Origin of the sequence: Sphingobium sp. LSP13-1-1.1, assembly GCF_040676415.1 — a bacterium.
Lineage (GTDB): Bacteria > Pseudomonadota > Alphaproteobacteria > Sphingomonadales > Sphingomonadaceae > Sphingobium.
The window spans coordinates 221,190-278,860 of the sequence record NZ_JBEGHU010000012.1 but is presented as its reverse complement, the minus strand read 5'-3'; the positions used below and the strand labels follow the sequence as shown (position 1 = coordinate 278,860).

Annotated in this window: 48 protein-coding genes and 1 pseudogene (1 of these 49 only partly in view); 9 read left to right on the top strand and 40 right to left on the bottom strand. The window is 62.5% G+C overall.

Features of this window, described 5'->3' with window-relative positions:
* The 4 genes from MRBLSP13_RS08915 to wecB all read right to left on the bottom strand — a co-directional run.
* Nucleotides 1–771 carry the start of a GumC family protein gene (locus tag MRBLSP13_RS08915; RefSeq protein ID WP_363754025.1) on the bottom strand. The gene continues 1,338 nt to the left of window position 1, outside the view, so 771 of the gene's 2,109 nt are visible here — the first part of the coding sequence; it begins with the start codon at nt 769–771; its stop codon lies beyond the left edge, outside the window.
* Nucleotides 771–1,481, bottom strand: coding sequence for a polysaccharide biosynthesis/export family protein (locus tag MRBLSP13_RS08910; protein ID WP_363735084.1), 711 nt, complete (start codon nt 1,479–1,481; stop codon nt 771–773). The genes MRBLSP13_RS08915 and MRBLSP13_RS08910 overlap by 1 nt, the downstream gene beginning before the upstream one ends.
* A gap of 121 nt (nt 1,482–1,602) precedes the next feature.
* The gene (wecC, locus tag MRBLSP13_RS08905; protein ID WP_363735086.1) at nt 1,603–2,913 is read right to left on the bottom strand and encodes a UDP-N-acetyl-D-mannosamine dehydrogenase; all 1,311 of its coding nucleotides are present in this window, start codon (nt 2,911–2,913) and stop codon (nt 1,603–1,605) included.
* Nucleotides 2,914–3,024: 111 nt separating this feature from the next.
* Complete coding sequence (wecB, locus tag MRBLSP13_RS08900; RefSeq protein WP_363754022.1) at nt 3,025–4,170, bottom strand: non-hydrolyzing UDP-N-acetylglucosamine 2-epimerase; 1,146 nt, start codon at nt 4,168–4,170, stop codon at nt 3,025–3,027.
* Between the two features lie 156 nt (nt 4,171–4,326).
* On the opposite strand from wecB, the gene MRBLSP13_RS08895 reads away from it, so the two are divergent.
* Both MRBLSP13_RS08895 and MRBLSP13_RS08890 read left to right on the top strand, forming a co-directional pair.
* Entirely contained in the window at nt 4,327–5,646 is a 1,320-nt protein-coding gene (locus MRBLSP13_RS08895; RefSeq protein WP_363754019.1) for a UDP-glucose dehydrogenase family protein, read from the top strand.
* Entirely contained in the window at nt 5,646–5,771 is a 126-nt protein-coding gene (locus MRBLSP13_RS08890) for a hypothetical protein (protein ID WP_363735092.1), read from the top strand. The genes MRBLSP13_RS08895 and MRBLSP13_RS08890 overlap by 1 nt, the downstream gene beginning before the upstream one ends.
* Nucleotides 5,772–5,799: 28 nt before the next feature.
* Here MRBLSP13_RS08890 and MRBLSP13_RS08885 read toward each other — a convergent pair whose 3' ends face one another.
* Entirely contained in the window at nt 5,800–6,648 is an 849-nt protein-coding gene (locus tag MRBLSP13_RS08885; RefSeq protein WP_133651849.1) for an ABC transporter permease, read from the bottom strand.
* A 117-nt stretch (nt 6,649–6,765) separates the two neighbouring features.
* Between MRBLSP13_RS08885 and MRBLSP13_RS08880 the strand changes: the two genes are divergently transcribed.
* The 3 genes from MRBLSP13_RS08880 (at nt 6,766) to MRBLSP13_RS08870 (ending at nt 10,771) form a co-directional block, all read left to right on the top strand.
* A complete protein-coding gene (locus MRBLSP13_RS08880) occupies nt 6,766–7,437 on the top strand; it encodes a GcrA family cell cycle regulator (protein WP_363754016.1) in 672 nt (223 codons plus the stop codon).
* A gap of 140 nt (nt 7,438–7,577) precedes the next feature.
* Entirely contained in the window at nt 7,578–9,554 is a 1,977-nt protein-coding gene (gene parE / locus MRBLSP13_RS08875; protein ID WP_363735096.1) for a DNA topoisomerase IV subunit B, read from the top strand.
* 152 nt (nt 9,555–9,706) lie between these two features.
* Entirely contained in the window at nt 9,707–10,771 is a 1,065-nt protein-coding gene (locus MRBLSP13_RS08870; protein ID WP_363735098.1) for a transglutaminase-like cysteine peptidase, read from the top strand.
* A gap of 72 nt (nt 10,772–10,843) precedes the next feature.
* Here MRBLSP13_RS08870 and MRBLSP13_RS08865 read toward each other — a convergent pair whose 3' ends face one another.
* The 12 genes from MRBLSP13_RS08865 to recO form a co-directional block, all read right to left on the bottom strand.
* On the bottom strand, nt 10,844–12,118 hold the full coding sequence (locus tag MRBLSP13_RS08865) for an HlyD family type I secretion periplasmic adaptor subunit (protein ID WP_363754015.1): 1,275 nt from the start codon (nt 12,116–12,118) through the stop codon (nt 10,844–10,846).
* Nucleotides 12,115–12,990 carry a cell wall hydrolase gene (locus tag MRBLSP13_RS08860; RefSeq protein ID WP_414714700.1) on the bottom strand — a complete coding sequence of 292 codons (876 nt, stop codon included), beginning with the start codon at nt 12,988–12,990 and terminating at the stop codon, nt 12,115–12,117. Before MRBLSP13_RS08860 ends, MRBLSP13_RS08865 begins: the two co-directional genes overlap by 4 nt.
* Before the next feature lie 212 nt (nt 12,991–13,202).
* Nucleotides 13,203–15,362: a type I secretion system permease/ATPase gene (locus MRBLSP13_RS08855; RefSeq protein WP_363754010.1), complete on the bottom strand. Its 2,160-nt coding sequence runs from the start codon at nt 15,360–15,362 to the stop codon at nt 13,203–13,205.
* Nucleotides 15,363–15,415: 53 nt separating this feature from the next.
* Entirely contained in the window at nt 15,416–16,810 is a 1,395-nt protein-coding gene (locus MRBLSP13_RS08850; RefSeq protein ID WP_363754008.1) for a TolC family protein, read from the bottom strand.
* 12 nt (nt 16,811–16,822) lie between these two features.
* Nucleotides 16,823–17,530: an OmpA family protein gene (locus tag MRBLSP13_RS08845; protein WP_208108027.1), complete on the bottom strand. Its 708-nt coding sequence runs from the start codon at nt 17,528–17,530 to the stop codon at nt 16,823–16,825.
* A 52-nt stretch (nt 17,531–17,582) separates the two neighbouring features.
* Nucleotides 17,583–27,251, bottom strand: a complete 9,669-nt coding sequence (locus MRBLSP13_RS08840; RefSeq protein ID WP_363754006.1) for a beta strand repeat-containing protein — start codon at nt 27,249–27,251, stop codon at nt 17,583–17,585.
* Nucleotides 27,252–28,026: 775 nt separating this feature from the next.
* Complete coding sequence (locus MRBLSP13_RS08835) at nt 28,027–28,734, bottom strand: tetratricopeptide repeat protein (RefSeq protein WP_363754003.1); 708 nt, start codon at nt 28,732–28,734, stop codon at nt 28,027–28,029.
* Between the two features lie 75 nt (nt 28,735–28,809).
* Complete coding sequence (locus MRBLSP13_RS08830; RefSeq protein WP_363754001.1) at nt 28,810–29,601, bottom strand: LysR family transcriptional regulator; 792 nt, start codon at nt 29,599–29,601, stop codon at nt 28,810–28,812.
* Nucleotides 29,598–29,996, bottom strand: a complete 399-nt coding sequence (apaG, locus tag MRBLSP13_RS08825; RefSeq protein WP_025546552.1) for a Co2+/Mg2+ efflux protein ApaG — start codon at nt 29,994–29,996, stop codon at nt 29,598–29,600. The genes MRBLSP13_RS08830 and apaG overlap by 4 nt, the downstream gene beginning before the upstream one ends.
* Nucleotides 29,997–30,029: 33 nt before the next feature.
* Entirely contained in the window at nt 30,030–31,238 is a 1,209-nt protein-coding gene (gene metZ, locus MRBLSP13_RS08820) for an O-succinylhomoserine sulfhydrylase (RefSeq protein WP_363753999.1), read from the bottom strand.
* 25 nt (nt 31,239–31,263) lie between these two features.
* Nucleotides 31,264–32,310, bottom strand: a complete 1,047-nt coding sequence (leuB, locus tag MRBLSP13_RS08815) for a 3-isopropylmalate dehydrogenase (protein WP_363735110.1) — start codon at nt 32,308–32,310, stop codon at nt 31,264–31,266.
* A 118-nt stretch (nt 32,311–32,428) separates the two neighbouring features.
* A complete protein-coding gene (gene recO / locus MRBLSP13_RS08810) occupies nt 32,429–33,163 on the bottom strand; it encodes a DNA repair protein RecO (protein ID WP_363735112.1) in 735 nt (244 codons plus the stop codon).
* 207 nt (nt 33,164–33,370) lie between these two features.
* On the opposite strand from recO, the gene MRBLSP13_RS08805 reads away from it, so the two are divergent.
* Together MRBLSP13_RS08805 and MRBLSP13_RS08800 are read left to right on the top strand one after the other, a co-directional pair.
* Nucleotides 33,371–35,056 carry a sensor histidine kinase gene (locus MRBLSP13_RS08805; protein WP_363753996.1) on the top strand — a complete coding sequence of 562 codons (1,686 nt, stop codon included), beginning with the start codon at nt 33,371–33,373 and terminating at the stop codon, nt 35,054–35,056.
* Entirely contained in the window at nt 35,053–35,712 is a 660-nt protein-coding gene (locus MRBLSP13_RS08800) for a response regulator transcription factor (RefSeq protein ID WP_363735115.1), read from the top strand. Before MRBLSP13_RS08805 ends, MRBLSP13_RS08800 begins: the two co-directional genes overlap by 4 nt.
* Before the next feature lie 200 nt (nt 35,713–35,912).
* On the opposite strand, the gene MRBLSP13_RS08795 is transcribed toward MRBLSP13_RS08800, so the two are convergent.
* The 18 genes from MRBLSP13_RS08795 to uvrC all read right to left on the bottom strand — a co-directional run bounded on the left by MRBLSP13_RS08795 (nt 35,913) and on the right by uvrC (nt 53,925).
* A complete protein-coding gene (locus MRBLSP13_RS08795) occupies nt 35,913–36,437 on the bottom strand; it encodes an A24 family peptidase (RefSeq protein ID WP_363735116.1) in 525 nt (174 codons plus the stop codon).
* Nucleotides 36,434–37,246: a hypothetical protein gene (locus MRBLSP13_RS08790; protein ID WP_363735117.1), complete on the bottom strand. Its 813-nt coding sequence runs from the start codon at nt 37,244–37,246 to the stop codon at nt 36,434–36,436. The genes MRBLSP13_RS08795 and MRBLSP13_RS08790 overlap by 4 nt, the downstream gene beginning before the upstream one ends.
* The gene (locus tag MRBLSP13_RS08785; protein ID WP_363735118.1) at nt 37,243–38,016 is read right to left on the bottom strand and encodes a tetratricopeptide repeat protein; all 774 of its coding nucleotides are present in this window, start codon (nt 38,014–38,016) and stop codon (nt 37,243–37,245) included. The genes MRBLSP13_RS08790 and MRBLSP13_RS08785 overlap by 4 nt, the downstream gene beginning before the upstream one ends.
* Nucleotides 38,017–38,034: 18 nt before the next feature.
* On the bottom strand, nt 38,035–39,003 hold the full coding sequence (locus MRBLSP13_RS08780; protein WP_363735119.1) for a type II secretion system F family protein: 969 nt from the start codon (nt 39,001–39,003) through the stop codon (nt 38,035–38,037).
* A 4-nt stretch (nt 39,004–39,007) separates the two neighbouring features.
* Nucleotides 39,008–40,009 carry a type II secretion system F family protein gene (locus MRBLSP13_RS08775; protein WP_363735120.1) on the bottom strand — a complete coding sequence of 334 codons (1,002 nt, stop codon included), beginning with the start codon at nt 40,007–40,009 and terminating at the stop codon, nt 39,008–39,010.
* Nucleotides 40,009–41,364, bottom strand: a complete 1,356-nt coding sequence (locus MRBLSP13_RS08770; RefSeq protein ID WP_363735121.1) for a CpaF family protein — start codon at nt 41,362–41,364, stop codon at nt 40,009–40,011. Before MRBLSP13_RS08770 ends, MRBLSP13_RS08775 begins: the two co-directional genes overlap by 1 nt.
* On the bottom strand, nt 41,364–42,575 hold the full coding sequence (locus tag MRBLSP13_RS08765) for an AAA family ATPase (RefSeq protein WP_363735122.1): 1,212 nt from the start codon (nt 42,573–42,575) through the stop codon (nt 41,364–41,366). The genes MRBLSP13_RS08770 and MRBLSP13_RS08765 overlap by 1 nt, the downstream gene beginning before the upstream one ends.
* Before the next feature lie 20 nt (nt 42,576–42,595).
* Nucleotides 42,596–43,240 carry a TadE/TadG family type IV pilus assembly protein gene (locus MRBLSP13_RS08760; RefSeq protein ID WP_363735123.1) on the bottom strand — a complete coding sequence of 215 codons (645 nt, stop codon included), beginning with the start codon at nt 43,238–43,240 and terminating at the stop codon, nt 42,596–42,598.
* Complete coding sequence (locus MRBLSP13_RS08755; protein ID WP_363735125.1) at nt 43,240–43,749, bottom strand: TadE family protein; 510 nt, start codon at nt 43,747–43,749, stop codon at nt 43,240–43,242. The genes MRBLSP13_RS08760 and MRBLSP13_RS08755 overlap by 1 nt, the downstream gene beginning before the upstream one ends.
* 4 nt (nt 43,750–43,753) lie before the next feature.
* Nucleotides 43,754–45,370 (bottom strand): pilus assembly protein TadG-related protein, encoded by a 1,617-nt coding sequence (locus tag MRBLSP13_RS08750; protein WP_363753993.1) that lies wholly within the window; start codon nt 45,368–45,370, stop codon nt 43,754–43,756.
* Nucleotides 45,371–45,392: 22 nt separating this feature from the next.
* On the bottom strand, nt 45,393–45,668 hold the full coding sequence (locus tag MRBLSP13_RS08745; protein WP_363735127.1) for a hypothetical protein: 276 nt from the start codon (nt 45,666–45,668) through the stop codon (nt 45,393–45,395).
* Nucleotides 45,669–45,682: 14 nt separating this feature from the next.
* A complete protein-coding gene (locus MRBLSP13_RS08740; protein WP_363753990.1) occupies nt 45,683–47,200 on the bottom strand; it encodes a type II and III secretion system protein family protein in 1,518 nt (505 codons plus the stop codon).
* Nucleotides 47,187–48,116, bottom strand: a complete 930-nt coding sequence (gene cpaB / locus MRBLSP13_RS08735) for a Flp pilus assembly protein CpaB (RefSeq protein ID WP_208108026.1) — start codon at nt 48,114–48,116, stop codon at nt 47,187–47,189. Before cpaB ends, MRBLSP13_RS08740 begins: the two co-directional genes overlap by 14 nt.
* 67 nt (nt 48,117–48,183) lie before the next feature.
* Complete coding sequence (locus MRBLSP13_RS08730; protein ID WP_133651823.1) at nt 48,184–48,381, bottom strand: Flp family type IVb pilin; 198 nt, start codon at nt 48,379–48,381, stop codon at nt 48,184–48,186.
* A gap of 22 nt (nt 48,382–48,403) precedes the next feature.
* On the bottom strand, nt 48,404–48,595 hold the full coding sequence (locus tag MRBLSP13_RS08725; protein ID WP_133651822.1) for a Flp family type IVb pilin: 192 nt from the start codon (nt 48,593–48,595) through the stop codon (nt 48,404–48,406).
* Nucleotides 48,596–49,249: 654 nt separating this feature from the next.
* A complete protein-coding gene (locus MRBLSP13_RS08720) occupies nt 49,250–50,035 on the bottom strand; it encodes a DUF2569 domain-containing protein (RefSeq protein WP_363753986.1) in 786 nt (261 codons plus the stop codon).
* A gap of 147 nt (nt 50,036–50,182) precedes the next feature.
* Complete coding sequence (locus MRBLSP13_RS08715) at nt 50,183–51,838, bottom strand: sensor histidine kinase (RefSeq protein ID WP_363753983.1); 1,656 nt, start codon at nt 51,836–51,838, stop codon at nt 50,183–50,185.
* Nucleotides 51,839–52,011: 173 nt separating this feature from the next.
* The gene (gene uvrC / locus MRBLSP13_RS08710; protein WP_363753981.1) at nt 52,012–53,925 is read right to left on the bottom strand and encodes an excinuclease ABC subunit UvrC; all 1,914 of its coding nucleotides are present in this window, start codon (nt 53,923–53,925) and stop codon (nt 52,012–52,014) included.
* 91 nt (nt 53,926–54,016) lie between these two features.
* Here uvrC and MRBLSP13_RS22425 point away from each other — a divergent pair.
* Nucleotides 54,017–54,127, top strand: a pseudogene (locus tag MRBLSP13_RS22425) (NAD(P)-dependent alcohol dehydrogenase); the annotation flags it as partial.
* A 112-nt stretch (nt 54,128–54,239) separates the two neighbouring features.
* Nucleotides 54,240–54,638 (top strand): hypothetical protein, encoded by a 399-nt coding sequence (locus MRBLSP13_RS22420; RefSeq protein WP_414714707.1) that lies wholly within the window; start codon nt 54,240–54,242, stop codon nt 54,636–54,638.
* Nucleotides 54,639–54,922: 284 nt separating this feature from the next.
* On the opposite strand, the gene MRBLSP13_RS08700 is transcribed toward MRBLSP13_RS22420, so the two are convergent.
* The 5 genes from MRBLSP13_RS08700 to MRBLSP13_RS08680 form a co-directional block, all read right to left on the bottom strand.
* Nucleotides 54,923–55,537 carry a F0F1 ATP synthase subunit B gene (locus tag MRBLSP13_RS08700; RefSeq protein ID WP_363735137.1) on the bottom strand — a complete coding sequence of 205 codons (615 nt, stop codon included), beginning with the start codon at nt 55,535–55,537 and terminating at the stop codon, nt 54,923–54,925.
* Nucleotides 55,530–56,024, bottom strand: coding sequence for an ATPase (locus MRBLSP13_RS08695; RefSeq protein WP_363735138.1), 495 nt, complete (start codon nt 56,022–56,024; stop codon nt 55,530–55,532). The genes MRBLSP13_RS08700 and MRBLSP13_RS08695 overlap by 8 nt, the downstream gene beginning before the upstream one ends.
* A gap of 88 nt (nt 56,025–56,112) precedes the next feature.
* Entirely contained in the window at nt 56,113–56,340 is a 228-nt protein-coding gene (locus tag MRBLSP13_RS08690; protein WP_004207392.1) for a F0F1 ATP synthase subunit C, read from the bottom strand.
* A gap of 53 nt (nt 56,341–56,393) precedes the next feature.
* Nucleotides 56,394–57,179: a F0F1 ATP synthase subunit A gene (locus MRBLSP13_RS08685; RefSeq protein ID WP_133651818.1), complete on the bottom strand. Its 786-nt coding sequence runs from the start codon at nt 57,177–57,179 to the stop codon at nt 56,394–56,396.
* Nucleotides 57,180–57,227: 48 nt separating this feature from the next.
* Entirely contained in the window at nt 57,228–57,551 is a 324-nt protein-coding gene (locus MRBLSP13_RS08680) for an AtpZ/AtpI family protein (RefSeq protein ID WP_133651817.1), read from the bottom strand.
* Nucleotides 57,552–57,671 lie beyond the last annotated feature (120 nt).

Genomic DNA, 57,671 nt, shown 5'->3' with positions numbered 1-57,671 from the left:
AGTGCCATCGGGCACGGGATCGGCGTCGCCATCGGATTCGGGCGGCATCATGGCTCCGGCATTGGCGGCATAGACCGCCAGGTCGCGCTCCGCCCGTTCCAGATCCTTGCGCGCGCCGTCCAACTCTCCCAACAGGAATCGTCGGGCCTGAACCCCGGATTCGAATCCACGCTTCAAGTCCGTCCGGATCAGGCTGTCCGCATAGCTGTTGGCAACCCGCGCCGACAGCACCGGATCAGCGCTTGTGAAGCTGATGCGGATGACCCGCGACTTGCCGGGCAACTCAACGTGCAGATTGTCGCGTAGCAGGCTGACGACGGTTTCGGTTTCGACCTGCCGCTGGCTGAGCGAGCCAGTCCCCTGTTCCGGCCGCCGGACATTCATGCCCTCGAAGAAGGTGCGACTGCCGATCAAGGCCAGTTCGCGCGCCACATCTTCAGCCAGAGCACGGCTGCGCAGCACTTCCAGTTCGGTCTGCATCAGCGCTTCATTGTCGGACGGCGCCGTCTGCCGCTGCGCTGCGGCAGCTCCCGCGGCACCCGCCGGGACATCCTCTACCTCCACGGAAGCGGTGGCGCTATAATCAGGCGTGGACAGCAGGATGAAGACCACGCCAGCCAGCACGCAAAGCGCCATGGTGACGAACAGGATGATGCGATGCCGCCGTACCGCCGTCCACGCCGCGCCGGCCGTTGTCGCGAAACGCGCGGCGCGCCCCTCCATGGAGGAAGAGGCGCCGCTGTCGTCGATCAGCAGTCCCGATCGCGCCATCAGAGCCCTCCATCCAGCGCGACGAACCCTGCACCAACGGCAGGAAGCGCCAGCAGCGCGCCACCCAGGATCGCCTTCGCGCGCGACAGGCCGACGATGATGGTGTCGCCCGGCAGGATTTCGGGATCGGGCGCCTCTCCCTTGCGAATCGCGCCAAGGTCGAACATCGCGGCCTTGCGCTCTCCCTCCGCTTGCCGGACCACGACGATCTGCCCCATGCTGGCAAGGCGGGTCGGGCCCCTGGCCATCGCGATCGCCTGCAGGAGTCCGACGCGACCGTCCACGGGAAACAGGCCCGGCTCGCGAACCTCTCCATCCACGGTGATGCGGCGGCCCACCGCCTTCTTGATGAACACCGTCACCTGTGGCGAGACGAGATAGCGCTCACCGAGGCGCCCGGCGATGACATCGGATGCTTCACTGGCGGAGAGGCCAGCCACGGAAACGTCGCCGACCAGTGGCATGCGCACCATGCCTGCGGCTGTCACCTGGGCGTCCTCAAGGGACAGGCCCGGTTCGTGATAAACCTGTATGCGCAGGACATCGTCGGGCGAGATGCGATAATCCATCCCCACGGCAGGAGCGGGCGGGATGACGGCATAAGCCGCCTCGCCCTTCGGCGCATCCTCCACGGTCGAGCAGGCGCTGAGCAAGAGGCAGGCCGTGACCATGATCCTCGCTCGGCTCTTGCTGTCGGTCGGCCACCTCATGCCGCTAAAGTCCCCCGCAATTCAGTGGGCACGCGCAAAGCCTGCCATTGCGGGCGGGGTTAACGACGCGACGGGGACATGGCAACCATTCGCCGGGCGAACGCGGCGCCGATGCGCCGGATCAGATGGCGATCCGGGCCTGTTCCAGGACGGCCTGACCCGAGGTCGGCCGTCGGGGCTGATCCGGCCAGACGCCGCGGGTGTCGTAGACCGCCTTGTCGGCGCGTTCATCCACCGGAACCGATTTGAACATGTCATGATCGACAAGAATGACGAAAACGCCGCATTGTTCCAGAGCCGTATCGAGATCGGTCAGTTCAGCGCCGGTTCCGGCAAATTCCATCGGCAGGTCATGGGCATAGGGTTCGACCAGCCTGATGCGGCGGCCATAACGCTTGGCGAGGCGCGCCGCGACCTTCACGGCCGGGCTCTCGCGGAAATCGTCGATATTGGGCTTGAAGGCAAGACCAAGGCAGGCGACCGCTTCGCCCGGAAATTCATCGATCAGGTCGGACGCCTTTGCCACGACATAGTCGGTCTTGCCGTCATTGACTTCGCGAGCCGTGCGGATGAGACGGCTGTTTTCCGGATCGCCATGGACGATGAACCAGGGGTCGACAGCGATGCAATGCCCCCCGACGCCAGGCCCAGGCTGAAGGATGTTGACGCGCGGGTGACGGTTGGCGAGGCGGATGACCTCCCACACGTCGATGTCCATCCGCTCCGCGATGACGGACAGTTCGTTGGCAAAGGCGATATTGACGTCACGGAAGCTGTTCTCGACCAGCTTCACCATTTCAGCCGCGCGGGCGGACGTGGTGATGCAGGCACCGCGAACGAACTGGCGGTAGAAACCCAGCGCCTTGCGGGCACAGCGCGGCGTGATGCCGCCGATGCAGCGGTCATTGTCGATCAGTTCGACCAGGATGCGTCCGGGAAGGACGCGCTCCGGACAATAGGCGACGGCGATGTCGCCCGCGACGCCAGGCTCCGGCATTTTGAGATCGGGGCGAAGTTGCGCGAAAAGGTCGCGCATGGCTTCGGTGGTGCCGACGGGGGAGGTGGATTCGAGGATGACGGTGTCCCCAGCCTTCAGAACCTGCGCGACCGTACGAGCGGCCTTGAGGACATGGCTGATGTCAGGGGCGCGATCTTCAGCCACGGGAGTTGGCACGGCGATGATGAAGACGTCGCTGGCTTCCACTTCCAGGCTGGCGCGGAGATTGCCGCGCGACACGACACCCTGGACCAGGCCATCCAGGTCAACTTCCTCTATATGGACGCGGCCGGAATTCACCGTCTCCACGACATGGGCGCTGACATCCACGCCGACGACCTGCGCGCCGCCGCGGGCGATCAGGGCGGCGGTCGGCAGGCCGATATAGCCGAGGCCGATGACGGATACCTTCTGCTGGAGTTTATCGAGGGGCATTGGGAGGGGTCCTGGGGAAGCCGATGATCTGCACCGGTTTGTGACGGGAAATGCTGAAGATTTGGGTAACAGAACGTCGAGTCCCATCGCCAGTTCGTCGCGGGCCTGCGCTCAGGCGGCCCGTTCCAAATTCCCTTGCGATCTTGCGCTTGCGGCTATGATGCCCGCAATGCGTTCCGACGCATGACCGTCGCCGAAGGGATTATGCGCGCGCGACATGGCGGCATAGGCAGCTTCATCATCCAGCAAGGTGACAACGGAGCGGACGATCCTGGCGCGATCCGTGCCAACCAGCTTCGCCGTGCCGGCCTCCACCCCTTCCGGACGTTCGGTGGTTTCGCGCATCACCAGCACCGGCTTGCCGAGTGAGGGAGCCTCCTCCTGCACGCCGCCGCTGTCGGTCAGAACCAGGTCGCTCATGTCGAGCAGGCGCACGAAATGCGGATAGTCCAGCGGCTCGATCATCGCGACGTTGGCAAGGCCACCCAGCACGGCGTCCATCACCGGACGGACATTGGGATTGGGATGGACGGGGAAGATCACGGCGACGTCAGGGCGCGCCGCGATGTCGGCCACCGCACGCGCAATCGCCTCCATCCCGCCGCCGAAATTCTCGCGGCGGTGACTGGTGACCGCAATGATGCGCTTCCCGGCGAACCGCCGGGCAAGGCCGTCCAGGCCCGATGCAAGAGGGGGTTCGGACAGCACCCGTTCGCGAGTGGCGAGGAGAGCGTCGATCACCGTATTGCCGGTCACGAATATGCTGGCCGGATCGCGATTTTCCGCCAGCAGCGCATCCGCGGCCGCCTGGGTCGGCGCGAAATTCATGTCCGCAATGCAGGCGACCACACGGCGGTTCACCTCTTCCGGCCAGGGGTGATGAATATCGCCGCTGCGCAGGCCCGCCTCGACATGGGCCACGGGAATCTTGCGATAATAGGCCGCCAGGCTGGCGACCATGGTGGTCAGCGTATCGCCATGCACCACCACACGGTCGGGCTTTTCCGCGTCGAACGCCTTCCCCAGTTCCACGATCAACTTCGCCGTCAGGCCATCCAGAGTCTGGTTCGGCGTCATCACGTCGAGGTCTATGTCAGGCACGATCCCGGCGATCTCCAGGACCTGATCCAGCAGGCCTCGATGCTGCGCGGTCACGATGACGCGCGGCTCTACATCGTCCCGGGCCTGAAGCGCGTGTATCACGGGAAACAGCTTGATCGCCTCAGGGCGCGTCCCGAACACCAGAGCAACCTTCATATCTTACCCTTTGCAAGCCGTCTTTCGGGTAAGTGCCTGGCAGAAAATGGTAACCATCCCCTGAACATGAGTACTCCCGACGCCCGCTTTCGCTTAGGCAAGCAGCTGTGCTAGAGGCCAGTCGGACCTTTTCCCATTCGAGGGCTCAGTTACTATATGAAGATCACGATGATCGGCACGGGCTATGTTGGGCTGGTGTCAGGCGCCTGCTTTGCCGATTTCGGCCATGACGTGGTGTGCGTGGACAAGGATGCCGTCAAGATCGCCGCCATCGAATCGGGCCGCATGCCGATATATGAGCCGGGCCTCGACCATCTCGTCGCAAGCAATGCTTCGGCAGGGCGGTTGAACTTCACCACCGATCTGCCGGCAGGCGTGAAGGGCGCGGATGCGATTTTCATCGCCGTTGGCACGCCTTCACGACGCGGCGATGGGCATGCGGATCTGAGCTATGTCTACGCAGCGGCGAAGGAAATCGCGGATTCGCTCGACGGGCCTACCGTCATCGTGACGAAATCCACCGTGCCGGTCGGCACTGGCGATGAGGTCGAACGGATCGTCCGGGAAGCCCGACCCGATCTGGACATACAGGTCGTGTCCAACCCGGAATTCCTGCGCGAGGGCGCAGCCATCGGGGATTTCAAGCGGCCAGACCGCGTCGTGGTCGGCACCACCGGGAGCCAGCGCGCGATCGACGTCATGGGGCAGATCTACCGTCCGCTGAACCTCAACCAGGCGCCTGTCATGTTCACGGGGCGGCGAACCGCTGAACTGATCAAATATGCCGCAAACGCCTTCCTTGCGACGAAAATCACCTTCATCAACGAAATGGCGGACCTGTGCGAAGCCGTGGGCGCGGAGGTACAGGACGTGTCGCGGGGGATTGGGCTCGACAACCGCATTGGCGCGAAATTCCTGCACGCGGGTCCGGGCTATGGCGGCTCCTGCTTCCCCAAGGATACGCTGGCACTGGTGAAGACCGGCCAGGATTATGACACACCGATCCGTATCGTCGAAACCGTGGTGCAGGTGAACGATCTGCGCAAGCGAGCCATGGGACGAAAGATCGTGAAGGCTCTGGGCGGCGACGCGCGTGGCAAGAAAGTTGCGCTGTTGGGCCTGACCTTCAAGCCCAATACCGACGACATGCGCGATGCGCCGAGCCTTGCCATCGTGCTGGCGCTGGAAGATGCGGGCGCGCAGATCGTCGCCTATGACCCGGAGGGCATGGATGTCGCCGCGCCGCTGATGCCGGGCGTGACCATGACGAAGGATGCCTATGAAGCCGCGACCGGTGCCGACGCGCTGGTGCTGGTGACGGAATGGGATGCATTCCGGGCACTGGATCTGAAACGTCTGGCCGCCTTGATGAACGAACCCGTGCTGGTCGACCTGCGCAACATCTATCCGCGCAGGGAGGCGGAAACGGCCGGCTTTGCACTCACGCGGGTCGGCGGCAAGGGCGTCCTGGCCTGATGCTGCTGAAGCCAAGGGAAGGACGCGATGAGCCCGCCCTTCCCCGGTTGCATCATTGGCTGGTGGCGGCCATTGCCTTGTTCGCGATCATGCTGATCGTACCCGTCATTGCCGGGCTGACCTGATCCGGTCCGGCCGGTTTCAAGTTCAGGCTTACGCCTTCAGCTTCCAGCCGCGCTTGAGCAGCACATAACACAGCACGCCCAGTGCGACATTGAGTCCCAGCAGAACCACGCTGCCCACCACGACATCGCCGTCCGCCGCAGCGACGAAACCATAGCGGAAGCCCGAAATGGCGTAGAAGAAGGGATTGGCATGACTGATCGCGCGGAAAATAGGGGCAAGGCGATCGATCGAATAGAAGGTGCCCGACAATAGCGTCATCGGGCCGATCACGAAATTGGTGATGGCGGCGGCATGATCGAACTTTTCCGCCCAGATCGACGTCAGCACGCCGATAAAGGCCGTCAGCCCTGTACCCATCAGACCGAACCAGAGGATGGCCCAGGGATGCGCCGGGGTTACGTGCACGCCCGGCCACAGCGCCATCGCGCCCCATAGGGCAAGGCCGACGCAAAAGGCCCGGGTCACCGCCGCGCCGACCAACGCCAGCAGCAGCTCGCCGACCGACAGCGGCGGCATCAGATAGTCGATGAGCGTCCCCTGCATCTTTCCCGCAAGCAGGGAGAAGCTGCTGTTCGCGAAGGCATTGTTCATCATTCCCATGATCATCAGGCCCGGCGCGATGAAGTCGGCAAAAGGAACGCCCAGCACATGGCGATTGGCTCCGCCCAGCGCCAGGGTGAAGATGACGAGGAACATCAGCGTCGTGACGGCTGGCGCCCAGATGGTCTGGAGCTGCACCTTCATGAAGCGTCGCACTTCCTTGCGATAGAGCGCGCGGGTGCCGGCCCAGTTCACATTGCGGATGACCAACTCCCCAGGTTCGTGGAAAGGCGCCTGATGCGATGGGGAGGCAGCAATTTTGGACTGGTCGTTCATGGTCGGATCGACTATCGGCTGAGGGGTTGTGCCGCAAGGGCGTTGTGCACGGGAAATTGAACCCGCGCTGGCGCGCCCCATATAGGGTGCGAATTTGAAATTTTGAGGAGTCATTCATTGTCCTGGACCGACGAGCGCATCGACCAGCTCAAGGCAATGTGGGAAAGAGGCCTGACCGCCAGCCAGATCGCCGACGAACTGGGCGGCGTCAGCCGCAACGCCGTGATCGGCAAGGCTCACCGGCTGGGCCTGCAATCGCGTCCTTCGCCGGTGAAAGCCAACGAAGTGCCCAAAAAGGCAGCCCCGCCTCTGCGCAAGCCAGCGCCCGAAGCCGAAGCGCCAAAGCCTGCCGCGCCTGCGCAGCAGGCCGCACCCGCGCCCGTTCGTCCCACCGCGCCTGCGCCAACCCCTGCCGTTGCAGCTCCCGCAACAGAAGCGCCGGCCACGCCGCAGCCGCGCATTATCTCGGTCGGCCCCGGCGGCTTTCTACGCCAGGGTCCGGGCGACCAGCAGGCACCGATCCCGCCCGCCCCACCACGCCGTCTGGTGCCGGCAAAGCCCAGCCCTGACATTGCCGGCAAGACCACGTTGCTCGATCTCACGGAACGCATCTGCAAATGGCCGATGGGGCATCCGGGCGAGCCGGATTTTCATTTCTGCGGCGAAGCGGTGAACCCTGGCTTTCCTTATTGCGTCGAACATTGCGGGCGCGCCTATCAGGCACAGTTGCCGCGCGGCACCCGCCGTCCGCCGCCGCCCCTGCCCTTTGGTGGCCCGCGGGTTCGCTGATCGCTGGCTCCCCAACATGAAAAGGGTCGCCCCTCGGGGAGCGGCCCTTTTTGCTGGGCAATGCAGTGATCAGCCCCAGGCTGCTGCTTTGCGGACCAACGCGCTTGCGCCCGCCGTCCGCCGGCTTATAGCTTGTGCCCATGTCTGAAGACCTGTTCGCAGCCAACACCTCCTCCACGCCGCAATATGACGCCTCCGCCATCGAAGTGCTGGAAGGGCTGGAGCCGGTCCGGCGCCGCCCCGGCATGTATATCGGCGGCACGGACGAACGGGCGCTGCATCACCTGGCGAGCGAAGTGCTGGACAACAGCATGGACGAGGCGGTGGCAGGACATGCGACGCGGATCGAGGTGTTGCTGGAGCCGGGCAACAGGCTGACCGTCATCGACAATGGCCGCGGAATCCCGGTCGATCCGCATCCGAAATTTCCGGGCAAGTCGGCGCTGGAGGTGATTCTGACCACGCTCCATTCCGGGGGCAAGTTCACCGACAAGGCCTATGCCACCTCTGGCGGTCTGCACGGCGTGGGCATCAGCGTGGTCAATGCGCTATCAGTCGTCACCGTCATCGAGGTGGCACGGAACAAGGAATTGTTCCGCCAGAGCTTTGCCCAGGGCTTGCCCACCAGTGGGCTGGAAAAGGTCGGTGCCGCCCCCAACCGGCGCGGCACGTCGGTCAGCTTCATCCCCGACCACGAGATTTTCGGGGAGCAGAAGTTCAAGCCCTCTCGCCTCTATCGCCTCGCGCGGTCCAAGGCCTATCTGTTCGCGGGCGTGGAAATCCGCTGGAAATGCGCGCCGGAACTCATCACGGACGACACGCCGGTCGAGGCGGTGTTCCAGTTTCCCGGCGGCCTTGCCGATCACCTCAAGGAACAGGTGGGTGACCGGGAATGCGCCACCAGCGCCTTTTTTTCCGGATCCCAGGATTTTCCAGACGCCGCAGGCCGGGTGGAATGGGCCGTGGCGTGGCCGCTCTGGTCGGACGGTTCCTATTCCTGGTATTGCAACACCATTCCGACGCCCGACGGCGGCACGCATGAAACGGGGCTGCGCGCTGCATTGGTTAAGGGCATCCGTGCCTTTGGCGAACTGGTCGGAAACAAGAAGGCGAAGGACATCACCGCCGACGACATCGTGACTTCTTCGGAAATCATGCTGTCGGTCTTCATCCGCGATCCCCAATTCCAGAGTCAGACCAAGGACCGACTCACCAGTCCGGAGGCAGCGCGGCTGGTGGAAAATGCGGTGCGTGACCATTTCGACCATTACCTCTCCGACCATATGGAGCGTGGCAAGGCGCTGCTCGCCTATGTGCTCGACCGGATGGACGAGCGGCTGAAACGCAAGCAGGAGAAGGAGGTCAAGCGCAAGACCGCCACCAGCGCGCGCAAGTTGCGGCTGCCGGGCAAGCTGACCGACTGTTCGAACGACGATCCGGAGGGAGCGGAAATCTTCCTGGTCGAAGGTGATTCAGCCGGCGGCTCGGCCAAGCAGGCCCGTGACCGCAAGACGCAGGCAATCCTGCCCCTGCGCGGCAAGATATTGAACGTCGCCTCCGCCAATACCGCCAAGATCCTGGCCAATCAGGAGATTGCCGACATGATCCTGGCGCTGGGCTGCGGCACGCGCAAGGACTGCAATCCCGACAATCTGCGGTACGAACGCATCGTCATCATGACCGATGCCGACGTCGACGGCGCGCATATCGCGACGCTGCTGATGACCTTTTTCTTCCAGGAAATGCCGGAACTGGTGCGGCGCGGCCATCTCTATCTGGCGCAGCCGCCGCTTTACCGCCTGACCGCCGGCGGCAAGAGCCTCTACGCCAGGGACGACGCCCATCGGGAAGAAATACTGGCCAAGGAGTTCAAGGGCAAGAAGGTCGACATCAGCCGCTTCAAGGGCCTGGGGGAGATGAACCCGGCGCAGCTTCGCGAAACGACAATGGATCTCAAGACCCGCAGCCTGATCCGCGTCACCCTGCCCGACGACATTGAGGACCGGCAGCAGGTCCGCGAACTGGTCGACCGGCTGATGGGCACCAACCCGGCGCATCGCTTTGCCTTCATTCAGGAGAATGCGGCAACAGTCGATGAGGGGGCAATCGACGCCTGACGAGTGATTTTCCGGGAAATTCCGGAAAACCGGATTGTCGTGATTTGCCTGAAAAATGGCCGGGCAAAAATTTGCCGGCAATTTTTTGCCTACTGCCGCGTTAACCAGCGCGGGGCACCGGATGTTCAATTTTCGGCGCGATACGGGCAAGCATGTCAGGCTTCGTCCCGCTCACTCGCTCATCGGCCCTGCGCCGCCTCGCGCTTGGCGCCACCTCCTCTCTGCTATTGGTTGCAGCGAGCGGGCATGCGCTGGCGCAGGCGCCCCTGGGGGCGTTTCCGGACGTCTCCGCGCAAAATCGAACGGCCTACGCGCCCGCCGACCGCGTCACCGCAAATCTCCTCGCGGGCGGTATGAGCCGTCTGGCGGCCATCAGTGCGCAGCAAGGGGGCGCGGTCAGTTCGGTGCCCTGGGGCACGCAGCCGGTCGCTCCGGATACGATCGTCAACGATCGGCGCATCAACGACTTCAGCGGCAAGTTGCACGGCTGGCGGCTGGAGGGCATCCAGCTTTCCGTGCTGAGCTTTCGTCAACCAATGCTGGTGCCGGGCTTCATGCAGGGATTTTTGACGACGCAGACGGCTACCGCAATGCCGCAGGCCAGTGCCTTCGTCACGCCGGCACGATCGATCCACGCGCCTTCGGACCGGATGATCGCACCGCGCAATGGGCAGCCTGACGTTTTCAGATCGGTCGCCATGCCGATTTCCCGAACATTGCTCGACAGCAAATGGGCTTCCGTTTCGACAGCGCTGCCCGGCAAGGGGGTGTGGAGCGCTATTCTGAACACGGCGCGCGGTTCGGCGGCGCAGCAGCAGGTGGAAACGATCAACAGCTGGGTCAACCGCCGGCTGCATTTCGTCGACGACAGGCAGGGTGGCGACAACTGGGCATCGGCAGCGCATACATTGCAAAGCGGCACCGGCGATTGCGAGGATTATGCCATCGCCAAGATGAAGCTGCTGGAAGCGGCCGGCTTCGACCGTCACGCCATGTTCCTGGTGATCGCCCGTGATCTGGTGCGACAGGCTGACCATGCCGTCCTGGCGGTGCGGATCGGCGATGAATTGATGATCCTCGACAATATGACCGACCGGGTGCTGCCATCCTCCAGCGTCAGCGACTATCGCCCGATCATGAGCTTCAACGCCTTTGGCCGATGGACCCACGGCTATCGCGTGACGTCGCCTGCAAAGGTGCAGTTCGCGTCGCGGTGAAACTCAAGCGCACCCACCCTTTCAAAGGAAAGTGCCGCTCTCTGGCAGGCTCAGAGCGAAGGGTGAATTTCGTCACCTTTCCCTGAGCGCTTCCGATCGAGCCTTCATGATCGGCTTCAGCAGGTAGGCCAGCACTGATTTGCGGCCGGTCAGTATCTCCACATCGCATACCATGCCGGGCGTGATCGGCAGCTTGTGCGCGCCCGATCCGAGCCAGGCGCGATCCGTCTCCACGACCACGGTGAAATAGGCCTCCCGCGTCGCTTCGTCATAGACGCTGTCGGCCGACACCTGCTGCACCGTGCCGGTCAGCCCCCCATAGATCGAGAAGTCGTAGGCGGTCACCTTCACGACCGCCCGGTCGCCGGTCTTGATGAAGGCGATGTCGTTCGGCTTGACCCGCGTCTCTACCAGCAGCTTTTCGCCAATGGGCACGATCTGCATGATCTTCTGACCCGGACTGACATAGCCGCCGATGGTCGTCACCTGCACGTCATTGACCACACCGTCGACGGGCGAGCGGATCTCCGCCCGCTGCGCCCGTCCCCTCGCGCCCCGAAGAGACTCGCTGTTGACGGCGATCTTCGCCTCCAACTGGCTACGCTCGTTGAGCGCGTCCTGACGGAACTGGAAATTCGCTTCCGAAAGCTGTGCCTGCGCCTCGCGGATCGCAGCCCCGGCGCGGGAGGCCTGCTGCTGCGCAGCGTTCAGGCGACCCTGCGCGTCGACCAGCTCACGCCGGGCATCGAGCAATTCGGTCTGCGGGATGATCGACTTGGCGGCGAGCGGTTCCAGCATCGCCACGCGCTGACGGGCCAACTGGACGCTGCCGGTCAGGCTGTCGATGGTCGCCTGCGCCTCGCCCTGTTCGCGGCGGCGCTGGTCGACCTGGGCCGCCATCGCATCCTGCTTGCTGCGAAGCGCCGACTGGCGAACGGCGGCGAGGGCCTGCTCCTGCTGGCATTCCGGCCCGCCGGTCGTGCAGGCGGCGCCCTCACCTGTACCCTCCCTCTCCAAACGTCCGGCGCGGGCGGTCAGCGAACGCGTCTCCGCCTGAAGCTGGCCCAGTTCGGAGGCGAGCATCGCATCGTCAAGCCGAACCAGCAGCTGCCCCTTGCTCACCTTCTGACCGGAGCGGACCAGGATTTCCTCGATCGTGGTCGGCTCTGCGGACTGTATGACCTGCGCCTTGCTGGACGGGATCACCCTGCCCTGCCCGTGTGTCACCTCATCCACTGGGGCGAGGCTGGCCCACATGAGGAAGACCAGCAGGCCGCCGCCGCTGTAAAGGATCACCTGCTTGTTGCCCGGTTGCCCCCGCAGCCAGCTTATCCAGCGCGAAATCATGGTTGCACCCCTTGGATATGATGGTCGTCAGCGGCCAGCGTCACTGGCGCGGCCTTCTGCTGGGCGGCGAGCAAATTGCTCAGGGCGCCCTTTGTTTCTGCAGGATCGGGAATGGACAGCTTCCACCCCTTGGTCGGATCCATGCGCCCGCCGACATCATTGACCGCCCGACGTTCGGGCAGCGCAGCGACCGGCGGATAGTCGATGACTGGCTGGGACGCGGCGGCAAAGCGCGACGGATCGAAGGCCGGAATGATCTCGCCGCCGGCATAGCGGCCCGTGAAGGCCGTCGGCTGGCCCCAGCCTCCTGGCCAGCGATAGAAGATATGCGCGCCGATCTGCGCCAGCTTCGCCAGATGCGGCGCCCAGCGCGGGAAGACATAATCGGCGTGATAATGGGTCGCGGTGCCCACCTGCTTCTCGACCCGCCCACTCAGCGCGTCGGCAGCGATCCGCTTCGCCCGATTCCAAAGGTCTGGCAGGGGATGCCGCGCCAGCGATCCGTCACAGACGAAGCTGAACTGGCAAACGGACGCGTCGAAACGCTGATAGACCACGCCGCATACGGTCTTCGCAAAGGCGGGATGGCGAACGCGGTTCAGCACCACTTGCGCGACGGCACGCTGACCGCTTTCCGGCTCGCGGGCGGCTTCATAATATACCGCCTGGGTCAGACATTGGAGCGCGTGATCATGATCCTCACCAGCCGCAATCAGCGCGCGAAACGGCTTGGCGACGCCGATCACACCGCCGGAGAAGCCGAGACGCTGATTTTCCTCGCGAGCCCTGTCACCTTCTGCGGCCGGGGTGCCCTGCTCCGTCATCTGAACAAGAGCGAGATATTGGCGGGGAATGGCGGGGGCGGTTTCCACGATCTTCGTCTGAATGGCGGGGCGCTGGGACTCATGAGGCCAGAGAAAGACCGCCGCCATCGTTGCGATTCCAAGCCCAAGGAACCACGCGCTCCAGGTTCCTGCGAAGGCAGGAACCCAGTTCAGACGGCGGGGCTGGGTCGAGCCAAGCGACTTATCTCGCCTCGATGCCTTCGCAGGAGCACTTCGGATGGAATGGACGGGATGAGTGCTCATTGCCCGGCCACCCGCTGGAGTTGGCCAATGATCTCGTCACGTGGCCCATCCGCCAGCACCACACCCTGATCGATCACGATCAGTCGATCCACGATCCGCAACAACGCATGACGGTGTGTCGACACCATCAGTGTCTGGCCGGGATCGAGCGCCTTCTCCAGATGATCGATGAAGAGATTTTCGGTCTGGTTGTCCATCGCGCCGGTCGGCTCGTCGAGGAAGAGCAGCTTTGCAGGCTCCACCAGAGCGCGCGCCAGCACAAGAAAGCTGCGCTGACCGCCGGACAGGCGGTTGCCGCGCTCTCCTATATGCAGGTCGAACCCCGCCGCATCGCGTCCGAAGAACCGCGCCGCCCCCGATCTCTCCAGCGCTTCCAGTAGCTTTTCGTCGCTGGCCTCGCGGGCGCCCAGCAGCAGGTTTTCGCGCACCGACCCGCTGAACAGTTCGGAATCCTGCCCGACATAGCGGAAGGCGGAGCGCAGTTCATGGGGATGATATTGACGGCTGTCGATCTCATCCAGGTTGAGGGCGCCGCCGGTCGGCGGATAGAGACCACAGATCACGCGACCCAGCGTCGACTTGCCCGACGCCACGCGGCCGATGATGCCGATGCGCTCGCCCGGCTCGATGCGCAGATTAATGCCCTTGAGGCTGGGCTGGCTGGAGCCCGGATAAGCAAATTCAAGACCCTCTGCGACGATGGCGCCCTTGCGGATCCTGGGGATGATGCCGCGAGCGCCGTCCAGCCTTTCGTCGGGCTGGTCGATCAGCGTCTGCAGGCTGTCGAGCGTCGTCATCGCCTGCCGCGCCCGCACGATCACGAAGGCAAGCTGCCCTACCGGCGCCAGCGAACGGCCGGCCAGCATGACGATGGCGATGATCGCGCCCATTGAAATGTCGCCTGCCGCGAACATGTAGAAGCCGCCGATGACCAATGCGATGCTCGTCATCTGCTGGCACAGCGACGCCAACGTCACGCTCTTGGACGATAGGCGCCGCAGCTTTTCCTGCGTGGCCGCGCTCATCCGGGCATAGCGGCGCCAGCGCTCCAGCATTCGTCCTTCGGCACGGCAGGCCTTCAGCGTCTCAATGCCGCCGATGGCCTCCACCAGCGCGGCGCTCTGCAGGCTGGAATCCGCCTGCGCATCGCGGGACAGGCGGGCCATGGACCGTTGCAGGAACCACCCCGCAGTCGCCATGATCCCCATCATCACGACCGGTACGATCGCGAGCCAGCCCCCCAGGAGCGCGATGATGGCGACGAAGAAAAAGAGGAAGGCGATGTCCACCACCAGGACCACGGTGGTCGAGGTGAAGAATTCGCGCACGGATTCGAATTCCGACACGCGCCGCGCCAGCGCCCCGGTGCTGCCGGAACGGCTTGCGAGCGGCGTGTTCAGCACCTTTTCAAACAGGCGTTGCGAAAGGCGTTCGTCAATCTCCCGCCCCGCCTCGTCCACCAGTCTTGCCCGGGCGATGCGCAGCGCGAAATCCAGGCTGAAGGCCAGCATCACGCCGATGCCAAGCACCCAGAGGCTGGAGGCCGCCTTGTTCGGAATGATCCGGTCATAGACGTTCATCGTGAACAGCGGCAGCGCGAAGGCAAGCAGGTTGATGATGCCCGCCGCCAGCATGACATAGCCGAAGCCGCCGCGTGCACGCCAGACTTCGCGCCAGAACCAGTGCTGCCGCACCCGTTCGTCCCAGGGACGCTCCTCTGCCCGTTCACGACCGTGATCGGCCATGACGACAAGCGCTTCCCCGGTGAAAACGCCTTCCAGATCGCTCAACGGCGCCCAGACCGCTTCATCCGCATGAGGAAGCTGGACCAGCGCGTCGCCGGCCTTGATGTCCATCAGCAGCAGGAACCGCCCGCCCCGTAGAGGCAGGATGGCCGGCAGATTGCCAGGACGCCATTTGTCCAATCGACCGCGGACGTGGTCGCTCAGCAAGCCGATCTGGTCGAGCGCCGATTCCGCCTGATGAAAGGGCAGGCGCCCGGATTCATCGACGGCGAGGCCGGCGCGCAGTCCCACTATGCCGGGCGAACGGTCGAAATGCCGCGCCGCATGGGCGATGCTCTCGACCAGTTCGTCACCGGGCGTGCCTTGATGGTCCAGCCATTCGGCCAGACTGAGTGTGCTTCGTTCCAACATTGTTTACCCCGCGCCATCCCGGCTTGCGCCAGAATGGCCCCCAATAATGAAACTCAGCCCGGATAGCGCCGCCGCTGCAATTCAGCGGGCGGCAGATCAGGGACATTATAGGTCTTCCGCGCATCGGCCTTGGCGTCCGAAGGCGTGGCCAGGCCCAGCGTATCCAGCAGCGTGTTGGTGGCCGCCAGGATCTGATATTGTGCGAACATTTCCGAGAAGCGGGCCGTTTCCGTCCGCACCTGCGTATTGAAGCGGGTGTTCTGGCTGTCCAGAACGTCCAGCAGCGAGCGCCGGCCGACATTGAACTGCTCGCGATAGGAAACCAGCAGTCCGTCGGAGACCGTGCCCTGACGCGACAGGTCGGTGACGCGCTTCTTTTCCGTGTCCCAACGGTTCCAGGCGGTGCGGACATCCTCCTCCGCCTCGCGCAACCGCTGGCTCAGGCGGAAGCGCGCTTCGCTTGCCCGGCGGGTCATTTCCTGGACCTTGGCCCGGTTGATGCCGCCATTGTAAAGCTGCCAGCGCAGGACCACCCGGCCTTGGATGTCGTTGGTGCTGCCCCGGAAGCCGTCGACATCCTGGCCGACGCGGCCGGTGCCCTCCACGGAGACCGTCGGCCCAAGCTCCGACTTGGCCTCATCCACCACGGCATGCGCGGCCTGGATATCGGCCTCAGCCTCGCGAACCAGCGGATTGTGCGTCCGCGCGGCGGCTATGGCTTCGTCCAGCGTCGGAGGCAGAGCGCTCGTCACAGCATCAGGCATGATCACCTGATCGATCGACAGGCCGGTCAGGGTGCGGAACTGAATGGCCGCATTGGTCATGTCCTGCTCCGCCTCGCTCTTGCGGACGAGGGCGGCCTGCAGCCTTTCCTCCGCCTGCTGCTGGTCGGCAATGCTGATGGACCCCTTGGTCACGCCCTCGCCCAGATCACCGAGCAGCTTGCGATGGAAGGCGATATTGTCCTCCGCCGCCGCCACGACCCGCTGCTGGAGCATATAGTCCAGATATTGGCGGGTGACGTTGAGCGCCACGAACTGCGATCGTTCGCCGACCCGCAACGCAGCGCCATCGGTGCGGGCGGCCTGCCGGCGCTTCTCAGCGCTGCGATAGCCCGAATCCCAAAGCGTTTCCTCGGCGCGAACGCTGGCTTCAAGCGGCCAGAGAGTCTCATTGTCGAGATTGAGCGCGCGGCGGGTGGCGTTTTCCAGGCGGCGGACGCCAGCCGCCCCCTCAACGCTGACGCGGGGCAGGTAAAGGCCCTGCGCCTGTTCGCGTTCGAATTCGATGGCCTGCTTGTTCTCTATCGCCTGGTTGATCTCCGGATGGCTGTCGAGTGCAGCAGCGATCGCGCTCTTGAGATCCGTCGTCTGGGTCCAGCCCGTACTCACCATGGCCGCCGCACAAAGGGCGATCAGGCTGCCACATGTTTTGCGCATGATAGTCATGCCGTCCTCCCCTTAATTCGCGCTGGCGGTGATTTCGACCCGACGGTTCATCGGTTCGCGCACACCATCGGCGGTTTCGATCTTGAGCTGGGTTTCGCCCAGGCCGTTGACGGTCATGGCATCCGTGGGGATGCCACCCTGGCTGAGCAGATTGGCGACATTCTGCGCGCGGCGCAGCGAAAGGCCGTCATTATAGCGGTTGCTGCCCGAAGTATCGGTATAGCCGGTCACGCCAAAGCGCTTCCACCCGCATTGCGCCGCCGTCTGGGTCAAGGTCGTGACAGTGTTCACCCCTTCCGGCAGCGGCATGTCCATGTTCCAGTCGAAGAAGATGGACACCGCCGGCGCCGTGCAGTCCAGCGCGGGTGGGGCTGAAGCTGCCGACACCGGCGGCGGTGGCGGCGCCGTGAGGCGTGCCACAAAGTCGTCGCACTTGTTGATGCTTTCCGCATCCTTCGTGCCGGATTTGATGAAGCCGATGGCGATGCCGCACTGGTTCTTCGCCTCCACGGCATAGGTCCAGCGGCTGTCCTGGGCCGCGCGGATGCTGGCGTCGCCCACGGCCTTGACCGCCGTGTCGTAACGGCTGTCGAGTGCATCCCGCAATTCCGACTTGCCCAGTTGCAGCAAGGGCGAAGCAGGCGCCGCCCAGGCCGCTGTCGTCGTCAGCATGGCGGTCGTCAGCCCAACGGCCACCGCCTTTCCAACAGCATTTCGCATATTCACTCTCCCCAAAATTCCCCGCGAGAAAATTTCCAGATCAACCCCAAGTTCAGCCATGCCCGGCCGCCATCGCTTCATGCGCGACCATCGCCGCATCGAAGATGGCTGTCGCCGCCGCCAGATGCCCGCTGTCCACTGCCTCGCCCGCGACGGGGTTGAGCAGGAAGGGCGCGGCGGCATGTTCGCCGCCCGGCAGCGCCGCCAGCAGCGCATCGATGTTCGGCGCGTCATGGGCGCCCAGCGCTTCCTTCACGACCTCTGCCGCATCGGCAGCCGGAGCCGCCTGCTGCGCCGCCAGAACCGCCGCGGCATTGCCGTCGAAGGCGGGAGGCAGGTCGATCGATTGCGCCAGCAGCCCTTCATGACCGCTGAGCTCGGGCTGAGCCGCATCCGCCGTTTCGACAGCAGCATGCGCGTCGTTGCCGTCGGACAGGCTGGCATGTTCCGGCGCGGCTTCCTCGCTGGCATGGCCAGTCGGCGCAGGCTGCTCATGCACGGCCTGATCGTCGTTCGCGGCGAGCGTGGTCGGCGCGCTTTCCTGCGTGGCGGTCGGCTCGTCCGAAACGGTAGCGGTCGGCGCGGTTTCCGTGACTGGAGCGTTGCTTTCGGTCACGGTCGGCTCAGGCTGCTGCGCGGTCGTCGCCTCGGCGGCGCCCGCCACCGCAACCAGGCTTGCCGCAACCAGCGCCTGGTTGAAGCCGCTGCTCGTGCTTTCCGTCTTGCTGGCATTGCTGCTGGTGCCGGTGCGGAAAGTGACGTCGCCGATCGTTCCGGTTGTGCCATCGGTGCGGGTGAAGCTTGCCTCGCCCAGAACCGTCACATCGCCATCGGCAGCGACATAGCCATTGCCATCGGCCGTCAAGTTGATGGAGGCGATGCCCATGTCGGCAAGCGACTTGAACTCGCCCGCATCCACAACGCCGTTGCTGTTCGCATCCTGCCACACGCCGAACTCGGCAAATGCGGTATCCGTTGCGTCGAACACGCCGTCGCCATTGCTGTCATAGGCAAGGCGCAACCCTTCCAGGTCGCTCGACGCATTGGGCGCGTCGTCGGCGAAGACGATGTCGTAGCCGCCGCCCGTCGCATGGGCGAGCAGGCCGTCGTCGGAGGACACCCAGGCGGTGTTGACCGCACCGGCGCCATAGTCGTGCGTGACACCAGCGGAAAGGCCCAGAAACTCCAGCCCGTCTCCATCCAGGTCGATGGCGACCGGTGGAACGGCGACCGGGTTCAGCGTGACGCTGATCGCGCTGTTGACGCTGTCGCCATCGGCATCCGAAGCCACGATGGCATGGTTGATGTTGATCGGCGTGCCGCTGTTCAGCGTCTCGACGGAGAAAATGCCGAGGTCGAACGGATTGTTGACGTGCGGCGATTCCACCAGCACCGCGTCAAAGCCCTGGGCGCCGACAATCTCATATTTGTCGTTCACCTGCAGGCCGGAGATGAAGACGCTACCTGAGGAGAAGGTGACGCCGAAGCCCGCCTGGGTGCCATCGGCGGTGAAGGTATAGACATTGCCCGTGCTGAAATCGGTCACCGAGACCTTGACGATGCCTACGAAGCTTTCACCCGCCTCTGGAGATGCGGACGAGTAACCCAAATCCTGGTCATTGTCGGCATTGATCGCAGTGACCTTGACCGTCACGCTGTTGTTGGGGCTGCCGCCGACCTGGGCGATACTCTGCTCGAAGCTGATAACGCTCTGGTGATCGACATAGGCAAAGCCCGTCGTCGTGCCCGCGCTGGTGGTCAGGGTCTTCACCAGGTCGATGCGAACCGCTTCGTCGGGATTGACCGAGTTGTTATCGACGCCGATGGAGTCAGCGTCGGTATTGATCGACCCACGCCCACCGGAAGAGTTGCGTCCGGAGAGGAGTACGTCGATGGCGTCGGTGGTGTCGACCCCCAGCCCGCGATAATCGGTATTACCGGCCTTGGCGGAACTGAAGCTGCTGATCGAGATTTCGCTGCCATTGGTGATCGTGCCATGCAGGTCGAACACATATTTGTCCGTCCCCGGCTGCAACGTCACCGTATAGCCAATGTCGCCATCGGCCGTCCTGGCGGTCAGCACATTGGTGCCATTGCCGAAGATGAACAGGTCTTCGCCATTGAACCGCAGCGTTGCGCCGCTGGTGTCCTTGGCGGGCGCACCATCGGTGATGTTGAACAGCGCATCGCCGACACCGTCAGCCCCCGCCACGCTGGCAAAGTTCAGGTTGAAGGCCGTCGCCGGGCTGTCATTGTTGGCGACCGCCCCGGCCGCAGGCGTGAAGGCGCTGGGCATATCGTCGTCAAAGCTGATGTTGAGCTGGCCGACCGCCGACGATGTCGGGTTGGTCGACAGATCATAATCGCTGTCGGTGACGAGGAAATTGAGGCTGACGGAGGCATCATTCTCATTCCCGCCCGCCGCATGTAGGACGTTGTCGAGCAGGGTCACCGTATAGGCGCCGGTCGTGGGGTTGACGACCACCTGGAACAGCGGCGTACCGCGCCCGCCAACCGTGGTGATGGTGGCTGTCAGCGTGTTGCTGGCGCCGTTCCAGCTATAGGAAACCGTGTCCGTGCCGACAGTGCCGGTCAGGCCGTTCATGTTGGCGAAGGTCACGCTGCCGCCGCCGTCGGGACCGAAGGTGAAGGGCAAGGTTCCGCTGTAGCTGGCCTCGCTGGGGCCTGCCACGCCGGTATCGCCGACATTGGCGTCGTCATCGCCCAGGGTGCTCAGCGGATTGCCGCCGGTCAGGCCATCATCGTCCAGCTTGGCGGCGGTGTTGTCCGCCGTCGGCTTGTTCGCGTCGCCCTGGAAGGTGAACTTCAGCGTCGCGCTGGCCGTGTCGTTGTCGGCATCGCGCATGACATAGGTGAAGCTGTCGGTCGATCCCGAAGGGACCGAAACCTTGGGCGTGTAGATGTAGCTGCCGTCTGAGAACAACTGCAACGTACCATAGGTACCGACGATCGTCTGGCTGCCGCCCAGCGTTATGGCGCTGCCGCCAACCGAAACCACCGCGCCGGGCGTGTCCGCGCCGACATGATCGTTGGTGAGGACATTGCCGGTCGATGCCAGCGCCTTTTCGATGGTCGTAACATTGTCATCGGCGGCTGTCGGGCTGTCATCCTCGATAGTGACGGCTATGCTGGTGCCGACCGTCGTGGTGCCGTCGCTGACATTCACGGGGACCGAGAAATTCTTCAGATCCTCTACATTGATGCCGCTGTGATCGACGGACTGGAGCAGCTTGACCGTATAGGCGCCCGCATTGTTGATCGTGATCGTGATGACCGGCACACCGCCAGCCGATCCGGTCAGGGACTGCGTGCCGACACCAGTCCAGGTGACGGGCAGGCCGTCAGCGCTGAGTACCGCGCCGGGGTCGCCCAGGGTCATGGTGACGGCATCGCCATCCACATCGGTTGCGGTGATCGTGCCGCCCGCCGTCACCGAGTTCGTCGTATCGCTGGGGGTGCCGGCCGTGTCCGCATTGGCGCCTGACAGCCCCTCTTCGGAAACCACCGCAACCCCGCTGCCGACCTGCGGCGCGTCATTCGTGCCCTGGATCGTGATGGTCAGCACGGCAGTGGTGCTGTCCCCGTCCCCATCGGTGATGGTGTAGGTGAAGCTGTCCTGCAGCGTTTCGCCATCGTCCAGTTGCTGGACGGCGGCCAGGCCGTTGTTCAGCGTATAGGTATAGCCGCCCGTGGAATTGAGGACGAGCGTGCCGTAGCTGCCGATGGCATTGCCGCCGATGGCGCCCCCGGTGACCGCCGTGACCGCGCCACCCGCCGCCGGGCCATCGGCGCCCAGCGAGTCCGCACCCGCCGGATTGCCGTCGCTGCCCGCGCCCGTCAGCACATTGCCGCTGGCGCTCAGCGTGACGTCTTCCTTCACGACGTCGGTATCGTTGGCCGCGACCGGCGTGTCGTCGTCGACATTGATGGTCAGCGTGCCGGTGGCGGTGTCATTGTCGGCGTCGCTCACCCGATAGGCGATGTCGAAGCTGACATTATTCTCGTCGCCGCCAAGCGGATGGACGATGGCGGCATTCTGCACCACCGAATAGGTGCCCGCGACCGGATCGGTCAGCGTCACGGTCAGCACGGTGGTGCCGCCCTGCTTCACCAGCAGGACAGTGCCATTGCTTTCATAAGTGAAGCCGACCGGCGCGCCCGTGCCGAGCAGGGTAATGCCGCCCGGACCGTCCGCGCGATAATCATGCGCGAGCGTGCCCGTGGCGTTGACGCTGTTCGCATCGTCGCCCGTGCCATTGGCGTTGCCGCCCAGCGCATCGTCGTCCAGTTGCACGGTCGGATTGGCGCTGACGACCGGCAGATCGTCGGACACGCTGACCGACACGGTGCCGGTGGCGGTGTCGCCATCGCTATCCTGCGCGATCACCTGCACCGAACCAAGCGCGACCAGATCATCGGCATTGATACCCGGATGGGTGTCGTAATTGTCGTTCAGCGTGGCCGTCACGGTTGCAACGGTGCCGACGACCGACAGGTTCAGCGTCACGACGACGCCGCGCTCATCCGAACCGGTGATCTGCGTGTCGGACACCCGCAGCCAGGTCAGGTCGCCCGTCAGGCTGCCCGTGCCGCCGAAAACGATCGAGACGATCGCATCCGAACCGGGTGTGAAGGTGATGGAGCCGCTGTCGAAATCAGGGTTAGCCTCGCTGGTACCGCCAGCCAGGTTCTGGTCGTCCAGCGCCAGGCTGATCGGGCCGCTCGCGGTCGGAATCGCACCATCGGTGACCGTGATCGGCTGGTTCGCCGTCGACTGGTCGCCATCGCCATCGGTGATGACATAGGAGAAGCCCGCGTCGACACCGCTCCCATTGTTGAGGTTGGTGGACGGGTTGAAGGTCCAGGCACCCGCCGCCGTGAACGTGTAGGCGCCGAACGCCGTGTTCACATTGGTCGTGCCCACAGCGTTGATCGCCGTGGTGACGCCGCCGATGGTGACCGAAGTCAGCGTGGCGCCATCCGCGCCCAGCGTGTCGTTGGCCAGGACATTGCCGTTGATGTCTGCGCCATCCTCCGCCACGGTCCGGGCCGCGTCGTTCACGGCGGTCGGAACATCGTCCACCACATCGATGGTGATGGTGCCATTGGCGACATTGCCCGCACCGTCGACCGCCTGATAGGTGAAGACTTCGGCGCCCAGGAAAGTCTGCGGACCGTCATTGGTGGTCGGGCCATCGACAGGCGAAGTCAGCGTATAGGTATAGCTGCCATTGCTGTTCAACTGGATCTGCCCATAGCCGCCATTGGCGGAGCTGGTCAGCGTGTAGCTGACGGCGCCGGTGACATTGAGCTGGCCAGTCGTCGTCTCGGTGGTTTCGCCGGGCGTGCTGCCGGTCACGCTGCCCGCCGCAATGTCGTCGCCGGTCACGCTGGTGTCCAGTGCCGCCTCATAGACAGTCTTGGTCTGGTTGTCTGCCGGCAGGGCAACGTTCGCGACGTCGATGGTCAACGTCGCCGTCGCCAGATCGCCGTCCGCGTCGCGGATCGTGTAGACGAACACGTCCTGCTGATCCGCAGAGATCGCGTTGGGCGTCGCATCATAGCGATAGCTGCCGTCCGCGAAGAGGGTCAACGTGCCGTAGTTGCCCGCGACCGCCGTGCCGACATGGCCGCTGACGGGGGTGTTCGCATCGCTGCCCTTCGCCACGCCGACCACGCCCGGCGCATAGCCGTCCGCGCCCGGTTGGTCGTTGACAAGCACGCCATTGGCCGCCGAGACGATCAAGGAGCCGCCCTCATCGACCGAGCCGCTGTCCGCTACCGCGATGGGCGCATCGTCCAGCACGGTCACGTTGATCGCATCGGCTGGCGAGACATCGCCATCGCTGTCCGTCACGCGCACGGCGAAGGCATCGCCCGCCTGGGGGTCGGCCGCGCCGCTGATCCCGTCGCCGTCCAGCGGATCATTGTCGGGATGGGTGGGATCGTTGACCGCCAGCGTATAGCTGTAGCTGTAATGGTCCGCCCCGTCCGAAGTCACGGTCAGCGTGCCCGCCGCGCCCGCGACCACGACCGGCGTTCCCGCCGTCGCCGCGGTCACATCAACCCAGGCACCGTTCTTGTCCTGCACCTCTACCTTGGTCAGCGTGTCGCCGCCGGTCGCGATGGTCATGGAACCGGTCGCCGTCTCGCTGTCCCCGGCTGCCTGCGTGCCGCCGGGCAGGCCGGCTTCCGACACAGTCATGTCGGTGACGCTGACGGTTGGCGTCGAATCCCTGAGCAGGTTGATCGTCACCGTCGCGGTCGACGTGTCGCCATCGCCGTCGGTGATGGTGTAGGTGAAGCTGTCGCTGCCCTCAGCGCCCGCATTGGGGGTATAGAGGAATACGCCATTGCCCTGATAGACGACGCTGCCTTTGGCCGCGCCGGTTTCCAGCGCGACGCCGCTGGCGAGGTCGACGCCATCGGCCCCGGCCACGTCATTGGCGAAGACATTGACGGTTACCGACGCATTTTCAGCAAGCTGGCCTGCACTGTCGTTCACCGCGGTCGGCACATCGTCCACCACGCGGACGTCCAGGCTGGCCGTGTCAGTCGATCCGTCGGTGTCGGTGACGACCACCGCAAAGCTGTCCGTCAGGCTGCCATCATTGGCGCCCGCATGCAGCAGCGTATTGTCGTTCAGCGTATAGCTATAGCTGACCGTCCCGCCGGTGACGTCGCCATCCGCGCCGATAACGGGCGTGAAGCCGGTGATGGTCAACGTGCCATAGGCGTTGGACAGGGTGACGCCGCTGATGAAGCCGCTGGCACCGAAGATCGGCTGGCCGCCGACGGTTATGGTCGCCACGCCGTCCGGCGCGGAGAGGGAGAGATTGCCCGTCTGGGTCAGCGCCGCCGCATCCGCCGAGCTGCCGTCCGCCAGATCGTTTTCGAAGACGGTTTCTTCCGCGCCCTCGCCGTCCAGGCCATTGATGGTCACGCCATCATCGCTGCCCTGGATGGTGATGGTGATGGTCGCGCTGGACGGATCGCCATCGCCATCGGTCAGCGTGTAGGTGAAGGTTTCGGTCAGCGTCTGGTTCTTGTCCAGGCCCTGGACCACGCCATTTTCATTGTCCAGCGTATAGGCATAGCTGCCGCCCGGCTGGATCACCAGCGAACCATAAAGACCGGCGAGTGGTGCGCCGACCGTGCCGTTCGTCCCGGCAAAGGCGATGGCGGTGACCTGCGCGCCGTCGGCGCCCTGCACGTCAGCATTGCCGTCGGTGGCGTTGGCGTCCGTGCCGCCCGATCCGGCGATGACATTGCCGTCGGCGACCAGCGGACCATCCTCACGCACCGAATCCACGTCATTGGTGGCAGTCGGAACGTCATCGATGATCGTGATGGTCAGCGTGTCGGTCGCCTGGTCGCCGTCCACATCGGTGACGGTGACGACGAAGCTGTCGGTCACATCGTCGCCATCGGTATTGGTGGTCAGCGTATAGCTGTAGTCGATGCTGCCGTCGCTGATGCCGGTGACGGTCAGAATCCCCTTGTCGGTAACGATCTGCTGGCCGGGGCCAGTGATCAGGACACCGTTGATGGTGACGGTCGCGGGGCCGTCCGGCGCGGTATAGGTGATTGTGCCGTCAGTGGTCTCGACATCGGTGCCCGCCTCTGACCCGACCGGGTCGTTGAGGCCTGCTTCGTCGACGATCGTGCCCTCGCCAACCTTGGGGATGGAGATGATCATGACGTCGCCATCGGCGATATCGATCCGCAATATGGCGCTGGACGTGTCGCCATCGCCGTCGAGCAGCGTGTAGCTGAAGCTGTCGCTGACGCCACCCGGCGTGCCTGCGGCACGGACATAGCTGTAGCTGCCATCCGCATTGAGCGTCAGCGTGCCATATTCGCCTTCAAAGGTGCCGGTGGTTGAAACCATCGCCCCGTCCGCGCCCTTGACGTCATTGGTCACGACATTGCCGGTGACCGGGCCATAGGTGCCCGCGGCAATCGACCCGGCATCGTTGTTGGCGGTCGGGACGTCATCGACGATCTGCACGTCGATACTGGCATTGGCGGTCGATCCGTTGCGATCGGTCGCCACCACGGCAAAGCTTTGCAGGATGCTGTCCGCGCCCGACGCGTCATGGTCCAGGCTGTTGTCGGTCAGCAGAAAGCTGTAGGTGAAGGTGCCCGCGGTCGGCACGCCGCCCTGGGTCGCCGTCGCGGTGAAGCCGGTGATGGTCAGCGTGCCGAGCGGCGTCGTAACCACCTGTCTGGCAACGAAGGCGCCATTGGCCAGCACCGAAACGCCGCCAATGGTGACGCCCGACAGGCCGTCCGCGCCGCTGACGGCAAAGGAACCGGTCTTCGTCAGCCCGGTCGCGTCAGGCGAACTGCCGTCCGACAGGTCATTTTCCAGCACCACGAGTTCGGCGCCCTCAAGGCCGGGCGCGCCGTTCAGGCCGGTGATGGTGATGCCGTCATCGGCGCCGTTGATGGTGATCGTCAGCGTTGCGCTGGACGTGTCGCCATCCGCGTCGGTGATCGTATAGCTGAAGCTGTCGGTCAGCGTCTGGCCAGGCACCAGGAACTGCACCGCCGGGTTGGCATTGGCCAGGGTATAGCTGTAGGCGCCCGACGCCGTCAGCGTCAGCGTGCCATAGGTGCCCTGGAAGGTGCCGGTGGTCGTCACGGCCGCGCCGTCCGCGCCCTGCACGTCGGCCACGCCGTCCGTGCCGTTCGCGTCGCTGCCACCGCTGCCGGTCATGACATTGCCATCCGCGACCAGCGGGCCATCCTCGGTCACGCTATCGGCATCGTTGACGGCCGTCGGCGCATCGTCGGCGATGGAGATGGTCAGCGTGGCGCTTGCCTGATCGCCGTCATTGTCGGTGACGACGACGGTAAAGACTTCCGCAGGCGGCGCGCCGACGACATTGTCGCTCAGCGCATAGCTGTAGCCGATCGAACCATCCGCGATCGAGGTGATGGTCAGCACGCCCAGCGGCGTCGTTACCGTCTGCCCCACGGTCGTGATCGCCACACCGTTGATGGTCACGCTCGCCAGCCCGTCATTGGCGTTGATCGCGATGGTGCCGATCGTCCGCTCGCTATCCCCCGCAGCCGCCGAACCGGCCGGTTCGTTGCCGCGCGCGGGAAGGCCCGCCTCGCTCACACCGGCCGTCGCGGCCGTCGCCCCAGCAGGCTGATCGGGCGTGATGATGGTGACTTCCGGCGGATCGTTCGGCGCAATCGGCAGGATCTCGCGCTCTTCGGGCTGGCTGAAAAGCAATTCGGTCGGCGGCAACAGGTCGCCCAGGCCATGGGGATCGCCCACATCGCCGTCAGGACCGATGAAATTGCCGCCGGAACTGCGCGGCGGACCGGCCGCAGGCTGCGGTTCCTCCCCGATCAGGAGAGCCGCCAGGTTGACGGAAGGAATTTCGACATCGCCGACAACCAGGCGCGGCATGACCACCGCCCCCTCCAGGATCACCAGATCGGTGCCATCGGGCAGGTGGACGATCAGATTGCGGCCGGAAACCTCGATCTGGTCGATATCCGTGCCCGCAGGCAGAACAATGGTACCGTCCGGATTGGGCGCGACCGTCCTGACGACATCCGCGGCATGCGACTTTCCGGGCTGGGCCAGCTTGGGCTTCGCCGCCAGTGCGGCTGCCTCCGGGTGAAGGGCCTGCTGATGGTCAGCGGTATCTTTGCCATCCCAATCGCGCTCGTAATCCATTGTCCATCCCACCTGTCGCCATGGGGGCATGGAAGAAGCGCGCAAAAGGGCTTGCCCCGAATGCCTGATGCATTCGGACCTGACGCCTTTTCCCGACATTGCGGCAATCAGCGGATCAGCTATTGCCCCTAGTCAACGTTCTCCCGCCGGCAGGACCGTTTGAAAGTCGGCTGCCGCCCCGGATTAACATTTTGCATCTGTATTTTTACTGACCCGATGGCTGATCTTATTCGTCGTCCTCGAAATGAGTCACGCAGATTCCAGTTTTGTTAACCATTTTAATACGATACAGCCGAAAAAATAACTTTGGTATTATTACTAAAGATATATATAGTTTCAGAAAATTATATCTTTTCGACTATGCCGATCTTGGCCTTGGTTAACAAATTGGGCTGAGGGCATATGCGACTCGGACAATTCGTTTGCGGTTCGACTCGTCGCGAACCTGGCACGAGCGAACTTTGGCAAATAACGAATCTGGATCGGGACCAGCTGAAACGGCGGGTGCTTTCCATCCGGAAATGGAAACGGGCGGCCGGTTTACGCAACCGACCGCCCGCCCTAATGCGACCCATAGGCTTATCTTTCGGAGCCGTGCTTTCCTTCCCGCGGCTTCGTCCAGTCGGCCTGTGACCGGCGATAAGCTATGGAAATTCAATCCCCCTCCGACAAGAATCAGGAATAACGGTTGCGTAATTTTAAACAATTGACCCGATGACTTATATCCAAGGTTAATCGTTCAAACCACTGCGGCAGAACGCAAGGATATTCTTCGTCAGGGACGAATTTGGTCTATGGCCGTTGCTGCAGCGGGCGAAGGTTTTTCCACATCATTCCCCTGCCCTGTGGATTGATCGGACGATTTGATTGCATGATCCTGTTCATTCGCCCCGCCGCCCGCGACAATTTCGACCGATCCGGCGGAAGGGAAGGAATCCGTCGTCACAGCGGGCCTGGGCATGTCGGCCAATATCCGTTCCATCCGCTGACTGCGTGCGCTCCCCGAACCGGTGGTGCGCCGGAAACTGGCCAGGGCATAACCCGCCAAAGGCTCAGCCGCGTCATAGCGTTTGCGCGCCATGTAGAAATCAACAAGATTTTCCAGGGCAAGCTGCGTGTTGGGATCGTCACCCCCCCTGGTCCGCAAATAGCTGTCGAACACGCGCCGATACAGGCTTTCCGCCTCCCTGAACTGCCCGATGGATTCCAGTTGCAACGCCAGGTCGTTGGCGGAAATCAGCGAGCGGGGATCATCCGGGCCGAATAGTTCATCGGCCAGCGCCAGGCCTTTCCGTGCGGGATCGATACCATCGGTCGCCTTGCCCGACGCATAGGCAGCCTGGGACGCCGCCACCAGCTTGCGCCATTCCTTTTCCCGCGCTTCGGTCACGTCCGGGACATAAGGCGCTTGCGCGTGCGCGGGCGAAGCAATGCACAGCAGCAGGGCGCCTCGCACCATCCAGACCCTTTTGCCGACGCCCAAGCCACTCTCCCTTCGCAATCTTTCGGCTGATGGATGCTATGTCCAACAGGCTTAAGAAAGTGCAAGCGCGGACTTTTACGCTGTCAGCGCCTCGACCAAAGCCCTGACCTTCTTTTGCCGCCATTGCGGCAGGGGCGCGATCAGCCAATAGGCCAGCATCGAAGGCGCAGCGTCGCCCACCTGCCGCACGCGCCCAGCCGCGATATCCGCCTGGGCCAGCAGGAAGGGCACGCAGGCATGGCCGAATCCGTTGGCGGCCGCTTCGATCGCCAGCCCCGCATCGGCGACGCGGATCGTCGATGGCACATCCTCCTTGGGACAACCGGGCCATTCGATGCGATGATCGGAACCGCCCTTGACCGCTTCCACGGTTACGAAGGCCGCCTCGCCCAGCTTCACGCCCTCATTCTCGCCCGGCCCCTCGGCCAGACGCAAGGCGAGGTCGAGATTGGCTTCGGTGAAGTCCAGCGCCTCGTCAGCCGCGACTAGCGCGAACTTGAGGTCCGGCTGGCTGGCCGCATAGCCCGCCAGACGGGGCTGGAGCCATTTGGCCGTGATGTCTCGCGGCGCCGCTATGGTGAGCGAACTGCTGGACTGACCCGCCTGCATGGCGCGCACCGCTTCCTCGAACTCCAGGAAACCGGCACGCAGGGCAGCGAGGCCCGCTTCGGTCTCAGGCGTCAGTTCCAGCCCCTTGGGAGTCCGGCGAAACAGGACGACGCCCAACAGATCCTCCAGCGCGCGAATCTGCTGCCCCACGGCGGCTGGCGTCACGGCCAGTTCATCCGCAGCGCGCGTAAAGGACAGGTGCCGCGCCGCGGCATCCAGCACGCGCAGGCCGTTGAGCGGCAAATGGGTACGCTTCATTCGGCCACCGCCGGCGCGATCAGCGCGAAATGCGGGATGGCGATGTCGAACGTCTCGCCGCTGGCGCCGATCATGTGATAATGCCCCTTCATCGATCCCGTCGGCGTATTGAGCGGGCAGCCTGATACATAGTCATAGCTCTTGCCTGGCTGCACCACCGGCTGTTCCCCCACGACACCGTCTCCATCGACACGATGCTGCGTGCCGCGCCCATCGGTAATGATCCAATGACGCGTCAGCAGTTGCACCGGCTGGTCCCCGTCATTCTCGATGCGGATATGATAGGCCCAGAACCATCGGCCCCGGTCCGGCTCCGACTGTTCGGGCAGGAATGTGACCGCGACGTGCACGTTGATGTCGCGCGTTGTCGCGTGGAAGGGAAAAAGTGCGTTCACGGGTTAAGAAATGCGCCTTTCACCCCTGTCCCGTCAACGCCCTATCGACTTCAGCGCGCGATCCAGATCCTCGATGACATCCTCCGGATCCTCCAGCCCGACGTTGAGGCGCAACATGTCCTCGGTGATGCCGACCTCCAGCCGCGCCGCTTCCGCCATGCCGTAGTGCGTGGTGGATGCGGGGTGCGTCATCAGTGAGCGGGCGTCGCCGATATTGTTGCTGATGTCGACCAGTTCGAGACCGTTGAGCAGACCATGCGCTTCGGCCCGTCCGCCGCCGACATAGAGCGAGAAGATGGGCCCGGCCATCGCCATCTGCTTCATGGCGAGCGCGTGCTGGGGATGGCTTTCCAGACCCGGATAGAGCACCCGAGCCACCCGGCCTTCCAGGAATTTCGCGACCTTCAATGCATTTTCGCTCTGTCGGCGGATGCGCAGGTCGAGCGTCTCCAGCCCCTTCAGCACCACCCAGGCGTTGAACGCACTGAGCGTCGGCCCGGTGTTGCGGTGAAAGGGCAGCAGCGTGTTGATGATGAAATCTTCCGTGCCGCAGATCGCGCCCGCGAGGACGCGGCCTTGCCCATCCATCATCTTGGTCGCGCTATAGGCCACCACGTCCGCGCCATATTCCATCGGACGCTGGAGCGCGGGCGTAGCGAAGGCATTGTCGACAACGCTGGTGATGCCATGGGCCCTGGCGATGCCGCAGATGGCGGCAAGGTCCGCCACGTCCATCGTCGGATTGGCGGGCGTCTCAAAGAAAAACACCTTCGTATTTGGCCGAACGGCAGCTTCCCAGGCAGCATTGTCGGTCGCATCAACCGTGGTCGTCTCGATACCGAATTTGGGCAGCAGCGTGTCGGTCAACCAGCGGCAGGACCCGAACAGCGCCTTGCCCGCTACCACATGATCACCCGCGGAAAGCTGGCACAGCAAGGCAGCCGTCATCGCCGCCATCCCCGTTGCGGTCGCGCGGCAGGCTTCGGCCCCTTCCAGCAGGGCGATGCGCTTTTCCAGCATCTCGACCGTGGGGTTCTGAAGGCGCGAATAGGTCATGCCCTGCTGCTCGCCGGCAAAGCGCGCCGCGGCGTCCTCAGCCCGGTCGTAGCTGTATCCGCTGGTCAGGAACAGCGCCTCGGACGTCTCGCCATATTCGGTCCGGGCGCTGCCGCCCCGCACAGCAAGGGTCGCGGGACGCCAGGTCCGGGTGATTTCGGGATTCTGCCCGCTCTTGCGCTTCATTTCCTTATCCTCGGATCCCGAAATTTCAGACCAGAGCCGCCAGCACGGCATCGCCCATTTCAACCGTATTCATCGTGCCGCCCAGATCGAAACTGCGCGCGCCATCAGCAAGCGCCTTCGCCACGGCGGCGTCGATCCGGTCGGCCTGCTCCGGCATGCCGAGCGAGTAGCGCAGCATCATGCCTGCGGACAGGACCGTTGCCAGCGGATTGGCCTTGCCCTGTCCGGCAATGTCGGGCGCGGAGCCGTGGATCGGCTCATACAGTCCCTGATTACTGTCGTTGAGCGTGGCCGAAGCCAGCATGCCGATGGATCCCACGCACATGCTCGCCTGATCCGAAAGGATGTCGCCGAACATATTGCCGGTGACGATGACATCGAACTGCCCAGGATTGCGCACAAGCTGCATCGCGGCATTGTCGACATACATGTGGCTGAGCGCGACGTCGGGATAGTCCGCCGACACCTCTATCACCACGTCGCGCCAAAGCTGGCTCGTCTCCAGCACATTGGCCTTGTCCACCGAGCAGAGCTTACCCCGGCGCGCGCGCGCTGCCTGGAACCCCTGATGCGCGATCTTGCGCACCTGCTCCTCATTATAGGACATGATGTCATAGCCTTCGCGCAGCCCCTCCGGCGTCTTGCGCATGCCCTTTTCGCCGAAATAGACGTCGCCATTGGTCTCGCGCACGATCAGCAGGTCGATGGCGCTCGCCACCTCCTGCTTGAGGGCGGAGGCGTCAGCCAGCTCGGGAAAGACCTTTGCCGGGCGCAGGTTGGAGAAGAGACCGAGTTCCTTGCGCAGGCCCAGAATCGCCTGTTCAGGGCGGAGATGGCGTTCCAGTGAGTCGCAATCCGGATCGCCCACGGCGCCGAAGAGGATCGCGCTGGCACGCCTGGCAAGGTCCAGCGTTTCGGGCGGCAGCGGATGGCCAACGGCCTTGTAGGCCGCGCCGCCGACCAGCCCTTCCTCATAAATGATGCCATCGATCGCCAGCGCATCGAGCACGCGCCGTGCCTGCGCGACGATCTCGGGACCGATACCGTCTCCGGGGAACAGGGCGATCAACATGGGGCAACTCCTTCAAACGCGTGGCTGCCCCTTATGAAGCGCGTGCGGCCAGCGCAAGCGTTTAGGCGAAGGAGAAAGCGCCCGCTCCCGCAAAGGCAGAAACGCGAAACAGGCAAATTCAGGCAACAGCTCTTTTGAGCCGCTCCACCAGACGCTCCCGCGCGGCCAGCACATCGCTCCGCCAATCGGTCAGCACCGATCGTTCGAGGAAGAAGCCCGTCAACCGCAGCCCGTCCAATATGGCGGGCCAATCCCCTGCTCCACCCTCCAGCAGAAAAGCGGGCAGAGGCAACAGCCGGTCCTCATAGCCCGCAGCGCCCGCGCGGCTGACTCCCGCCGCACTGCGAGGACTGACATAGGCGAGGTCGTCGTTCCCGCCAGTCGCAGCGCACCGGGTTAGATCCAGCCCGAAGCCCAGTTCCGCCAGCAACAGCAATTCATAGCGGACCAGCGCCACTGCCCAGCCCCGCGCGGCGGGCGCGGCCTCCACAGCGCCCAGCACGCCGTCCAGCGCCGCATAAAGCGCTGGATAGGGCGTCCCCTCGGGCAAGGCCACGGCCGTGAGCGCGCAGACCCAGTCGATCGCTGCCGCAGGCAAGGGCTCCGCCAGAAGAGGAGCGCGGCTATGGTCCAGTTCGACTGTCAGTCCGGCCAATTGCTCCTCGGTCCGGGCGCGGAACTCGGCCTTGACGGCATTGCCGGGAAGCAGGACGGGGCGGAGCTGGCGCGACCGCCCGCCTCGGACGTAGCCTGCAAGCAGGCCATGATCGGGCGTCAGAAGACGCGCGACCGCCCCATGTTCGCCATGGGGCCGCAACGCGCACATCAGGGCCGGAGTGATCAGCGTTGCCATATCCCTTCATATCGGCCCGCAGCCCCCCGCGCCATCCATCTCCTCTTCGGCTCGACTGTCCCAGAATCGCGCAGAAATCGCCGCCCAGGGCAAGGCCGCCTTTTGATATAGGTTGCTTTTCCATCAGGCCATGCGCACAATCATGCGGGGACTTGTCGGGGGACAAATTTCACCATGTATCACATGCCCTTGGCATCATCTTCCGCGATGGACCGCCTGGTGCTTTGGCTGGGACGTTCGCCGACGCTGGGTTTTGCCATATCCCGCGTCGCCTTTTCGGCTGCGGCGACGTGGCAGATCGAAGCGATGTTCAGCAACGAGCCGGATTTCGCCCACACGGCCTTGCTGCTGAAGGCTGCCGTGTGGACATGGACGGCGATCAGCATCGCGCAAAATTCGCTGACGCCGCCTCTGGGCCTGCTGCTGCGTCCCATTTTCCTGATATTCGACCTTATCGCCTTCCTGACGGTCATCGTGCTGTGCGAACCCTTGCAGATCGCGGCGCTGGGTTGCCTGTTCTTCGTCGCCTGGTCAGCATCCGACCGTTTCGGTCGCGGGGCGGTCCTCATCCTGGGGATATGCCTGATCTTCGCTTTCATCGCGCGGGGATATTATGAAAGCTGGGCTTCGGCCCGCCACGTGGCCGCAGTGGACCGCGCGATCGACAGCCTGACCATCGTCATCGGCTGCGTCATCGCGGCATCCATGTTGAGCTTGAACATATTGGAGCGGCGACTGATAAGCTGGTCGGAAAGGCTGCAAGGGGTCGGCCTGTCCTTCCAGAAGTCGCTGGCGCAATTTCTGGTGGAGCAGGTCTCCCAGTTGATGAACTCCCGCTATTGCGCGTTCGTGTGGGAAATGATGGACGATACCACCGTCCACTGCGAACTGTACGACGGCGACGGCGTGCGGCATCTCATTCTGCCACAGAAGCAGATTGACGGGCTGTCGAATGTCACCCCGCGCGAAGCGCCCTTCCTCTATTCCACCCAGTCGCCACGGCTGTTGCTGCGCAGCCGCCTCGGCATATTGCGGAACGAGCGGGCACCGGATCTGGTCGACAGCATATCCGACGTCTTCGGCGCAGGTCAGGGCGCGAGCATCCATATCCAGGCGGGCGAACTGCGCGGCAGGCTGTTCATCGGGACCAGCCATGGCTGGTCGCCCGCCGTGCTGTTGCGTTGCCTTCGCATACAGGAGGGGATCGACCTTTTCCTGGAGCGCCATTTCTTCTTCCTCGCCTGGCGCCAGCGCACCTTTGCCGAAGCGCGCCAGGCGCTGAGCCGCGATCTTCACGACAGCGTGCTGCAGACATTGGCCGCGCTTCGCGTCCGGCTGGCGACCACTATCCATGGCCTCTCCAACGCCGCCGTTCCTGACCAGTTGACGGAACTCAGGTCGATGGAGGAACTGGTGACGGCCGAACAGGCGCATCTGCGTCGGTTGCTAAGCCAGCAAAGTCCGGTTGCGGCTGAGACGGATGTCGACCTTGGCCGGGAGGTCGAACGCTGCTGCCGCTTCATCGCCCTGCAATGGGCGATAGATTGCCGCCTGAACCTGGCCGAACGTTCGATGACCGTATCCGCCGAAACGGCGGCGGAAGTCGAATATCTGATCCGCGAGGCCGCGGCCAATGCCGTCAAGCACGCAAATGCGCGCCACATCACCGTATCGATCGCACAGGTCGAGGATGAGATATTGATTGCATTGAAAGACAATCCCGGGCCGCAGGCGGTCGCCCGCGAAAACTATACCGGCGATTTCGAACTCCAGTCGCAGTCCATCATGAAGCGACTGGGCAAGATCGGCGGAACAGCATATTTTCATAATCTGAGTATGAATTCGCTGATCTCGATCAGATTACCCTCCTCCTTACCAAGGTCTCCGATATGATGGCCCAGATAGCGATAGTCGACGATCATCCGATCTTCCTGGATGGCATGGCCCAGTTCCTGAGCTCCCACGGCCATGACATATTGTTCTGCGCCCGGTCGGTCGAAGAAGCGCTGGAACGGATGCAGGCGGGCGAGCCCGACCTGCTCATCCTGGACGTCAGCATGAAGAGCGGCGGCGGTCTTGCGATCCTTTCTGCCGTCCGGAATAGCGGCAGCACCGTACCGGTCATCTTCATGACCGTGCATATCCGCCCGGAACAGACGCTGGAAGCGATCAAGCTGGGCGTTGACGGGGTGGTGCTGAAGGACAGTGACCCCAATGATCTGCTAGGCTGCATCCAGCAGGTCCTGAGCGGCAACAAGAGCATCGCACCCTTCGTCATGGAACAGGCGCTGGTGCACAGCATTTCCGCTCCCGCCAGCGAAGCCAATGTGCTTGCCGTCCTGACCGACCGGGAACTGGAGATCGCCGGCCTGATCCGCGCAGGCCTGCGCAACCGCGAAATAGCGAACCGGTGCGGTTTGACCGAGGGGACAGTGAAGGTCCACCTGCACAGCATCTTCCAGAAATTGAACATCAAGTCGCGATCGGAACTGATCATCATGATGATGTCGATGGACAGCGAAATACCCGCCGTCGGCATGGAGCATTAGAGGACGCAGATCGCGCGCTTCAAATCGTTGCTCTCACATCATTTGAAGCGTAATCCGATCCCTACCTTTCTGCTCGATGCTTCCTTGTTTTCAGCGATTTTCTTAACCAGCAACAGGTTGCGATCGCGTGAAAATCGCCATTGTCTTTTAATGCCGCATTTTCCGAGCCGTTGACCGTAAACGGTCGACTTGAAAATACTCTAGCTGAGCCCGCGAACAAAATCGGGCAGGCGTGCCGCGCCGCTGGGATTGGGGCCGGCCATGTAAAGGGCCATGATCGTGCCCAGGGCAATCGCTACGCCATAGGGTATCGGTCCCTTCTTGTCGAACAAGGCAATGGGGGAGCCTTCCCGTACTCTCTGCGGCACCAGCCGCCGTCCGGCCATGAGCACCAACGCCAGCAAGCCGCCGCCTATGGTGACATAGATCAGCCACGGTATCACGCCCGTCCAGTCAAACCACAGCGCGCATGCTGCCATCAGCTTGACATCGCCACCGCCCATCGCGCGCATGGCGAACAGGCCGCAGCCGACCGCGAACATCCCCAGGAAAACGGTGCCGTTACGCCATATGTCATTTTCCCAGCCGACCGTGGCGACCCAGACCGCATAGAGCCCGACAACCAGCAGGGGAAAGACATTGGATATGCGCAATCGGGCCATGTCCTCCACCGCCGCCGCGATGAGCAGGAGTGAAAGGGCAAGCAGAACCAGATCCTTCATCATTTCCCCGCAGTTTTCATGCCGTCCAAAGCCGCAGCGGCATCCGGCACGAAGCTGTCGCCTTCGGTCATCGCCCGGCTTAGATAGGCCTGCGCCTTGGGCAGGTCGCCCATTCGCATCGCAACCTGTCCGGCGTTGCTGAGCCGGCGCGCCCATTCATCGGCTGTGTCGCCGGGCCGGCGGCTGATATCGCGGCCCGCCATGACATAGGCGGTGTCGCCATTGGCGATGATCCGTACATCGTCCGGCGCGGTTTCGCGCGCCTTGTCGAATATCACCGCGGCCTTCGCTGCCTTCCCCTGCTTGAGCAGCGACAATCCGTAATTGTTGAGAACCTGGGACGGCTTGTCCGTCAATTGATACGCCCGCTCATAAGCGGCATTGCTCAGCGCCCAGGATTGGGCCTCGTCATAAGCAACGGCCAGCGCATTCCAGGAACGCCAGCGTCCCTCGCAATCCGCCACGGCCCGCCGCAACGACTCCAGCGCCTCCTGTGCCCGGCCCAGCCGCAGCAAAGCGATCCCTTTTCCCTCACCGACGCGGCAGTCATTGAGACCGCCCCGCTCCAGCGAGGAGAAACGGGCCAGCGCCTCCTCGTCACGCCGTTTTTCGAGCGCCATGCGCGCATCGGCGATCTCTATCGCCTGCAGCGCGTCCGGTTGCGCGGCGACCCGCCACTGGCCCAACATCGCATCCGCCTGGATGATGCGGCCACCGTCAATCGCGTCATCCACCAGCCGGGCATAATCGAGCGGCGCAGGCGCCGCCCCGGCGACCGGTGTCGCGGCCGCCAGAAGCAGCGCCAGGATCATCCCCTCCGGCCTTTCCGATCGGGCTGCGCCATCGACTTCCACAGCCGTTCAAACAGTCCGTCATAAGCCGGCTTGACGTCCTCGCCTGCGGCAAACTTCGGCAAAGACGCCGCATCCGGCCTGCCGACGGTGATGATCGGAGCCGTCAGTTCAGACCGTGCCTGGCTTTCCGCCACCGTGACGATCCGGGTCGTCAGTTGCGGGTTTGTACGTTCCGTCGCGGCCGCATCCATCGTCCGCAACCGCACTTCTCCCAGAGACATGCGTTCCAGCTCGACGCTTGCCGTTCGTACCGGAGAGCCGACCGGAACCGCCGACGCCAGTTGCGCCAGGGTCGGACGAGCGACGACAGTCGCGCCCTTTGGCGCTGCGCCTGCCTGGGCGAGCAAAGCGTCAGCTTCGCTGTTGAAGCCCTGCGCCGACAGACTCCGCGCGAAATTGCGGGCAATGCGCTGATCTTCCGGCGCACGCGACAACGCCAGTTCGAAAAACTCCCGCGCCAGATCATGCCGTCCCATGGCCGCATAGCTGATCGCGACCCCGTTCAGCCCATGCGCATCGGTCGGATCGCTGCGCACAGCGCGGCGGAACGCATCCAGCGCCAACGCATACTCTCCGCGCGAAAACAGCACGTCACCCCGGACCAGCGCATCCTGCGCTGGTCCGGAGGCTTGCTGGTTGACGGGCCTGATCGAAAGGACGCCCTTTTGCGGCCCGCTGCACGCCGCTGTCGCAATGATGAGAGCGACTGCCACTATAGCTTTGTTCATGGTCCCCCCTCCCCCTTTCTAACGAGTCATGACTGGCAGGATGTCGCGCGCCACGCGAACCACCGCCGGCAACATCAGCACGCCAATCATCACCGGCAGCATGCAGGCGACCAGCGGCACCGACAGCAGAACCGGCAGGCGATGCGCCTTTTCCTCGGCGCGCATCCGCCGCTTCTCGCGCATCTCCGCCGCATAGACGCGCAAGGTCTGTCCAATGCTCGACCCCAGTTGATCGGACTGGATCAACAGCGTCGCAAAGGAGCGGATCTCGTCCACATCGACATCATCCGCCATGCGCCGCAAGGCGTCCTGCCGGCTACGCCCCGCGCGCAGTTCCAGAACGACCTTGCCGAGCGCAGCCGATACCAGCGGATGCGATACCGCCAGTTCCCGGCCCACGCGATCCATGGCCGCCTCCAGTCCAAGCCCCGCCTCGACGCAGACCAGCATCAGGTCCAGGGCGTCGGGAAAGCCGTGTACGATCGCCTCCTGACGCCGCGAAGCCTTTGCCGAAATGTAGAGGTTGGGCATGTAGAGCCCGAGTACCGCCAATATCGACGCCACCATATAGAGCGTCAGCGGAGTGGGCGGTTCCGGATTGCCGAGCGATGTCAGCACGAATATCGCAGGCAAGGTGAATGTCAGCACGAGACGGAAAAAGGTGAAGAGCTTGGGTGCATCCGGCGACATATAGCCGGCCGCGATCAGCCGCCGGCGCAGAGTCACATTGTTCGTGTCGACCAGCGAGATGCCCATTTTCTCGATGCGGTCGATCAGCTTCTTCCATTCGCTGTTGTTGCGATCACCACGCAGCGTCTGACTGCCGGATTGGGATGAGTTGCCTTCACCTACCACGTCCAGCCGGCTGCGCACCCGCGCGTTGCGCATCACCAGTTCCGACAGGCCGAAAACTAATGCAACGATGGCGATGAACAAAAGGCCGAGAATGAACGGCCGCAACTGGGTCAGGAATGCGGGATTCAGCATCGCATCACACCTTTAGATCGACCATGCGGCGTATCGTGACGAAGCCGATGATGTAGAGCAGGATCAAGCCGGTAAAACCGATGATGAACATGTTGTCCTGGGCAACGTCCAGATAAAAGGCCGGATTGACCAGGAACAAGCCACAAAAGGTCAGGATCGGCAATGCGGTCAGCATCACCGCAGTCATTCGACCTTCCGAACTGAGCGCCCGAACCTTCATGAACAGGCTGGCCCGCTCCCGGATCACGGTCGAAAGATTTTCGAGGATCTCGGCAAGATTGCCACCCGTCTCGCTCTGCACCGACAGGGAAATGACGAACATGTGCATCTCGTTCATATCCCAGCGCTCCGCCATGCGCTGCAACGCATCGCGCAGGTCGGCGCCATAGGTGACTTCGTCCACCACGATACCGAATTCGCTGCCGATCGGATCGCGCATCTCCTTGGTCAGCAGGTCGAGCGCAGCGGCGATTGGATGCCCGGCACGGAGACCGCGGACGAAGGTATCCAGCGCCACCGGGAACTGCTCCTCCATCTTCTTGCGCCGCCGCTGGGCAAGGCGGGTCAACACCATCATCGGCAATGCGATGCCCAGCGCACCCGCGAAGGCCAGGGCCATCACGAACATGCCCGCCGTCAGCGCATAACCGGCGACCATTCCGCCGATCATCACCAGCAGGAACAGCACGCCCGCAGCAATCAGCATCAGGGTCAGCACGGTACGCGCCGGAAAAGTCAGTCCGGCGCCATGCAATACCCGCATGACCCCCAATCCAGCACGGCCGAAAAGGGAGCCGCGGTCGAAACTCACCGCCTCATCGCTGCGCCGCAATTTGGAGAGCACCGTGCTGCGTTCGAAACCGGCCGCAATCATCTTCAACCGCCGGTTGACCACGCGATCCGTAGTCGCGCGAGCGCGCATCCAACCTGCAATGCCTTCTATCGTCAGGATCACCGCCGCGAACAGCAGGACGAGGACGAAGGCGCGGATATAGAGCGGTGTCATCAGTGGATCACCGCATCGGGCCGGAACAGTTCCGCCGGAAGCGCGATGCCCCGATCGGCCAGTTCGCTCATGAATTTGGGTCGAATGCCCGTTGCTTCGAAATGACCGCGCACCATGTTGTTCTCATCGCGGCCGGTCATCTTGAAGCGGAAGATTTCCTGCATGGTGATGACTTCCCCCTCCATGCCGGTGATTTCCGAAAGGCTGAGCAGACGGCGACGCCCGTCGGCCAGCCGCCCCACCTGCACGATCACGTTCAATGCAGACGCGATCTGCGCACGGGCGGAGCGCGGCGAAATGTCGATGCCGCTCATGCCGATCATCTGCTCGACACGGGAGAGCGCGTCGCGCGGCGTGTTGGCGTGCACTGTCGTCATCGACCCGTCATGACCCGTATTCATCGCCTGAAGCATATCGAACGCCTCACCTGCTCGGACTTCGCCCACGATGATGCGGTCGGGACGCATGCGCAGGGCATTCTTCACCAGATCGCGCTGGGTGACTTCTCCCTTGCCCTCGATATTGGCGGGACGGGTCTCCAGCCGCGCGACATGGCGCTGCTGCAACTGCAGTTCGGCCGAATCCTCGATGGTGACGATGCGCTCATGCTCGTCGATAGCGGCGGACATCGCGTTGAGCAGCGTCGTCTTGCCTGAACCAGTACCACCGGAAATCAGCACATTGCGCCGCGCCTCCACCACCGCCGACAGGACCTGCGCCATGGGCGCCGGCACGCTGCCCAATTCGGTCAGGCGCGCCATGCTGATCGGCACCTTGGCGAATTTGCGGATGGAAAGCAGCGATCCGTCGATGGCCAGCGGTGGAACCACCGCGTTGACGCGGGAGCCATCGGCCAGGCGGGCATCGACAAAGGGCGATGACTCGTCGATCCGTCGACCAACCGCCGCCACGATCTTCTGGATGATACGCAGAAGATGCTTCTCATCCTTGAACCGGGTGGGCGTTTCGACCAGTCGGCCGTTTCGCTCCACGAAGACGACCTTATGGCCATTCACCAATATGTCGGTGATGCTGTGGTCCTTCAGCAGCGGCTCGAGCGGCCCCAGGCCCAGCAGTTCGTCCAGAATGTCGGAGACCAGGCGGCGGCGCTCCTCCAGGTTAAGCGCATGTTTCTGAAGCGCGAGTTGCTCATGGACGATCTCGCCCACTTCGGCTTCCACCTGTGCCCGCGACATGTTGTCCAGAGCGGAAAGATTGATGAGGTCAATCAGCTTGTGATGCAGCGCCACCTTGAGTTCGGTGTGCCGGTCCTCCTCCAGATGCGAGGCCTCCATCTCGGTCGGCCCGACCTCATCGCGGGGATCGCCACGTTCGCTCTTTCGAATCTGCCACATCAGCCCTTCTCCGCCTGACGTTCGGCCTCAGCGGCCTGAACGCAGCAATCGACAATGTCCTGCATATCCTTGCAGATACGGCTGCGCGCCTTCAGTTCCTGGATCAGCACGCCCTGATCAAGCGCAGAGCTGACCAATGGAAAGTCGTTGGCGATGCTGAGCTTCACCGGATGGTCCAGCGCCGCCGCCGCGTCCTCCAGACCGATGGCGCGGAAGAATTTTTTTTCCACGCGATTGGCGATGACATGGATGCGGGCGGGATCGATGTCCTGATCGCGCAACAGCGAAATCTGGCGCCGCGCCTGCCGCAGGCTGGCGATGGTGAGTTCGCACACCAGGAAAACGACCTGCGAACGGGCCACAAGCGACATTGACCAGTTTGTCCAGTTGCCCGGCAGGTCAAGATAGACCGTATCGAACTGCCGTTGTGCAAGTTCGACGATGCGGAAGACCTGATCGGCATTCACCGCTTCGATCGGCATGATCTCGGTCGGGGCAGTCACCACTCTCAGGCCGGTTGCGGTTTCTACCGTGACACTCCGCAACAGTTCATTGTCGACGCGGCTGCCCGCGTTGAGGAGGTCCGCCAATGTCAGCGTGGAGGAAATCCCCAGGAAGGTGCCCGCATTGCCGAACTGGACATCGAAATCGAACAGGCAGACTTCGCCACCTTTCGCCTTGGCCGAACGCGCGTGCAGGCTAGCCGCCTGCGTCGCGATGGTCGTTGCGCCGACGCCGCCCACGCTCTTGATGATCGACACGAGCTGGCCGGTCTTTACTTCATCCTGCCGACTGGCCGCGATGCGGCTGCGCAGATCGTCCAATATCGCCGTCAGGTCATGGGCGCGCAGGGGCAGTTCGATGACGTCGTTGATCCCGCTGCGCAACAAGGCGCGCACCACGGCGATCTGCGCACCACGCACGGCCGCCACCAGCATCAGCCTGGGATTGGCTGCCCGCAGCCCCGCGAGCCTGATCATGGATGCTTCATCGTCGGGCTGAACCTCGATGATGATCGCCTTGGCTTCGGCCACCAGTTGCGCGGGCACGGCCTCGTTGGCGTCGAGCATGGACAGGGCGAGCGACTGGCCCACCAGTTGATCACCCAATATGTCAGACGCCTGGACCTCCTGCTCCGACAGGATGAGATGAAGCCCCTCATCCCCGATATTGAGGGTCCAGTTCTCGGCGGGTTCCGCTGTGTTTGTCACGATGCCCACTATCTTGTCCCTCAATTTGATGTCGTGCCCTGGCCGTCTTCCATGGTCAGAGCGGCGCTGAAGCTGGGTAGAGTGATGGTGCCTCTGAAAAGCATCAAAAGCATGGGTCGGAAGGTAAGCTGCTTCAGCGAAACCTTCACCAACGGGGAAACGTCCGATCCATTGGGATCGCCTGCATAACCCAGACCCGAATAATCATAATCGACGGTAACATTGGTCGAAGCGATTTCCGGCATGAACAGGCGCATTCGGTTGACGATGTTATTAAATGCCGTCAGCGCGTTGGCTTGGTCGCTATTGCTGGTACCAATTAAATTAGTCGGGCAAATCGCGCCAGTCTTGCAGGAACAATTCACCGCACCGGCATTGATCAAGCAGGACGCACCACCGAATGCCGACTGCGGAATAGGATCGCCTTGGGTAATCGTCGAACCATTTACGAAACTGTAACTTGCAAGCCCATTAGGCACCATATCCGTCGCCACAGCGTATCGCACGCCCATCTGGGTAGCTTTCTCTGCACGGTTCCAAGTCCACATCAGTCGGCCCACATCAACGATGCCGAGCAAAAAGATGATCAGAAGCGGCAAGATCAACGCAAATTCCGCTGCCGAAGAAGCTCGTGTATCGCGAAAGAAGAGAAAGATCTTTTGCATCAAATTCCCTGCACCGTAGCTTCCGATTCAGAAACAAGTTGAGGCGTCAATCTTGTAAAACCAAGCACGTAGAACAGCGATCGATATGGAACGATAGCTGAAACCTTTACCTTGGGTAGATTGGGCATACCCTTGTATATGCCAGAATAATTACCACCCGAAATTGCCGTGCAACTCACGGTTACAGATACGGTCGTGGGAGTTGTCCATCCTGCAAGGCGCGCAGTTCCGCCACTTGTTACCTGACCTGTACGTGTCAAATTCTGCGTGTTCGTGACAACGCTGCTATTGACGCTGCTAGGACAAGTGAAATTGGCGAAAGCCTGCCGCGACGCATAACGTGCGCCATCCCGAACCGCTTTGGCAACGACATGTTCGCTAAGGAAATAATTGCCGAGTTCAAACGAACCGAACATCAGGATGATCAGCAATGGTGTCACCAAAGCCATTTCAGCAGCCGCGGCTGCTTCGGTGCTGTGAATGAGGCGAGAGAGAATCGACCGTGGCATCCCGTCACTCGATCAAATAGGGGACGTTGCGCAGAAATGCCTGCGCAGCGCCGGTTTCACTCAATGGCTCCGCTTCACCTTTGATTTCGACGTAGATATCGCCTTTGTCGGTACGACTCCTGGTCAAGGAAGGTTCTACCAAGAAAACATCGACAAATTTTTCTACTTGGACATTTTTAGTTTGCCCCTGAACACCCTGCGCTGCGCAATTAACCACTGCAACCGACAATATCCGGCGATCGCGAATCTGCGCGCTTGGCGCAACGCCCGTGGCACATACGGGCGCTGAATAGGAATAATAGTTGGTCGTGTTGCCATTACCGTTACCTTGCGAAACCGCAGAGGCAAATTTTGGAGCGAGCGCGCCTGAGGTGGCCTGTTCCCAACGATAGACATCGTATCTCGTCAGGTTGCTGATGCCGCTTTTACCCGCCCAACTGGCTACGGTTGCGGGCGATATACCCGGATGGTTGACTTGGAAATAAAGCGCTCGATCCCACAAACCATCGCCTATGCGGCCATTAGCACAATCTCCGGTGGAACTGACAGCGTGGCATATGTCGCGGGGAAAGCCCATATTGCTTGGTGTGCTCGACACTCGCGATACAGGATCGGGTAAATATTGTGCAGATGGCAACTGCCAGGGATCCGTACCATTACCCACGGAACAATTTAGAGCTGATCCGTTCCCATTACCATTACCATTACCATTACCATTGCTAGTTATATCTGGCCGGACCACATCTTTACGAGTATTAAGTGCCGGGCTGCAATTACCTGAGCCGCTCGCGCAATAATTAACCAGTCCATTTTCGTAAATGTCGAACCGCGTATTGACTGCATCGGTCACCGAAACAGACAAACCGGGCTTGGTGGTGACCTGATCAGCGCTGATGCAATCTCCGCCAGGAACGTTCGCCCCCAACGCAGCTTCAAGCACATTGGCGCCAGAACCAAGATTTGTTTCTAGATATCCAAAATTTCCGGGTGCCCAAGTTCCCCCGCTGCCTCCTGCGACCAGTCGAATACCCTTGCCGATGTCGGTGCTAAGAGGAAAATCCTGCCCGGTTCCTTCCGCCGGGTTGCACATCATCACCGGTGGCACCTTGCAGATCGCGCCGCCCACGCCAGCATAAGCCTTGGCCGATAAGGGGCCGGACGAAAACATCGCCACAATAGGCGTCAAGGCAAAACGAGCCGTGCGCGAATTGACAGTAACCTCGACGAAATTGACATCCGCATCGGTCAGCGTCCCCGTGTCGCTACGATCCTTATTCTTGTAGAATTTGATGAAGCCGGTGCGGTCGCAGGTCGCCTCGTTCGCAACGGTAATGGCGAGACCACTTGCATTACCATCGTTGGCGAAGCGGGCATCGTTCCGAACAAGCGCACTGGCCGCGCTAGCGGCACGGCTGCATGCTCCCGTCTTTCCATCCAACTGCGTCGCCGCCGCCAGCGCCGCCTGATCCGCTGCGTTCTGCAACTCCGAATCCAGCCCCGCCATCCGCGCATAGTCAAAAGCGATCCCGCCCGCCGCGATCAGGCCGAAAAGCGACAGTGCAACCGTCGGCGCAACAGCGCCGCTAGTCGACTGCAACAGGCCTTTCCCACCGCCGGACATGAATTCACTCCTTCTCTCTCGATCAGTTCGCGCCGCCGCCAGAGGAGCCCCCGCTAATGCCGCTGGTCGTACGGATCGACTTGGGCTGTTTCACTTTGTCGGTGCGATAGCGTTCGACCGCCGCCGCGGAAGTCTGCCCGTTACCACCCTCGACCAGCGTTCCTTCATAATGGGGGTCGGGATTGATGACCTGCATCGCGTAATTGCTGCGCACCGCGCCGCCGAAGGTCGGGTCGTTCGCCGTACAGCCCGCCAACAGCGGCAGCAGCAGGGCGCTTCCAAGGTAAAGTGCACGCATCGTCAGCCTCCTGCTCACAGCTCATAGCCGCTGGGCGCCTTGCCCGAAGCGGGCGCTTCCTTCGCCGGCGCCGGTGCGGGCGCGGGTGCATTTTTCGGCGCCTCGGGCGGCATCGCGTTCGGATCGAGCGGATTGATACCCACCGCCTTGTCCGTCCGTCCCATCAGGAACAGGTCCAGTTCATGCGGCGGCGCTACCCGGTCCGTCGGCAGCCGGACATCTTCCGGCCGCATCGGCTTCACCAGACGCGGCGTCACGATGATGACCAGTTCGCTCTCGCTCTTCTGGAAACCGCTCGACCGGAACAGCGCGCCGATGATCGGGATGGAGCCCAGGATCGGGAACTGCCGCACCGTATCCTGGAAATCCTTGCGCAACAGTCCGGCCAGGGCAAAGGACTGCCCGTCGCGCAGTTCCAGCGTCGTGCTGGCTCGCCGCGTTTGCAGCCCTGGGATGGTAAGGCCGTTGACCGTAACCGATGCGGACGGATCGATGGAACTCACCTCAGGTTCCACCACCAGATTGATGATGCCGTCCTCCAGCACCGTGGGCGTGAAACCCAGGCTGACGCCGAAAGGTTTGAATTCGATGGTGATGGCATTGCCGCCCGTGCCGCCGGTGCTGCCGCCGCTGTTGCTCTGCGCGACCGGTATGGGGAACTCGCCGCCTGCCAGGAAGGAGGCGGTTTCACCCGAAAGCGCTATCAGGGTCGGCTCGGCCAGCGTGGTCACAACCCCCTTGCGCTCCAGCGCGTCGAGCGCGGACGTGAGGTTGAGGCTGCCGATCGAATATTTCGCCGCGCCGATGCCGAAACTGTCGAGTATCTTGCTCAGATCAACGATAGGCCGTCCATTGGCGTCAGACAGAAGCGCCGAAGACTGGGCGGCATTGCCGATGCCGCCCACCACCTTGCCGCTGTCCGACAGGAAGGCCGTGTTGATGCCGAACTGCTTGGCCGCGCCGCGCGACATTTCGGAGAAGCGCACTTCCAGCATCACCTGCTGCGCCGCGCCCACCGACATCATGTTGACGACCTTGTCGCCCGCATAGGTCTTGGCGATCTGCATCGCCCGATCGACCGCCGCCGCACTCGACACCGTGCCGGTCAGTACGACTGAATCATTGGAGATCCGCGCCCCGATGGGCTGACCGGGCAGCAGTTCCGACAATTGCCGCTTCAGCGTCACGACATCCGGCCCCACGGCGACATCGACGACCGCGATCATCATATTGCGGCTGTCGTAGAGTGTCAGGCTGGTCGTGCCCATCTTCTTGCCCAGCACATAGACCGATCGGTTGGTCATGGGCAGGACATCGGCGATTTCCGCGTTGCCGACCAATGCCTTCGCAAAGGGCCGGTCCACGGTTAGCACCTGGCTCTTGTTGAGCGGCACGTCGAGTTGACCGGCATGACTGGCGTTGTCGACGCCCAGCGAGGCGATCTGCGCCTGCGCAGGCATGGGCAGCATCGACGCTCCGGCGCCCAGCGCCAGCACGGATGCCAGCATCGGCAAGGATTTAGCGGGAACCATAGCGCTTCACCTCATAGCTGGTGCCAGTCGTGCCGCGCACGATCTCGACCGATGCGGTCGAAGGCAGGGCGTTCGTATTCTTGGGAACGGCGCGCCGGGCGGGCCGGAGGCCGGATGCGACACGCGGTGGCAGATAGGCAAGGTCCGCGACGCGGGCACGAGGGCCAGCATAGCCGCCGACATAGGCGCCGTCGCGCAAATCCTCTATGCCGACGGTCTGTACCGCCGGATTGGGTTTGTCGGTAAGGTTGCGCAGCACGAGCGTGAGTTGCCCGACCTGTTGCGCCAGAACCAGCTTCTGCGCATCGACCTGGTTGACCTCCAGCGTGGCCGTCTTGCCGACCGCGGGGTCTTTCGTGCTGTCATTGGCGTTCTGGTCAATCGCGATCACCCGCGTCCCTTGAAGCAGAACGTCCGTGATCTGCTGGCTGCCACCACCCATCGGATCCTGAAGCGTGCGCGTCACGAACACATCGACGGTGTCGCCGGGAAGCACAAAGCCGCCCGCGGCGGCTACATCGCTTACGCGTACGGCGACGGCCCGCATTTCCGGGGCCAGGACTGCCGACATTGTGGCTCGCCCCCCTTCGCCGGAGAGCTTTGAGGCCAATATGGGTTCGCCCGGTTCGATCTGCCGGATGACCACCCGCCCCTTGCCCAGCGATGTCAGTTGGATAGGGTCACGAAATGATCCGGGCGGCACGGAACTGGCAGGCCAGTCGACCATCCGGATCTTTTCAGGAGTTACTGCCGTGCCAAAGGGCAATGGTACAGTTGCAACGACAATTTTCGCCATACCGCCATCCGCCTGCTGCACCTTCTCGGCGCTGGTCAGATAGCTGTTGGCGATGAAAACGGCTGCCAATCCCAGAAGAATTGCAAAGCCGAGAATTATGAGTGATCTGCGCTGCCCCACGACAACTCCCCCCGGAATTGAAGTTTACAAGGAAGCCAGTCTTTGACCGGCTTCCCCATTTCCGTGATTAGCAGTTTGCCGCCGGTGCATTTCCGGTGCCGACTGTGGCAACGCAATTGGTAGCGGCGTTCATCGAGTTCTTGATCGCGCCGCCAAGGTTCCAGGCAGCGAGAGCAATGCCGGTGCCGACAATCGCCAGGATCAGCGCATATTCAGCAGCCGAAGCGCCGCTTTCGTCAGCCCAAAGATTCTTGATGAAAGTCATGTCCGTAACCCCTTTTAAATGTTTAGCAGCTCGGCTGTGTATTGGTGCCGACGGTCTTGATGCAGTTAGTGGCGGTATTCATCGAATTCTTGATCGCACCGCCCAGGTTCCAGGCCGCCAGCGCAATGCCGGTGCCCACGATCGCCAGGATCAAGGCATATTCAGCAGCCGAAGCGCCGCTCTCGTCGGCCCAGAGGCCTTTCAAAAAGGTCATATCTTTTACCCCTACTCACTGGGAGCGATTCCCAGTTGCCCTTGCTCCGCTCCACGGTAGGGGCCTGTCCACCTCGCGACCCCGGTGCCGGTATGCTCCGGTCACCAGGCAGTTGGCAGTTCCCGTAGAACTTGGGCTCAAATTGAACCAATGCTGACCCAAGTCAACATGGTAAAAAATATCTCTATTTTTCAACCTGTTACGGCAATTTTTTGTTAACCATTTGCCTCAACTACGTTCGTTACCATAAGTAAATGATAGTAGTCACTGAATATATCTTTGGATATATACTTTTGGAAAACGACGGGTTTAAATGAAATTTATTGTAGTTTTTATTTCTCTATATTTCTTACAAAGACAATAAAACGCCCAATAAACAGAATATATCGTGTTTTTTATTTGGAATACGTTAAGATATCTGCGTGATCCGATCGAACCTATTTGCGTATAATATTTTCCGTCGGAAAGCCGAATTACCGGGCAGACTAATACCTTCGGTGTAGGCTATTCGGGACAGTCTGGTTCGAAGACTTGAGCAGCAGAGACGCCCGCCAGCGCACGGATCGTCGCGAATCAGGTGCGACTCGGCGCACAAAGGCCCGTAAACAAAGAGCTTTGCATCTGTCCCGTTCAGGGACAATATTGCCGATATCTTTACGTGACACTCACCCGATGACGGAAGGTGAGGTTCACGCGATCGGACAACAGCAGATAGGGCAGCCAGATCGCGGCACTGATCAGGACCTTCTTCACATTGCCCGTCAGCATGTCCAGCAACGCGGCATCCACGCCCTGCGGCACTTCATTGATCCCCGCGACCAGATGCGCAATGCTCAACTGGGCAAGCAGATCAACGCCCCATACCATCACCAGAAAGCGCGGGAACAAAGGCACCAGGCGCAGCGCCATGGCGAAGGCAAACATGTAAAGGCTGGACAGGATCACCACATCGGCGAGCATCACGGAATAAAGGCTGACGAACCAGGTCGGCGAATAACTGCCCAATGCCGGAATGGAACTCAGAAATTCCAGCGTGCGCACCGGCACGTTCACGGCAATTCCAACCAGCAACGACGCCATCACGCCGTAAAGGCCGAATTGGGACATCTCCCGCGCCTTGAGGCAGTCGACCTTGCGCCAGCGTCCTACCTTCGCCAATCGAAAAGCGGGCTGCGCATGGATGCGCCCAGCCGGAAACAGCTTCAACCCCAGCAGCAGCGATCCGACGGGTGCACCGACGACCAGCAGATAGGGCAGCAGACCCACACCGCTGCCCCACGGCGTTCCGCTATAGGGCGTTGCCGGAAAGGCCAGCCGCATGCCGCAGGCAAAGGCAGCGATCATGATCCAGATTGCAACGATCCGTTCCAGATTGACCTGCATGGACAGCACAACGGTCACGCTCTTGCGGTAAAGATGATCCCTCACCATTCGCACCATGGAACCGGACTTCCTTCCCAACGCCGAAATCTGACCACGACTATCCGCGATGTTGGTAAACGCCGGGTAAATGCGCAGCCGCGAGGAAAGTTCTGCGTGAACTTCAGATATGGTCTGCAAAAGAAGAAAATAAAGCCCGCCGGCGGCTCATTTACGGGGCACGGTGATGCGGATCGTCGTACGGCCGCCAATATTCTGAAGGAACACTTCCCCGCCCAGCATCTGTATCCGCCGCATCAGTGACCGCGAAGGCACCGCCCCGCTCGACCCGAGCCGGGCCATATTCGGCACGCCATCGTCGCTCACCTGAAGGGCAATGCGGTTCCCGTCCGGTTCCAGCGCGAAATTCACGCTGGCGGCCCCGGCATGGCGAACGGCATTGGCGACGATCTCCCGCACGGCGAAACTCAGTTCCCTGCCGATCAGCGCGCTGGTCGCGCAATTGCCGTCCTCCACCTTCAGCTGGCAATCTATACTCCACTGTTCGCCAAGGGAGCGCACCACCATCGCCAGCGTCTCTGGCAGATAGGCGAAATCCTCCTCATCGACCTCCGGATTGATGATCCAGCGAATGGTGGCGATCTGGTCCTTGGCGATGCGGTCGACATTTTCGATCACGGGACGCGCCTCGACCTCGCGCCCGCCCAGCAAGGGGGCGATCTGGAAACGGATGCTGGCCAGCGCCTGCAGGACGCTGTCGTGCAATTCGCGTTGCAAGCGCTCCCGTTCCCGCGCGCCGGCAATGACATGGGCCAGGTCCAGGCTGTTGCGAACGGTAAGTTCCTCGCAAGCGCTTTCGAAAACGCGCTGGGCGATGGCGGCGCGATCTTCATGACAGGGATCGTCCAGGCAGGCCGCGCCGACCGCCTCGAAGGTGCCGATGGTGACCCTGACCGTCAACAGCGTTTCGGCATCCAGCAGCGCCGCCCATGCCCGACCGCCTGCCGACAATGATCCCAATGTGGCTATCCCGTCCGCCGCCAGCGAGATCGACGCGTCCCGGGCTCGATCGTGCCAGCCGGTCTGAACGGCCAGCAGATTGCCGACGCCCATGGAAGGCATTTCCCGCGCAGCGCTGCTGGCGAAGCGCAAGGGCTCATGACTCGCCAGCCGGAACAGCACCGCTCCCTCTTGCCCGCCGGTGGCAAGCCGCAGGGCTTGGAGCAGGAACGGCCCATAATCACGCTTGGCGGGTGGCAACTCCCCCTCCAGCAGCAGCCGGTCGCGCTCGAATTCCAGCAATGTTTCCCGGCGCGGCCCCAGCAGCACTCCCGTCACGAGGATCGCCACCGCCAGATAGCAGGCGCGAAGCACGACCCGCTCCGCTTCCGGTTCTGACGGCAGGGAGGCGATCTGGTCCAGCCATGTCATGGAAACCGCAGCCAGGCCGGCCGCCACAGCGACAAGCAGATGGAGCCGCCGCCGCACGATCAGCGCCACCTCCACCGCAACGAAAAAGCTGCCCGAAAAATAGGGGCTGTTGGAGGGATTGGTGACGAGCAGCAGGGTCAGGAACAGCAAGGTATCCAGGCAGATGACGGGCCGCCTGATCCGCATGTCCATCACCCATGACCGCGACGACAGGAAGACCGCCGAAAGCGCCAGCGCCAGCATGAGCAGGATCACCCCATGCTCCGCAGGCTCCGCCCAGTGACGCGCGCTGGAAAAGCCGAAGCTTACCGCCGCGTAGATCATGGCCAACAACAGCCGCGTATAATCCAGCGTCTGCCAGGGCCGCAGCGCCGACAGGGTCCGCCTGTCCCACCTGCTCAAGCGCATCGCGATTTCGTTCCGCCCGTTCATCGCGTGACGCACATCCCCGATCCGACCCGACGCATGTGTCTGCCGGGCAGCTTCTTATGGAAAGGAAATCATGTTTCGGTCAAATGCGATGATGAGATGCCAACGGGTTCATCACGAGCGCGGCGGACGCTTCAGGCAGGGCAGCCGACATCCGCACCGTGCGCTGCGGTCGCTCAGCCATGAAAATAGTCATAGACCTGCTGCGCCACAACCTTCGAAACACCCGGCGCCTTCAACAGATCTTCCAATGCCGCGCTTTTGACGGCCTTGGCGGTTCCGAAATGCATCAGCAGCGCCTTCTTGCGGGAAGGACCGATGCCCGGCACCTCATCGAGAGAACTGACGGTGATCGCCTTGCTGCGCTTCTGCCGATGCGCGCCGATGGCGAAGCGGTGCGCTTCGTCCCGCAGACGCTGGAGGTAGAAGAGCACGGGATGATTGAGCGGAAAATTGATCTCCCGCCCGTCAGGCATGTGAAAAACCTCCCGCCCTTCGCGCCCATGATGGGGGCCCTTGGCGATGCCGATCATGCAGACATCCTCTATGCCCATATCCTCCAATATCGCGCGAGCAGCGGACAATTGCCCCTTGCCGCCGTCAATCAGGACTAGGTCTGGCCATTCGCCGCTGTCGCGATCTGGATCCTCCCGCGCCGCCCGGCCGAAGCGTCGCTCGAACATCTCGCGCATCATCGCGAAATCGTCCTGTGAGATTTCGGGATTTTTCATGTTGAACTTGCGATAGGCGTTCTTACGGAAACCCTCCGGACCCGCCACCACCATCGCCCCCAGCGCATGGCTGCCCTGGATATGGCTGTTGTCGTAGATCTCTATCCGGTCCGGCACGCCGTCCAGGCCAAATGCCTCGACCATTTCCTCCAGCACCTTCGCCTGCGTCGTCGTTTCGGCGAGACGGCGGTCGAGCGCCTCCACGGCATTGCGCTGCGCCTGTTTGATGAGACGTGTACGGTCGCCGCGCTGAGGGACTTCGATCCTGACCTTCGAGCCGATACGCTCGCGGAGCGCTTGCGCCATCAGGTCGCATTCCGCCGGAGCGCGATCGGCGAGAATCAGCTTGGGCGGTGGCACCTCCTCGTAAAATTGCGCCATGAAGCTGGCCAGCACCTCCTCCTCCGCCACTTCCGCGGTGTGGACGGGGAAAAAGCTGCGATGCCCCCAATTCTGCCCGCCGCGGATGAAGAAGGCCTGTATGCACATGGCGCCGCCCTTGGTCGCGAGCGCGAAAATATCGGCGTCGCCCAGCCCTTCGGCATTGATGGCCTGGCTGCCCTGGATGAAGGTCAGCGCCTTCAGCCGGTCACGCAGAACCGCCGCCTGCTCGAAATCCATCGCATCGGACGCCGCCTGCATCGCCTCGCCCAGCTTCTTCTGCACGGCTGTCGATTTGCCGCCGAGGAAGTCCTGTGCATCCTTCACCAGTTCGCCATAAGCGGCATCGTCGATCCGGCCCACGCAGGGGGCGGAGCAGCGGCGGATCTGATAGAGCAGGCAGGGCCGGGAGCGATTGGCGAAGAAACTGTCGGTGCAACTCCTCAGCAGGAACAGCTTTTGCAACGCATTGATCGTTCGCGCCACCGATCCGGCGCTGGCAAAGGGCCCATAATAGCGTCCCTTAAATTTGCGCGCGCCGCGATGCTTCTGAACGCGTGGAAAATCATGATCTTCACGCAACAGGATGAAGGGGAAGCTCTTGTCGTCGCGCAACAGAACATTATAGGGCGGCCGGAAACGCTTGATAAGTTGCGCCTCCAGCAACAGCGCCTCCGCCTCGCTGTTGGTGGTCACGATCGTCATGGACCGGGTCTGCGCAACCATGCGCTGGAGCCGCTTGGGCAAGCGATCGACCTGCGTATAGTTGGTGACCCGGTTGCGCAGCGCCCGCGCCTTGCCCACATATAGCACGTCGCCCCGCGCATCCTGCATGCGGTAGACGCCCGGTCGCGTCGGCAGGGTTTTGAGCGTCGTGCGGATCGCCTCCACGCCGGCGTCGATGTCGGGCTGACTGCCGGTGACGGTGAAGGTGGCCTTGTCTTCGTGAAAGCGATCGGGTGACTGGGGACGCGACATGAGGCAGAAATAGCGGCGTACGCCCGGATCGCAATGGCATGCAGCCAAATTTAGCGTCCGCGTCGTTGATCCTTCGCCAGCTCCGATCCGAATGGGCGGCACGCGCTATCCCTGCGTTTCCGGGCATGAGGTAGTTGATCGTGTCACCGCCGTCGGTGGCGCAGTCACCCGGTTTAGGGTCAACGACACGGTGGGCGTCGGGTGTATGGTCGACAGTTGCCAGCTTGTTCGGCCTGCAACAAAGGGGCGGAGCAATATTGCGAGAACGGCTTTGTCGGAACCTATAATGGTGCACGCAGGACGCACCTTGCCATATGTTCGGCGGCTATTCGCAGAGCATCACCATCAACGAAAAGTTCGTCCTGAGGATCAGCCATCCCGCGGATCAACTGGCGGCGGTGCCCCCGCTGCTCCGCACAGGCATGATCACCTACTCGCCATTGGCCGGACCCGGCAAGAAAGTCGGCATCGTCGGGATCGGCGGATTGGGTCATATGGGGATGAATCTCGCCCATGCCATGGGCGCCCATGTCGTGGCCCTCACGACGTCAGAGAATAAACGGCAGGATGCGCTGGACCTTGGTGCACGACATCGAAAGCGCCTATGGCAGGATACTGAAAAGCGACGTCAAATATCGCTTCGGCATCGACAACGCGTCACTCGCGGGAAGCTGATAACGGGATCGATGGTCAACCTCATCGCTGGTGCTTGATCGACCCCGCATATGTACAGCTTGAAGACGCCACCCAGAGACGTGCAGAGGAATTTAGTCCCTGTCGATTAAGGTCATGCGGAGAAGTGGAAACCGGCTTTCCGTCGAAATGATGCAGTAACATAGTGAGCGGATTTCGATCTGATTGAAGCAGACCAGCATCCAGATGCTTTGCTTCCCACGATGTCTTGATCAGCAAATGGTTTCTATAGCTTGGGAATCGCACATGAGAAAAAACCGGCGCGTACACCGCACCGGCTTTTCTTTCAGTCTTTGCCGGCCGGTCAGACGGTCGGACCAAGTCCCTTGATCGCATCATCGATCAGCAGTTTGTCTGCCTTGGCATCATGGCCCTGGACGATCAATGCTGCGGCTGCTCCGGTTGCGGCGTTCACAGCTTTCGTCCGAATAGCTGCGACCGCTGCCCGCTCTGCCGCGCCGATCTTGTCCTCCGCCATTTTGTGACGGCGAGCCACCAGCGCGACAGCATTGGCCTTCGCGTCCTCCAGCAGCGTTTCCGCTTCATGCTCGGCCGATTTGCGCATCGCTTCGGCCTCGCCTGCGGCAGCCGCCAGCCTGGCCTCATATTCGGCCTTGAGCGCTTCCGCTTCGGCACGCAGCTTGGAGGCTTCCTCCAATTGCGTCTTGATCTGGGCGATCCGACCATCCAGCGCACCGCCGATGAGACCGGGAACCTTCTTGATCACCAGGATCAGGATGAACACCGTCATCGCCAGGCTGACCCAGGCAGTGGCGTCCATGCCAACAGCCTTGGGGTCGGTATGCGGAACCACGCCCTCATGAGCCACGGTACCGACCGGCTCCATCCCCTCGGAATGGATCGCCTGGTTCAAATGCGGGGCGTCCGCCTCGCTATGCTGTGCTGCTGCCTCAGCCATGGACCAGTGCCGCCTTTACTGCGTTGCGGGCCGCATCCTCCGACGCGTTCACGCCGGAAATACGAGCCACCATGTCGCGCGCTGCATCAGCGGCAACGGTTTCAATCTCTGCCATGGCTGCATCGGTTGCAGCCTTGATGCGGGCTTCGGCCGCATTGATCTGGCTTGCAATATCCGCATCCGCGGCCGCCAGCTTGGCTTCGGAAGCCTTGGCGGCCTCCGCCTTCGCCCTGGCCAAACTTGACTGGGCGGCAGCGCGGCTTTGGGCGTCACGGGCGCGATAGTCGGCCTCCGCCTCGTCGGCGCGAGCAAAAGCTGCCTTGGCGGCGTCCAGATCGCCGGTGATCTTCGCGTCGCGCGCATCAGCCGTCGCCTGGACTTTGGGCACCATGCCGAGGCCGATGACGAAGAAAACGAAACCAAAGGTCAATAGCAGCCAGAAGATCTGCGATGAATAGGTTTCGGCAATTTGCGCGATTTGAGGCATTTTTCGGGTCCGTCCGATCAGGGCGCGGTCAATCAGGGGATAGGCGTGGCGACCAGGCGGCCGTCCATGCCCATCCCAAGGCGACTGTTCAGGCCACGAACACCAGGATCATGGCGATAACGAACGCCAGCAGACCCAGAAGTTCTGCGGCGGCGAAGCCGATGAACAGGCGGCCCTGCTGACCGTCGGCGGCGCCGGGATTGCGCAGTGCGCCTTCGAGGAATGAGCTGAAGACGTTGCCCACACCGAGGGCAGCGATGCCCGCACCGATTGCGGCCAGACCAGCACCGAGCAGCTTTGCGGCTTCTGCGTCCATGTTCTAAACTCCTTTTCTAAACTCTATTCGAACGTTGAGGTAATGGCGGAAAATCAGTGCAGGTTCTCGGCATCGTTGATGTAAACCGAGGTCAACAGCGCGAAAACATAGGCCTGGATCACTGCGACCAGCACTTCCAGAGCGCTGATGCCGATCATCAGGATGAAGCTGGCGCTGCCGACGGTGAGGCCATAGCCGACACCCGCATTCGATGCGTTGATGACGAAGCCCGCCAGCACCTTGAGCAGCACGTGACCGGCGGTCATGGCGACGAACAGTCGCAGGCCGAGACTGAACGGACGCACCATGAACGAGATCAGCTCGATCGGGAAAATGACCGGGATCATCGGCAATGGCGTGCCGTGCGGCACGAACAGCGAGAAGAAGTGCAGGCCATGCTTGTAGAAGCCCACCGCCAGCACGATCGAGAAGCTCATGATCGCGAGCACGCCGGTCGCGGTGAAATGGCTGGTGAAGGTGAAGGGGTGGAGGCCGACGAGACCCAGCGGCAGCAGGCCTAGCAGATTTGCCAGCAGGATGAACATGAACAGCGAGAAGACATAGGGAATATACTTCTTGCCGCCTTCGCCAACATTGGCGATCAACAGGCTCTTGATGAAGCCGGTCATATATTCGACGGCCATCTGCCAGCGACCGGGCACCAGCTCGCGCTTCATGCCGCCCACGACGAAGATCCAGAGCACCACAGCAGCCGCCACCATATAGAGCGCGCTGTTGGTGAAGGCGATGTTGAAGCCGCCGACCGACAGATGATCCGTACCGAACAGCGGTTCGATCGCAAACTGGTGCATCGGATCGATTTTACCGGATTCTGCCACGCTGGACCCCTGTAACGTCTGTGCAATCGGACTAAGACAAAAGCGTCCCTATTCGTCGGGACGCTTTGTCGTCGTCAATCTGATGATGTTCCTGAACGCAGCCACGATCCCAAGACCGAGAAATGCCAACAGGAGCCAAGGGGATGTCCGCAGAAAGTAGTCCAGAGTCCCACCAACCACGGCACCGCCAGCAAGACCACCGATCAGTTCCGCGAGAACCCTGTTGCCGAGGCGGGACCCATCGTCCGCCTGCTGCACCTGTGTCCCCTGTCTGACCTTTTCGGCATGTTCGGCCTGCGCGATCCGCTCCTCCAGAGAAGCGATCCGCGCATCTTCACCCGCCGGGTCCTGCCCCGGTGCATCCGCCGCCATCCAGCCATCCTTTCCGTTCGGGCTTTGAACCCAACGTCAGGCGGCATGGCGCTTGCGGCTGCACCCGTCAAGGCGCGGCCCGTTTAGAAAGGGCTTTCAGGAGTGTCAACCATCGTTGGA

Bases quoted from the DNA above. Each gene is read 5' to 3' on its own strand.
- wecB (WP_363754022.1), bottom strand. From the start codon at position 4,170: ATGAAGGTTGCTCTGGTGTTCGGGACGCGCCCTGAGGCGATCAAGCTG.
- MRBLSP13_RS08790 (WP_363735117.1), bottom strand. From the start codon at position 37,246: ATGATCCTGGCGCTGCTTCTGGCGGCCGCGACACCGGTCGCCGGGGCG.
- MRBLSP13_RS08745 (WP_363735127.1), bottom strand. From the start codon at position 45,668: ATGCGTGCACTTTACCTTGGAAGCGCCCTGCTGCTGCCGCTGTTGGCG.
- MRBLSP13_RS08845 (WP_208108027.1), bottom strand. From the start codon at position 17,530: ATGCGAAATGCTGTTGGAAAGGCGGTGGCCGTTGGGCTGACGACCGCC.
- MRBLSP13_RS08760 (WP_363735123.1), bottom strand. From the start codon at position 43,240: ATGCAAAAGATCTTTCTCTTCTTTCGCGATACACGAGCTTCTTCGGCA.
- MRBLSP13_RS08730 (WP_133651823.1), bottom strand. From the start codon at position 48,381: ATGACTTTCATCAAGAATCTTTGGGCTGACGAAAGCGGCGCTTCGGCT.
- MRBLSP13_RS08800 (WP_363735115.1), top strand. From the start codon at position 35,053: ATGATGGCCCAGATAGCGATAGTCGACGATCATCCGATCTTCCTGGAT.
- MRBLSP13_RS08910 (WP_363735084.1), bottom strand. From the start codon at position 1,481: ATGAGGTGGCCGACCGACAGCAAGAGCCGAGCGAGGATCATGGTCACG.
- MRBLSP13_RS08865 (WP_363754015.1), bottom strand. From the start codon at position 12,118: ATGATTTCGCGCTGGATAAGCTGGCTGCGGGGGCAACCGGGCAACAAG.
- MRBLSP13_RS08770 (WP_363735121.1), bottom strand. From the start codon at position 41,364: ATGTGGCAGATTCGAAAGAGCGAACGTGGCGATCCCCGCGATGAGGTC.
- MRBLSP13_RS08890 (WP_363735092.1), top strand. From the start codon at position 5,646: ATGCTGCTGAAGCCAAGGGAAGGACGCGATGAGCCCGCCCTTCCCCGG.
- MRBLSP13_RS22420 (WP_414714707.1), top strand. From the start codon at position 54,240: ATGTTCGGCGGCTATTCGCAGAGCATCACCATCAACGAAAAGTTCGTC.
- MRBLSP13_RS08855 (WP_363754010.1), bottom strand. From the start codon at position 15,362: ATGTTGGAACGAAGCACACTCAGTCTGGCCGAATGGCTGGACCATCAA.
- MRBLSP13_RS08840 (WP_363754006.1), bottom strand. From the start codon at position 27,251: ATGGATTACGAGCGCGATTGGGATGGCAAAGATACCGCTGACCATCAG.
- metZ (WP_363753999.1), bottom strand. From the start codon at position 31,238: ATGAAGCGCAAGAGCGGGCAGAATCCCGAAATCACCCGGACCTGGCGT.
- MRBLSP13_RS08785 (WP_363735118.1), bottom strand. From the start codon at position 38,016: ATGAACAAAGCTATAGTGGCAGTCGCTCTCATCATTGCGACAGCGGCG.
- MRBLSP13_RS08720 (WP_363753986.1), bottom strand. From the start codon at position 50,035: ATGGTGCGAATGGTGAGGGATCATCTTTACCGCAAGAGCGTGACCGTT.
- recO (WP_363735112.1), bottom strand. From the start codon at position 33,163: ATGGCAACGCTGATCACTCCGGCCCTGATGTGCGCGTTGCGGCCCCAT.
- uvrC (WP_363753981.1), bottom strand. From the start codon at position 53,925: ATGTCGCGTCCCCAGTCACCCGATCGCTTTCACGAAGACAAGGCCACC.
- leuB (WP_363735110.1), bottom strand. From the start codon at position 32,310: ATGTTGATCGCCCTGTTCCCCGGAGACGGTATCGGTCCCGAGATCGTC.
- MRBLSP13_RS08680 (WP_133651817.1), bottom strand. From the start codon at position 57,551: ATGGCGGCGGATGCACCGGGGCAGGACCCGGCGGGTGAAGATGCGCGG.
- MRBLSP13_RS08700 (WP_363735137.1), bottom strand. From the start codon at position 55,537: ATGGCTGAGGCAGCAGCACAGCATAGCGAGGCGGACGCCCCGCATTTG.
- MRBLSP13_RS08795 (WP_363735116.1), bottom strand. From the start codon at position 36,437: ATGATGAAGGATCTGGTTCTGCTTGCCCTTTCACTCCTGCTCATCGCG.
- MRBLSP13_RS08690 (WP_004207392.1), bottom strand. From the start codon at position 56,340: ATGGACGCAGAAGCCGCAAAGCTGCTCGGTGCTGGTCTGGCCGCAATC.
- MRBLSP13_RS08740 (WP_363753990.1), bottom strand. From the start codon at position 47,200: ATGGTTCCCGCTAAATCCTTGCCGATGCTGGCATCCGTGCTGGCGCTG.
- MRBLSP13_RS08755 (WP_363735125.1), bottom strand. From the start codon at position 43,749: ATGCCACGGTCGATTCTCTCTCGCCTCATTCACAGCACCGAAGCAGCC.
- MRBLSP13_RS08715 (WP_363753983.1), bottom strand. From the start codon at position 51,838: ATGAACGGGCGGAACGAAATCGCGATGCGCTTGAGCAGGTGGGACAGG.
- MRBLSP13_RS08725 (WP_133651822.1), bottom strand. From the start codon at position 48,595: ATGACCTTTTTGAAAGGCCTCTGGGCCGACGAGAGCGGCGCTTCGGCT.
- MRBLSP13_RS08695 (WP_363735138.1), bottom strand. From the start codon at position 56,024: ATGCCTCAAATCGCGCAAATTGCCGAAACCTATTCATCGCAGATCTTC.
- parE (WP_363735096.1), top strand. From the start codon at position 7,578: ATGTCTGAAGACCTGTTCGCAGCCAACACCTCCTCCACGCCGCAATAT.
- MRBLSP13_RS08870 (WP_363735098.1), top strand. From the start codon at position 9,707: ATGTCAGGCTTCGTCCCGCTCACTCGCTCATCGGCCCTGCGCCGCCTC.
- wecC (WP_363735086.1), bottom strand. From the start codon at position 2,913: ATGCCCCTCGATAAACTCCAGCAGAAGGTATCCGTCATCGGCCTCGGC.
- MRBLSP13_RS08780 (WP_363735119.1), bottom strand. From the start codon at position 39,003: ATGCTGAATCCCGCATTCCTGACCCAGTTGCGGCCGTTCATTCTCGGC.
- MRBLSP13_RS08850 (WP_363754008.1), bottom strand. From the start codon at position 16,810: ATGACTATCATGCGCAAAACATGTGGCAGCCTGATCGCCCTTTGTGCG.
- MRBLSP13_RS08805 (WP_363753996.1), top strand. From the start codon at position 33,371: ATGGACCGCCTGGTGCTTTGGCTGGGACGTTCGCCGACGCTGGGTTTT.
- MRBLSP13_RS08750 (WP_363753993.1), bottom strand. From the start codon at position 45,370: ATGTCCGGCGGTGGGAAAGGCCTGTTGCAGTCGACTAGCGGCGCTGTT.
- MRBLSP13_RS08895 (WP_363754019.1), top strand. From the start codon at position 4,327: ATGAAGATCACGATGATCGGCACGGGCTATGTTGGGCTGGTGTCAGGC.
- MRBLSP13_RS08775 (WP_363735120.1), bottom strand. From the start codon at position 40,009: ATGACACCGCTCTATATCCGCGCCTTCGTCCTCGTCCTGCTGTTCGCG.
- MRBLSP13_RS08885 (WP_133651849.1), bottom strand. From the start codon at position 6,648: ATGAACGACCAGTCCAAAATTGCTGCCTCCCCATCGCATCAGGCGCCT.
- MRBLSP13_RS08830 (WP_363754001.1), bottom strand. From the start codon at position 29,601: ATGAAGCGTACCCATTTGCCGCTCAACGGCCTGCGCGTGCTGGATGCC.